Annotated in this window: 55 protein-coding genes and 1 pseudogene (2 of these 56 cut by a window edge); 13 read left to right on the top strand and 43 right to left on the bottom strand. The window is 36.1% G+C overall.

What is annotated here, in order from left to right:
• A protein-coding gene (xerA, locus tag LDK52_RS06990) for a site-specific tyrosine recombinase/integron integrase (protein WP_277585233.1) crosses the window boundary here: on the top strand, positions 1-705 show its 3' portion. 135 nt of this gene lie to the left of the window's left edge; the window shows 705 of its 840 coding nt (coding positions 136-840); its start codon lies off the left edge, out of view; its stop codon occupies positions 703-705.
• Between the two features lie 70 nt (positions 706-775).
• Here xerA and LDK52_RS06985 read toward each other — a convergent pair whose 3' ends face one another.
• The 7 genes from LDK52_RS06985 to LDK52_RS06955 form a co-directional block, all read right to left on the bottom strand.
• Complete coding sequence (locus LDK52_RS06985) at positions 776-1,300, bottom strand: DUF2695 domain-containing protein (RefSeq protein ID WP_277585232.1); 525 nt, start codon at positions 1,298-1,300, stop codon at positions 776-778.
• A 741-nt stretch (positions 1,301-2,041) separates the two neighbouring features.
• Positions 2,042-2,536 (bottom strand): NUDIX hydrolase, encoded by a 495-nt coding sequence (locus LDK52_RS06980; RefSeq protein ID WP_277585231.1) that lies wholly within the window; start codon positions 2,534-2,536, stop codon positions 2,042-2,044.
• 138 nt (positions 2,537-2,674) lie between these two features.
• Positions 2,675-3,682, bottom strand: a complete 1,008-nt coding sequence (locus LDK52_RS06975; RefSeq protein ID WP_407081797.1) for a M23 family metallopeptidase — start codon at positions 3,680-3,682, stop codon at positions 2,675-2,677.
• Between the two features lie 81 nt (positions 3,683-3,763).
• Positions 3,764-4,534, bottom strand: coding sequence for a polysaccharide deacetylase family protein (locus tag LDK52_RS06970; protein WP_407081796.1), 771 nt, complete (start codon positions 4,532-4,534; stop codon positions 3,764-3,766).
• A 578-nt stretch (positions 4,535-5,112) separates the two neighbouring features.
• Positions 5,113-5,349, bottom strand: coding sequence for a hypothetical protein (locus LDK52_RS06965; protein ID WP_277585230.1), 237 nt, complete (start codon positions 5,347-5,349; stop codon positions 5,113-5,115).
• 108 nt (positions 5,350-5,457) lie between these two features.
• Entirely contained in the window at positions 5,458-5,751 is a 294-nt protein-coding gene (locus LDK52_RS06960; protein ID WP_277585229.1) for a hypothetical protein, read from the bottom strand.
• Positions 5,752-5,771: 20 nt separating this feature from the next.
• On the bottom strand, positions 5,772-6,026 hold the full coding sequence (locus LDK52_RS06955; RefSeq protein ID WP_277585228.1) for a hypothetical protein: 255 nt from the start codon (positions 6,024-6,026) through the stop codon (positions 5,772-5,774).
• 475 nt (positions 6,027-6,501) lie between these two features.
• Here LDK52_RS06955 and LDK52_RS06950 point away from each other — a divergent pair, with 475 nt between their 5' ends.
• Positions 6,502-7,398 carry a cation diffusion facilitator family transporter gene (locus tag LDK52_RS06950; protein ID WP_277585227.1) on the top strand — a complete coding sequence of 299 codons (897 nt, stop codon included), beginning with the start codon at positions 6,502-6,504 and terminating at the stop codon, positions 7,396-7,398.
• Between the two features lie 215 nt (positions 7,399-7,613).
• Here the strand turns inward: LDK52_RS06950 and LDK52_RS06945 are convergent, their stop codons facing one another.
• The 3 genes from LDK52_RS06945 to LDK52_RS06935 form a co-directional block, all read right to left on the bottom strand.
• Complete coding sequence (locus tag LDK52_RS06945) at positions 7,614-10,784, bottom strand: ATP-binding cassette domain-containing protein (RefSeq protein WP_277585226.1); 3,171 nt, start codon at positions 10,782-10,784, stop codon at positions 7,614-7,616.
• Positions 10,785-11,196: 412 nt separating this feature from the next.
• The gene (locus LDK52_RS06940) at positions 11,197-11,418 is read right to left on the bottom strand and encodes a helix-turn-helix domain-containing protein (protein ID WP_277585225.1); all 222 of its coding nucleotides are present in this window, start codon (positions 11,416-11,418) and stop codon (positions 11,197-11,199) included.
• A gap of 16 nt (positions 11,419-11,434) precedes the next feature.
• Positions 11,435-11,926 carry a DUF2975 domain-containing protein gene (locus LDK52_RS06935; protein WP_277585224.1) on the bottom strand — a complete coding sequence of 164 codons (492 nt, stop codon included), beginning with the start codon at positions 11,924-11,926 and terminating at the stop codon, positions 11,435-11,437.
• Positions 11,927-12,192: 266 nt separating this feature from the next.
• Here LDK52_RS06935 and LDK52_RS06930 point away from each other — a divergent pair, with 266 nt between their 5' ends.
• From LDK52_RS06930 to LDK52_RS06920, 3 genes are read left to right on the top strand one after another with little or no spacing between them, the layout of a single operon-like run.
• Entirely contained in the window at positions 12,193-13,719 is a 1,527-nt protein-coding gene (locus tag LDK52_RS06930) for a spore germination protein (RefSeq protein WP_277585223.1), read from the top strand.
• A 16-nt stretch (positions 13,720-13,735) separates the two neighbouring features.
• The gene (locus LDK52_RS06925) at positions 13,736-14,857 is read left to right on the top strand and encodes a GerAB/ArcD/ProY family transporter (protein ID WP_277585222.1); all 1,122 of its coding nucleotides are present in this window, start codon (positions 13,736-13,738) and stop codon (positions 14,855-14,857) included.
• Positions 14,844-15,968 carry a Ger(x)C family spore germination protein gene (locus tag LDK52_RS06920; RefSeq protein ID WP_277585221.1) on the top strand — a complete coding sequence of 375 codons (1,125 nt, stop codon included), beginning with the start codon at positions 14,844-14,846 and terminating at the stop codon, positions 15,966-15,968. The genes LDK52_RS06925 and LDK52_RS06920 overlap by 14 nt, the downstream gene beginning before the upstream one ends.
• Before the next feature lie 85 nt (positions 15,969-16,053).
• Here LDK52_RS06920 and LDK52_RS06915 read toward each other — a convergent pair whose 3' ends face one another.
• The 3 genes from LDK52_RS06915 to LDK52_RS06905 all read right to left on the bottom strand — a co-directional run bounded on the left by LDK52_RS06915 (position 16,054) and on the right by LDK52_RS06905 (position 18,291).
• Positions 16,054-16,557, bottom strand: coding sequence for a GNAT family N-acetyltransferase (locus LDK52_RS06915; RefSeq protein ID WP_277585220.1), 504 nt, complete (start codon positions 16,555-16,557; stop codon positions 16,054-16,056).
• Positions 16,558-16,636: 79 nt separating this feature from the next.
• Positions 16,637-17,740 (bottom strand): copper resistance D family protein, encoded by a 1,104-nt coding sequence (locus LDK52_RS06910; protein WP_277585219.1) that lies wholly within the window; start codon positions 17,738-17,740, stop codon positions 16,637-16,639.
• A complete protein-coding gene (locus tag LDK52_RS06905; protein ID WP_277585218.1) occupies positions 17,740-18,291 on the bottom strand; it encodes a copper resistance CopC family protein in 552 nt (183 codons plus the stop codon). The genes LDK52_RS06910 and LDK52_RS06905 overlap by 1 nt, the downstream gene beginning before the upstream one ends.
• A 143-nt stretch (positions 18,292-18,434) precedes the next feature.
• Between LDK52_RS06905 and LDK52_RS06900 the strand changes: the two genes are divergently transcribed.
• Positions 18,435-18,824, top strand: a complete 390-nt coding sequence (locus LDK52_RS06900) for a hypothetical protein (RefSeq protein WP_277585217.1) — start codon at positions 18,435-18,437, stop codon at positions 18,822-18,824.
• A 631-nt stretch (positions 18,825-19,455) separates the two neighbouring features.
• On the opposite strand, the gene parC is transcribed toward LDK52_RS06900, so the two are convergent.
• Complete coding sequence (gene parC / locus LDK52_RS06895; RefSeq protein WP_277585216.1) at positions 19,456-21,885, bottom strand: DNA topoisomerase IV subunit A; 2,430 nt, start codon at positions 21,883-21,885, stop codon at positions 19,456-19,458.
• On the bottom strand, positions 21,882-23,852 hold the full coding sequence (gene parE / locus LDK52_RS06890) for a DNA topoisomerase IV subunit B (RefSeq protein ID WP_277585215.1): 1,971 nt from the start codon (positions 23,850-23,852) through the stop codon (positions 21,882-21,884). The genes parC and parE overlap by 4 nt, the downstream gene beginning before the upstream one ends.
• 662 nt (positions 23,853-24,514) lie before the next feature.
• On the opposite strand from parE, the gene plsY reads away from it, so the two are divergent.
• Positions 24,515-25,120, top strand: a complete 606-nt coding sequence (plsY, locus tag LDK52_RS06885; RefSeq protein ID WP_277585214.1) for a glycerol-3-phosphate 1-O-acyltransferase PlsY — start codon at positions 24,515-24,517, stop codon at positions 25,118-25,120.
• A gap of 24 nt (positions 25,121-25,144) precedes the next feature.
• Complete coding sequence (locus LDK52_RS06880) at positions 25,145-25,438, top strand: HesB/YadR/YfhF family protein (protein ID WP_277585213.1); 294 nt, start codon at positions 25,145-25,147, stop codon at positions 25,436-25,438.
• 32 nt (positions 25,439-25,470) lie between these two features.
• Here LDK52_RS06880 and LDK52_RS06875 read toward each other — a convergent pair whose 3' ends face one another.
• From LDK52_RS06875 to LDK52_RS06800, 16 genes are all read right to left on the bottom strand, one after another.
• Positions 25,471-25,914, bottom strand: a complete 444-nt coding sequence (locus LDK52_RS06875; protein WP_277585212.1) for a hypothetical protein — start codon at positions 25,912-25,914, stop codon at positions 25,471-25,473.
• Between the two features lie 118 nt (positions 25,915-26,032).
• A complete protein-coding gene (locus LDK52_RS06870; RefSeq protein WP_277585211.1) occupies positions 26,033-26,344 on the bottom strand; it encodes a hypothetical protein in 312 nt (103 codons plus the stop codon).
• Positions 26,344-26,769: an acyl-CoA thioesterase gene (locus LDK52_RS06865; protein WP_277585210.1), complete on the bottom strand. Its 426-nt coding sequence runs from the start codon at positions 26,767-26,769 to the stop codon at positions 26,344-26,346. The genes LDK52_RS06870 and LDK52_RS06865 overlap by 1 nt, the downstream gene beginning before the upstream one ends.
• A 64-nt stretch (positions 26,770-26,833) precedes the next feature.
• A complete protein-coding gene (locus tag LDK52_RS06860) occupies positions 26,834-27,442 on the bottom strand; it encodes a hypothetical protein (protein WP_277585209.1) in 609 nt (202 codons plus the stop codon).
• A gap of 77 nt (positions 27,443-27,519) precedes the next feature.
• The gene (locus LDK52_RS06855) at positions 27,520-29,028 is read right to left on the bottom strand and encodes a class I adenylate-forming enzyme family protein (protein ID WP_277585208.1); all 1,509 of its coding nucleotides are present in this window, start codon (positions 29,026-29,028) and stop codon (positions 27,520-27,522) included.
• 18 nt (positions 29,029-29,046) lie between these two features.
• The gene (fabG, locus tag LDK52_RS06850; RefSeq protein ID WP_277585207.1) at positions 29,047-29,787 is read right to left on the bottom strand and encodes a 3-oxoacyl-ACP reductase FabG; all 741 of its coding nucleotides are present in this window, start codon (positions 29,785-29,787) and stop codon (positions 29,047-29,049) included.
• Between the two features lie 4 nt (positions 29,788-29,791).
• The gene (gene phaZ / locus LDK52_RS06845) at positions 29,792-30,682 is read right to left on the bottom strand and encodes an intracellular short-chain-length polyhydroxyalkanoate depolymerase (protein WP_277585206.1); all 891 of its coding nucleotides are present in this window, start codon (positions 30,680-30,682) and stop codon (positions 29,792-29,794) included.
• Positions 30,683-30,694: 12 nt separating this feature from the next.
• Positions 30,695-31,702 carry a 3-oxoacyl-ACP synthase gene (locus tag LDK52_RS06840; protein WP_277585205.1) on the bottom strand — a complete coding sequence of 336 codons (1,008 nt, stop codon included), beginning with the start codon at positions 31,700-31,702 and terminating at the stop codon, positions 30,695-30,697.
• Positions 31,699-32,703, bottom strand: a complete 1,005-nt coding sequence (locus LDK52_RS06835; protein ID WP_277585204.1) for a branched-chain amino acid ABC transporter permease — start codon at positions 32,701-32,703, stop codon at positions 31,699-31,701. The genes LDK52_RS06840 and LDK52_RS06835 overlap by 4 nt, the downstream gene beginning before the upstream one ends.
• Before the next feature lie 6 nt (positions 32,704-32,709).
• Complete coding sequence (locus LDK52_RS06830) at positions 32,710-33,570, bottom strand: branched-chain amino acid ABC transporter permease (protein ID WP_277585203.1); 861 nt, start codon at positions 33,568-33,570, stop codon at positions 32,710-32,712.
• Between the two features lie 12 nt (positions 33,571-33,582).
• Positions 33,583-34,290, bottom strand: a complete 708-nt coding sequence (locus LDK52_RS06825; protein WP_277585202.1) for an ABC transporter ATP-binding protein — start codon at positions 34,288-34,290, stop codon at positions 33,583-33,585.
• Positions 34,274-35,041: an ABC transporter ATP-binding protein gene (locus tag LDK52_RS06820; RefSeq protein WP_277585201.1), complete on the bottom strand. Its 768-nt coding sequence runs from the start codon at positions 35,039-35,041 to the stop codon at positions 34,274-34,276. Before LDK52_RS06820 ends, LDK52_RS06825 begins: the two co-directional genes overlap by 17 nt.
• Before the next feature lie 222 nt (positions 35,042-35,263).
• Positions 35,264-36,526, bottom strand: a complete 1,263-nt coding sequence (locus LDK52_RS06815; protein ID WP_277585200.1) for a substrate-binding domain-containing protein — start codon at positions 36,524-36,526, stop codon at positions 35,264-35,266.
• A gap of 265 nt (positions 36,527-36,791) precedes the next feature.
• Positions 36,792-40,001, bottom strand: coding sequence for an AfsR/SARP family transcriptional regulator (locus tag LDK52_RS06810; protein WP_277585199.1), 3,210 nt, complete (start codon positions 39,999-40,001; stop codon positions 36,792-36,794).
• 151 nt (positions 40,002-40,152) lie between these two features.
• On the bottom strand, positions 40,153-42,861 hold the full coding sequence (gene acnA / locus LDK52_RS06805; protein ID WP_277585198.1) for an aconitate hydratase AcnA: 2,709 nt from the start codon (positions 42,859-42,861) through the stop codon (positions 40,153-40,155).
• 118 nt (positions 42,862-42,979) lie between these two features.
• Complete coding sequence (locus tag LDK52_RS06800) at positions 42,980-43,480, bottom strand: DinB family protein (RefSeq protein ID WP_277585197.1); 501 nt, start codon at positions 43,478-43,480, stop codon at positions 42,980-42,982.
• A 130-nt stretch (positions 43,481-43,610) separates the two neighbouring features.
• On the opposite strand from LDK52_RS06800, the gene yfkAB reads away from it, so the two are divergent.
• The 3 genes and pseudogenes from yfkAB (at position 43,611) to LDK52_RS06785 (ending at position 45,967) form a co-directional block, all read left to right on the top strand.
• Entirely contained in the window at positions 43,611-44,720 is a 1,110-nt protein-coding gene (gene yfkAB / locus LDK52_RS06795) for a radical SAM/CxCxxxxC motif protein YfkAB (RefSeq protein ID WP_277585196.1), read from the top strand.
• Between the two features lie 354 nt (positions 44,721-45,074).
• Positions 45,075-45,585 (top strand): annotated as a pseudogene (locus LDK52_RS06790) (cysteine hydrolase family protein).
• 130 nt (positions 45,586-45,715) lie between these two features.
• Positions 45,716-45,967 carry a GlsB/YeaQ/YmgE family stress response membrane protein gene (locus tag LDK52_RS06785; RefSeq protein ID WP_277585195.1) on the top strand — a complete coding sequence of 84 codons (252 nt, stop codon included), beginning with the start codon at positions 45,716-45,718 and terminating at the stop codon, positions 45,965-45,967.
• A 43-nt stretch (positions 45,968-46,010) separates the two neighbouring features.
• Here LDK52_RS06785 and LDK52_RS06780 read toward each other — a convergent pair whose 3' ends face one another.
• Both LDK52_RS06780 and LDK52_RS06775 read right to left on the bottom strand, forming a co-directional pair.
• A complete protein-coding gene (locus tag LDK52_RS06780; RefSeq protein ID WP_277585194.1) occupies positions 46,011-46,679 on the bottom strand; it encodes a lytic transglycosylase domain-containing protein in 669 nt (222 codons plus the stop codon).
• A gap of 17 nt (positions 46,680-46,696) precedes the next feature.
• Positions 46,697-48,184, bottom strand: coding sequence for a putative bifunctional diguanylate cyclase/phosphodiesterase (locus LDK52_RS06775; RefSeq protein WP_277585193.1), 1,488 nt, complete (start codon positions 48,182-48,184; stop codon positions 46,697-46,699).
• A gap of 134 nt (positions 48,185-48,318) precedes the next feature.
• On the opposite strand from LDK52_RS06775, the gene mscL reads away from it, so the two are divergent.
• A complete protein-coding gene (gene mscL, locus LDK52_RS06770) occupies positions 48,319-48,696 on the top strand; it encodes a large conductance mechanosensitive channel protein MscL (RefSeq protein WP_277585192.1) in 378 nt (125 codons plus the stop codon).
• A gap of 308 nt (positions 48,697-49,004) precedes the next feature.
• On the opposite strand, the gene LDK52_RS06765 is transcribed toward mscL, so the two are convergent.
• The 4 genes from LDK52_RS06765 to LDK52_RS06750 form a co-directional block, all read right to left on the bottom strand.
• A complete protein-coding gene (locus LDK52_RS06765; protein ID WP_277585191.1) occupies positions 49,005-49,595 on the bottom strand; it encodes an SCO family protein in 591 nt (196 codons plus the stop codon).
• Positions 49,596-49,699: 104 nt separating this feature from the next.
• Entirely contained in the window at positions 49,700-49,822 is a 123-nt protein-coding gene (locus LDK52_RS06760) for a YvrJ family protein (RefSeq protein ID WP_277585190.1), read from the bottom strand.
• Positions 49,823-49,887: 65 nt separating this feature from the next.
• Entirely contained in the window at positions 49,888-50,100 is a 213-nt protein-coding gene (locus LDK52_RS06755; RefSeq protein ID WP_277585189.1) for a DUF2922 domain-containing protein, read from the bottom strand.
• A 108-nt stretch (positions 50,101-50,208) separates the two neighbouring features.
• Positions 50,209-50,424, bottom strand: coding sequence for a DUF1659 domain-containing protein (locus LDK52_RS06750; RefSeq protein ID WP_277585188.1), 216 nt, complete (start codon positions 50,422-50,424; stop codon positions 50,209-50,211).
• Between the two features lie 115 nt (positions 50,425-50,539).
• On the opposite strand from LDK52_RS06750, the gene LDK52_RS06745 reads away from it, so the two are divergent.
• Positions 50,540-50,989, top strand: a complete 450-nt coding sequence (locus LDK52_RS06745; protein ID WP_277585187.1) for a DUF2621 family protein — start codon at positions 50,540-50,542, stop codon at positions 50,987-50,989.
• Positions 50,990-51,343: 354 nt separating this feature from the next.
• Here LDK52_RS06745 and LDK52_RS06740 read toward each other — a convergent pair whose 3' ends face one another.
• From LDK52_RS06740 to LDK52_RS06715, 6 genes are all read right to left on the bottom strand, one after another.
• Entirely contained in the window at positions 51,344-51,823 is a 480-nt protein-coding gene (locus tag LDK52_RS06740) for a CcdC family protein (protein WP_277585186.1), read from the bottom strand.
• A 51-nt stretch (positions 51,824-51,874) separates the two neighbouring features.
• The gene (locus LDK52_RS06735; RefSeq protein ID WP_277585185.1) at positions 51,875-52,240 is read right to left on the bottom strand and encodes a response regulator; all 366 of its coding nucleotides are present in this window, start codon (positions 52,238-52,240) and stop codon (positions 51,875-51,877) included.
• Positions 52,241-52,258: 18 nt separating this feature from the next.
• Positions 52,259-52,969, bottom strand: coding sequence for a cytochrome c biogenesis CcdA family protein (locus tag LDK52_RS06730; protein WP_277585184.1), 711 nt, complete (start codon positions 52,967-52,969; stop codon positions 52,259-52,261).
• 692 nt (positions 52,970-53,661) lie between these two features.
• A complete protein-coding gene (locus tag LDK52_RS06725; protein ID WP_277585183.1) occupies positions 53,662-54,033 on the bottom strand; it encodes a hypothetical protein in 372 nt (123 codons plus the stop codon).
• A 155-nt stretch (positions 54,034-54,188) separates the two neighbouring features.
• Positions 54,189-55,973, bottom strand: a complete 1,785-nt coding sequence (locus LDK52_RS06720) for an ABC transporter ATP-binding protein (protein ID WP_277585182.1) — start codon at positions 55,971-55,973, stop codon at positions 54,189-54,191.
• A protein-coding gene (locus LDK52_RS06715) for an ABC transporter ATP-binding protein (RefSeq protein ID WP_277585181.1) crosses the window boundary here: on the bottom strand, positions 55,973-57,671 show its 3' portion. Its footprint extends 56 nt past the window's final position; 1,699 of the gene's 1,755 nt are visible here — the last part of the coding sequence; its start codon lies off the right edge, out of view; the stop codon is at positions 55,973-55,975. Before LDK52_RS06715 ends, LDK52_RS06720 begins: the two co-directional genes overlap by 1 nt.

The following is a 57,671-nucleotide window of genomic DNA, read 5'->3' as shown; positions in this document are numbered from 1 at the left end:
CTGGATACAAATCAACTGAAGGAATATCTCTCTATAGCCGGCAAGCATTTAAAACCGGCCAGTCTTGCACACCGGATTCGCTTTATGAAATCATTTTTTCGTTGGTCCCATGAAGAAGGCTACCTGAGTAAAAACCCATCTTCCAAAATTAAAGAACCCAAAGTGGGTAAACGGATACCCAAGTATTTAACCGAACGGGAGATAGAACACCTTCGTGAATCCTGTCATTCTCCCATGGAAAAAGCGATTTTTGAATTCATGTTTTCTACCGGTTGTCGTATTGGAGAAATAGTTGCGTTAGAAAAGAACCATATTAATTGGTCCAATCAATCTGCTATTGTCAGAGGAAAAGGAGATAAGGAAAGGGAGGTTTATTTTAATACACGTTGCGATATATGGCTTAAACGCTACATGGAAAGCCGTAATGACCATAATTCAGCCATCTTTGTAACAGCAAGACAACCACATAAAATGAGTGTTGCCCAAATGCGATACATCATCAAACGGATCTCTAATCGAGCTGAAATTAATAAAGAGATTCACCCACATCAACTTAGACACAGCTACGCAACTCATTTGATGAATAATGGAGCTCCTATTGAAGTTATACAAAGTCTTATGGGACACGAAAAAAGTGAAACAACTAGGATCTATGCTCAATTAAGCGGAAGGCTAAGGAAAGAGTATTATCAGAAATACTTTTAAATACAAAGGAGCAACGTCTTAATGACGTTGCTCTATTTGACTAACGCACCCGTTAGTTCAACAAGCTCTATTAATCAACAACATTAGAGAGTACCTCACAATCACAGAATCCGCCTTGATTCTTCAATGCTTTTACGATTTTAGATAGTTTACTCTTAGGTATGTTATCTTCCAGCCAGCTCTTTGTAAGTTTAAGAGAGTGGTCACAATCATCGGCATTTAACTTTTCATCCAAAAATATACCGAGGGACTCCAACTGTTCTGGGGATAAGTTTAGCTCATTCCACATTCCACCATAGTCTTTTAATAGGAAAAGTCTTTTAAGGTCCTTTTGGTTCTTTTTATCCAACTCCATAGCCCTTTCTAAACAATAAATAGCATTGTTATAATTGAGTAAGCATTCTTCGGCTTGCGACAACAAACGCCAAGCAAGAGGAATTGTTTCGTTTTCTACTACATAATCCTTTAACCCTCGCCTTGCTTCTAAAAGAAAAGGAACCGCTTTTTTTGCCGGGGCTCTCCTATCCCACGAACCTTGCATTGATAATTTTTGACCTTCGATTAGAGTTTCTTTTAATGCTTCAAGCTTTTCCATAAATACCTCAACTTTAATTCCATTTTACTCTATTTTCGTTTTCCATCGTTCATTTTCCTTGTTGAACAAACCTGCTGCGTTAGTTTAAGTGAAGGTCTTCACAATCTTTATATTGATAGTAACATAAATTTCCAATATAAAATCAAGATTTTTACAATTTTATACTTTATTCAGGTTGAATTCGACCGAAACTAACCTATTCTCCGTTGTTTTTGCGTTAATCCTTCTTGGATCAAGGGACTTCTTTGATTAAATATGTTTTTTTGATAAATGGAGAACTTACAGACTTATTAGTAATTTTAAAAGTTCTCTATCCAAAATTAATCGTGGATATTAATCGTTAAATCTTTTCTCAAACATTGTATTAAAAAACCTTTTCTCTGGTGATATCTGTTATCAAAACAGCACGCATCAGGCACATTTTCAAGGCTTTCCAATGTGTTTTTTAAGTGATGAATGATGTTACGGTGATAGATTGTTATTTTTAGAATCATCAAAAACAACTAAATATAGGGGTGTAACGTTAGGCAATATATAATGCCTTAATTTGTATTTATGCGGATTATTGAATCAATCAAGATATTCAGAAAAGCGCTCTAATAGAAAAAAAATACGGTAATAAGGCATTAAGAAAGGGTGTTAAAGATTTAAATCTAGCTCTTGATGGTTAGTACCGGGGCTTTTTGTCCGGTTTTCCTCAATATAGTTATGTATATACTCAAGCTGGTTAGATTAAATCACTCACAGATTCTCTTTCATTTTCTGAATAACAGTTTGATAAAATGAAACGTGATTAGGTACAAATCTTTCCCTCCCAACATACTCATTGAGGAAAACTTTACTGCCATCATTACTTAGTTTTACTCCTTTAATCCGTACGGAGTCTCGTTCACCTAACCATAGCTCTTCAAAATCGGCAAATTTTACTTTTACTATTCCTGCAACTTCTTCTTTTTGAAAAATAAAGTCATCAAAGGATTTGTTATATTTATAGAGAAATACATTTGCTAATTCCTTATCTATAAAGTCTTCTAGCATCACACAATAATTAATTACTCCTAATGGTGTTAAATCAATAAAAGAAACCTCAATCCCTACTTCTTCTTTGATTTCTCTTATCCCATCTTGGATAGATTCATCAAACAATATATGACTTGCTGCAGTGATGTCAAAAAGATTTGGATAGTCCTTTTTTGTATCACTACGTAATTGCAGGTAAATATAAACTGAATCCATATCATTTTCAATAAACCAACAGTGAAAAGTTTTATGCCAATATCCGTTTCTATTTACTTCTTCACGACTAGCAACGCCTATGTGGTTTCTAATACATCACTTTTATTGGGGAACGGGTTTTATTTCAATACTTATATTTTACTTTTTCTTTCTTTTCGCTTGTTTCGCTTCTTTTTCCCATTGTACAAGAAATGGGAAAGGATCGAATGCTAGTTCTGTTTTACCATTAAATTTATAGATTCCATAGTGAAGATGTGGTGAAAATTTACCTGAAGTACCCTCTTTTCCATATCCCGTACTCCCTACATATCCTATAACTTGTCCAGGTTCTACGATATCCCCAACTTTCAAATAATCCTGAAACCTAGTAAGATGCGCATAGTAATGATAAGAATTATGATTATCACGGATTCCAACTCGCCAACCACCGAATTGGTTCCACCCCATAACTTCTACTACACCATAAGATGCAGAAAGGACAGGCGTATTATTGTCGGCAAATATGTCAGTTCCTTCATGAATTCTTCGTCCACCCCAACCTCGATTCGCGCCCCAAGTTTTACCATAGGAATACGTATATCCAAGTTCAACCGGGAATGTATGAGCATCTAAATCAATCGTACCGAATCTTTCGAATAGTTTTGCGGTAGTTACAATTTGGTTTATGGTTGTTTCATTTTTGTAATAATCCCATAAAGCTAACTTGAAATCATCTTCACTTAGTCCATATTTGCTCAAGTAAGAGGCCATGGAAAACAATACATCTGTGTCATCTTTTATATTTGCCACCCCATCACCGTTCCCATCTAGGCCGAACCCCCCAAAATGATTAATGGCATTTGGGGATGTATCATTCAATTGAGGGTTTAGTGCTCCCGACCAATATTCGTCTGAAAATTGGATTGACACAACCCCTTCTCTCTTTGGAATATCGTTACGAACATTTTGGATATTTCGCTCATATTGATCGATAGCAGCTATATAGTACCAGGGAACAATGTAATTGTCATATCTAAGATAATAGCTCATTCGCTGTTGCAATATCTCTTCCCTAGTTGGATCAACATCTCCCGCAAAATTTTTCATAGTAGGTAAAATAGTCAAAATTATAAACAATGTCATTAAAGGAATTAAGTTTCGCGACAAATAATCTATCCACCTTTCTCGTTACACAAACCTTAAAGTCAGATTTCTAAATAACTTCAATAGTTGTTATATCAGTCTTCTTCATTCACTGTTCGTTTCGTGACTATTCTTTTCATCCGTCAGCGTTTTTATCTTTATTAAATCGTTAATCGTTACAAACTTATAGCCCTGACTTTGAAGTTCTGGTAAGATTTTTTCCAATGCTTTCACGGTCTGTGTTCTATTTCCACCACCATCATGGAACAGAATAACATCCCCTTCTTTTATTCCTTTTAAAACAGTATTCACGATCCTATTCACACCCGGATTTCTCCAGTCTTCTGTATCTTGGTGCCATGACCACATGACAACTTGAAAACCATCTTTTACAACTTCTTCAATCATGGCATCGGTATATTGTCCTTCTACCGGTCGAAATAGGTTTGGCGTGTAACCTGTAATGCTGTAAATGGTGTCATTTGTTTGTTTAATTTCTTTCATGATCTTCGAAACATTTGTACTGTTAGGGTGTGTATAAGTATGATTCGCCAATTCGTGTCCCTCTTCAAACATTCGTAAAATTATTTCCGGATTTTTTTCGGCTTGTTCACCAACAATAAAAAAAGTCCCTTTTGCATCATATTGTTCGAGTAAATCCAAAATTTGAGTGGTATGCTTTTTATGTGGACCATCGTCAAATGTCAAGGCAACTACCTTTTCCTTTGTTTTAATATCCCAAATAATTTGACCAGCTTCTTCATAATATTTTCGCCCACGGTCTGCCGATACGCTTCTATTCTTGCTGTCATTAACATAAAAAATGGCTATACCTATAAGAAACAAGGCTAGTAAAGAAAGCACCACCTTTTTCACAAAAACACTCCCTTAACTATATTTCGATTTAATTTATTATTTGTTAACTTCACGAAATAAATGTATCGTTTTTGCGAAATTAAATTAGTTGATTTTATCCATAGATGTTCATTTTTATGAATAAAATAAATTTTAAAATAATATTGGACCTCTTCTTTATCCTAACCTTTTTAAAAGTTCCCTTTTCTCCTTTTTTTTTATATCCAACCTCTTTGTCAGACATGTTATATTGTGACCTTTTGCTAATTTTTCATACCTCTTCGATAAATCTTCTGGTTGCAACTCTTCTTACAATCGCAAAAAAAATTCATGAATCGACGTGAGATGAATGCCTTCATATTAAGTCATCTACATTAAAGCATTAAATGTAAAACAATCTAGAAGTAAATTCATTTAAAAATCTATAGTAAGAATCCGATATTTTAATTATTATCGCATCGCCTTTGTGCAAGCTAATGTCTGCGATCACGAACAACACAACATCCTAATGATTCTATAGTTACAATTTTAATTAAGTTTATATAGACCGGGATGAGTTTCAAACTAATTACTTATATTAGAATAAAGATTAACTTACTCTAAATGGAGAACATTAAGCGGTTGAACAAAGAAATAAAATATTCATCTAAACTCGGGTTACGTATAATATTACAATCAGAAAATATATCTACAACAATTATGACAATAGCTCTTTGAATAATAGATAATGATTCGTTTAGAAGCGTGTTCGCTTCATTTACCATTGCATACAAAGAGCTATGCTTATTTTCAAAGATTTCAAGTGATGGGATGATTCCCCGCTCATTCTTGTCCATAATGTCGGAAATAGATCATAGGGGTCTCTCCTATTTCGGAAGGCAACCTCCCCTCTAACTTTTCAACATTTTCGAGAACATACAGAAAAATATTATTGGCCTCTTCTTTCAATAAAACAAGGCGTTTAACGTTTCCGAAACTCTCCAAGGAATGTATCCAGACAAGAGAAGTTCTTCTACAGATTTTAAAGAAGCAGTGATTTTTTGCTTGGAACTATAGAAGTCTTCAGTTCCTATGGCTTCGATGAAAGCGGCTAGTTCAGCATATAGTTTCTTTACTGCCACTTTTTCTGGTCCATGTGGATTGTTAAACCAACCAATCATACCAATCCCCCAAGAAAATGCTCCGCCTAGTAATACAAGTCCTGCGCGTAGCGGAGTTAGTGAAGGATCTATAAGCATTCCAGTTCCCATTAAAAAAGCTAATACAAAAAAATAGCAGCCGGACCTGTAATTCGTAAGGCCCCAAACAGGAATGTAGAAATTGATCCAATTAGTGCAACTAAAAACGATGATACAAAAGGATAAGGAGCAAAAAAAGTAACCAGCGTCACTGCAATTGATAATCCAATTAATGAAAAAAATAACTTTTTAGCTCGAAATGCATATGGAATGTTAAATACATATAAATACGTTAAGCCACCGAGACCTGCAATAAGTCCGTACTCTAAACTCATCAATAGATATCCTATTAGAACTGGTAAACCTGCACAAATTGCTTTCATCCATGGAAGAGGGTTCTTGCTTAGTGCAAAAGCTTGTTTGTGGTTAATATAAGTGTGGAAAAGATAGATTCGGAAGATATATGTTTCAAGTGGATTCCCTCTTCTTAATTAATAATTCTCTAATAATAACGCTGAAAATAGTGGATAACAAAATTTAGTCTAGAAGGATAGACTGTACGAGCTATATTGTAAATGTCGTCGGTTCTCTTGCTCTATATCTACTATGGTTTCTGATTGGACTAAAAAAATTATTGAGCCAACGAATTGAAAGTGTTATACTGTTTAAACGCTTATTTATAGGAGTGAGAGATATGATCCAAATTTCAGGTGCACAAAAACTATATTTTTTAACACAAAACCCTTTGACTGAAACTGGTCAAAGGGTTTTGTTGCTTTAAGGAAAGAATTTTAGTGGAGGAATACATTAATGAATCAATACACAAATTCAAATGATCCAATGGTTGCAGGATGGATTAGTTTATTAAGCAACATAGTATTAACAGTTCTAAAAATTGTAGTGGGTACGATCTTCCACAGTCCAGTTCTTCTGGCAGATGGTTACCATAATGCTGGTGATGTTATAGCAAGTGGCGCGACATTAACATCTATGCGTATTTCCAAACGTCCTGCAGACGAAGACCACCCATATGGACACGGCAAAGCGGAGGTACTAAGTTCTGCCGTTGTAGGGATTATTTTAATTTTAGCAGCCTGTTATATTGCCTATGAATCAATCAAAGCATTCTTTCATGAACCTGAAAAAGCAGTTTTAATAGCCTTTGTAACGGCGATTATTTCACTAATATGGAAATTTATTTTATACGTATATACGATGAGAATTGGGAAAAAAACAAATAGTAAAGGTCTAATTGCTACTGCAAATGATCACCTTGCAGATGTGTATGCTTCGTTAGCAGCAGTAGTCGGCATTGGACTTGCATTGTTTGGGGAAGCTTATCATATAAACATCCTTTTATACGGAGATCCGATTGCTGGAATAATTGTGACAATCTTAGTGTTCAGACTTGCATATGGCATGCTGATTGAAGCTGGTTCCACACTTATGGAGAAAAGTGTAAGCCAAGAGATATTAGACGATTTTCAAACGCTAATATTAACTATTCCAGAAGTGAAACGTCTAGACCGTCTACGTGCAAGGGAACACGGTCATTACTTATTGGTAGATCTTCGTGTGAGTGTACCTGGCGATTTAACCATTCAAGAAGGTCATGATATTATCCGTAAAATTAAAAATACAATAATGGAATACCACGAAGATGTTGAGGAAGTGCTAATACATTTAAACCCTTGGTATGAAAATTGATAAAGAAGTAGAAAATAAAAAGATTATCCTAATGATCTACTGAATATTATTTGAAGTACAAATCTTGAGGTCACTGAAAACCCTACGTTTTTAAACCCTGAAAATGAATCTAAATCTAAAAAGGCGACATTTCGTTCTATTTCGAACGAAATGTCGCCTTTGGTGATGTGACCGATACTACGACTTGGAGAGGAGGGTCGATCAATTAGTCCCTTCTAATTATTTTGCTCCAGGCATTGATAAACCGCCATCATATCCTGTTTATTTAATTCGCGAATACGGTTGAAGATTGGGATATCGGCAACTGCCTCAATATATAAGCTTTCATCAACAACTTCATTCACACTACCTGTTAGCCATTTTTCTACTGTTATGCCTTCGACATCATCCTGAAGCCCTTTATCATTGATACCAGTTGCATGACAGCTCACGCAGGGTATCGTTAGTTTGTATACGCCGTCATGTAGATTATCTTCAGATATGAATTTCTTTCCTTTACAGAATGTACATGGCTGACTTTTCTTGATCTTGTTAATTTGTGTAACAAGCTTTTTGTAACCAAACGCTTCATAAACATACGTAAGTTTTTTATATTTTCCATTCGTAAAATATTTTTCAATGATGTTTTCTCGCGTTTCATTGATATTGTCAAAATCACAAATAGTCACCAGATTATTATTACTAATGGATTCAATATTGTCCTTAATATTGTTCCAGAATGGTAATACATTTTGCATTACCATTTCGTACCCAGCAAAACTTGCAAGTTCTAATTCAAACATTTTCAGAGCTACTTGTGTTGTTCTAGGTAATAGAGAGACATCTTCTATCAAAGTCATATCGCCGCCTACAATAGATCTCAATTTTACCAGTTCAGGTAACTCCCCCACTTTTTTCAAAACTTGGTCAAGTGGTTGCATTATAATCTCGCGGATATCAGTTTCGCCAAATTTGAGTTGTTTATGATGGTTTAACACGGAACCTTTACAAATCGGACATGTAATTGGTGCTTTAGATTCTTTCATTTGCTCTTTAATAATCGATTTTGAAATGAACATATACATCCCAATAATATTATTAAATCCTTGCCAAGTTCTTTGTGTCTTACCTGCTTTGTCATAAAATGACTTGTCCCAATACCCGTATAAAAACGTATGCTTTTCTTGATCTGTCAGGCCATTATAGCTTTTACTTATATCATGACCAAGTTCGTTTTTTATCTCTTCAAACAAGAATTCTAATTTTGGATATTGATAATATTTTAATACCTCCATCACATCTGGGTGCAGTTGTCCCTCCCAGAATGGAACGGTCTTATCCTGAATAACGACATCAAAATCAAATTGTTCTATCACCCCACGACCCGAACAACTCGGACAATGATTGCCGTGATAATAGAAATCGAAGTTCTTCGTATCTTTGTTGGTTGGATGTGCAGCTACAATATGGTTGATGAGACCGCCAATTTCATAGAGGAAACTATATTGGCTGTAAAGGTGACGTTCTAGATCAATAGCGATAACAGGGGCAATTTTGTCAGATTCGTATTCCCCATATATCAAACGTGCCATAGATGATAGGCTTTTTAAAATCCCACCCTTATAGACGTTTTCTGCATTTTTAAAGTAGGCAATCTGATTATTTTTTAAGTAATTTATGCCAGTTTGTTGATTGATCATGGAAGGTATATGTATTGGAACAAGACTACCTTTATTGTTCTTCTGACGATAGTAATCATCATGGCTCACAACATCTAGATGCTCCACAGGTGTAAGTTGTCTTTTACCAAAATCTACGATGAAATCGGAGTTTTCTAGCATATAAGAATTATGTTCAATCATAATGATGGAGACAGATTCATCCTGTAAAATGACCCTGACACTGTCAATGAATTGATTTAATATATTTTGTGATAAACCTTTTGAAGGCTCGTCAAAAATAAACAGCGTATGTGGATTTCTAGAGTTGGCAAACAGCTCAGAAACTATATGGACACATTGAAATTCTCCATTTGATAAGGACTGTGTCGTTCTTTCCAACGTCAAATAACCCAGACCAAGTTTGATCAATAAGCTTAAGCGTTTATGAACAATATCTTCATTTGGTATTTCATCAATAATATCTTCAATCGAGCGTAGAAAAATATCATCAATATCTTCACTATATTTTGTGAGTTTCCTTTTTATATCAAGAAAAGTCGCAACTGTCGACCGACTAGTAATTGATTGGTTTCGATTTTGCCCCACCATTACCAGCTTATCTTTTGGATATCGCTTCACAAAATCTTTGGCTATACACTCATTGACAAGTGTAGATTTACCACATCCAGACTCTCCTGTAAAAGTGACAATTCTATTTTGGGGAATTTGAATTTCATCCATTTGAATATTACGACTGTGAAGATCATGAAAATGATAGTATTCTGTGGGTATTTCCCTGCTTCGTTCACAGTTAATTGACCTTGGCCGTGGAGTATCTTCGACAATTTCCCCACCATATTTACCACTTCCAGGTCCAAAGAATAATTGCTCATCTGTGGTATCTAGCACTGTGTCGGAATGATCAATGAGCCAAATTTGATTTTTATAGCCTAGTTTTTTAATCTGTTCTAAAATTTTCATTAATGTTTGATGATCAAGACCCACGGAGATTTCATCTATAATAATTACCGTATTTTCACTTGCTGCCATGAATTCTGCCAGGTAAAGTCGTGTTAATTCACCGCCTGATAATGTGCCCATAATACGATTTATTGATAAGTAACCTATATTCATGTTGATAATATTCTGTAGAATTTGTTGTTTCCCTTCACTAATATGCAAAACTACAGCTAATGCAAGAATAGATTCAATACTTAAGTTGTTGATATCGTAAATATTATGGGGTTGATCCAATAAGTCTAGCTGATACTGCAGAACCTCTGGATTATAACGCTTCCCTTCACACTTTTTACATTCGATATTCTTGGTAGTACCGCGTCCTTTACATGCAGGACACCAGCCTAATTCATTGTTAAATGAAAAAACCTCTGGCGAAAGATTAAATTTTTCAGCAAGAGTATCCCGAATCTCCTTAAACACGCCAGTATGTGTTCCAACGGTGGATCGTGGATTGGAAGAAATCGATGATTTTCCGAGAAAAAGTACCAAAGGCATTTCTTCCATCTTGATGGCACTGAAATTGGTTTCCATAATATTGGGGAATAAATATTGATATTCAGCCTTAGGCAATAAGGAAACAAGTCGTTTCTTGGATTCTTCTCCAATTGTTTGACAAAAAGTTGTTTTTCCAGATCCTGAAAGACCCGCAATACCTAAAGATTTATCTACAGGCAATTCTGTTTCCAAGCGTGTAATATTATTGGCTATTAATTGCTTTACCTTCATCGTACTTTCCACTCCAATTTTATCACTTGTATTTTAGTCTTCCCATCGGTTTTACTGATTGTCTTCCTCATCGTAAATACAAAACTCTGTATGTAATGTAATAAGTTATAAGACCAATTATCGGTAATGGAGCAATTGTGAATATAGGATTAACAAGCCAACTAGTCCAAAAAATACCCGATATTACTCCTAAAGTACAGACAGAAAAAAATCTTTTTCGGGAAACTTTTGGATTTCTTGCTACTATAATTAATTAAAAGTGTTATTGAAAAAATGATCAACGATATAATGGTTAAAAAAGTTGTACCAAGTCCTTTAAAAACCAATAGATTAAAAAATGTATTGTTCAAAACATAGCACCAACTTTCTTTAGTTGTACATTTTTTCATAAGCTTTAACGACTCCATAAAGCTTAGTTTTGATTGTCCATTTCCCTTTGATATTCAAGCAGATCCCCAGGTTGGCAATCCAATGCCTTACAAATCGCCTCTAATGTGGAAAATCGCACCGCTTTTGCCTTCCCATTTTTTAAGATAGAAAGGTTTGCCATCGTGATCCCTACCCTTTCTGTAAGTTCCGTAACACTCATTTTTCGCTTAGCAAGCATTACATCAATATTGATTATAATTGGCATATTATTCACCTCAGCTTCAGACTATTAAATCGTTTTCCTCTTTTATATCAATGGCTTCTTTTAAAAGCCTTTGTAGTACAGCAGCAAAGACAGCAATGACCATTGACGCAAAGATTGGAATCATTCCGACTATTACTAGCCCAGGTGCGTCATCTACCTGAGCCAGGATAAAGACGAATGGTAGTGCTACCACATACAAACCACTAATTATAATGGCACATATTTTGATTTTGGTTATAGCTATTACAGATAATTCCGAGAAAGCTTGGCTCTTGTCAATATAGCTTACAAGGTTAAAAGATTGATACAAAGCGATGTAAAATGGGACAGCCGAAACATACATAACCATTAAAAGGCCGTAAACCACAAAAGCCAAGTCTGAACCTCTTTCTGCCGCTTCATTTGCTTCATTCGCTATCTGAGGCAACAAAAACAGACACATAGCAAGAACAGGAATTCCCATTAGAATAACAGCTAACTTTAAAAAAAGTGTTGATCCTCGTTTCATTAAAAGCACCTCCTATATATAGTATTTACTTTAACAGGAGATTTATCGTTTTTCAATATATTTTTATCAAATAATAATACTTATTTATTGTAAATTTTATCAATAAAACACTTTGGATTTATATAGAACCGCAAGCCTTTAATATCCTCCTTTAATCCTTCATTGAAAATAAGAACTATAAAAAATTAATGAAAAAAGTATGGATTCACCTTCTAAAGACCATTCTATGAAGTAAGTTTAGAAATGGAAGGAGCCTATTATTCCACATGAAATTTAAACTACCTTTCAATAAGAAGAATGAAACACCAGTTGAAATTGGTGCTCCTAGGAAAGATATAGGCATGCTGAATCCTTTGAAAAATGACTTTGTTCAATCAATAAAAGACGCCACACATAATCCAGCTGATTTAATCATCAAAGATATTCCACCCAATCATCTTACTCTTATTTATATAAATAATTTAGTGGATGACGTCACTTTAAACGATCATATCATATCCAATTTGCAGGACAAACCGAATGATACGCCTGAAGTAATAAAGGCAACTCTTTCTATACCTGAGATAAACACATCGACTCGGTTAGAAATGGCGATAAAATCACTCGTTAATGGATCCGTTCTTATTCATTTAGAAGGATATTCTCAAGTAATAATGGCTAATATTCCTAAACGGGAATCTCGAAATCTGTCCACACCAGAAAATGAATCACAAGTACTTGGGGCTCAAGTTGGTTTTAATGAAAGTCTTTCTACGAATATATCCTTAATACGTCGGTATATTGTAAGTCCAGATCTTTGTAATGAAAAATTTACAGTAGGTAGAAGGACAAATATTACTGTAGCACTTTTATACATCAATGGAATTGCAGATGATCAGATGATTAATACATTACGGCAAAGGATTACGGACCTTAATATTGATGCACTACTTGATAGTGCAGTTTTAGCAGAAATGATTGACGATAACTCTATGTCAGTCTTTCCACAAATGCTTCTTACGGAAAGACCTGACAGGTTTTGTGATGGTCTATTAAATGGAAAACTGGGGATTGTAGTGGACGGTAGTTCCATGGCTATCGTTTGCCCCCAGACATTTATAGAATTCTTTCAAAGTCGTGAAGATCAAAATCTAAGATGGCAGCTTGCTACATTTGCCCGGTTATTAAGGTTTACCGCCATTCTTCTATCTGTTTTTTTGACACCGATATATGTCGGCGCACTGACCTTTCATTACGAAGTAATTCCGCAGGCTTTCTTGGTTCCACTTAGTGAATCAAGAGCTTTAGTTCCCTTTCCACCCGTAATTGAAGCATTACTGCTTGAATTTATTATTGAATTACTTAGAGAGGCTGGGGCAAGATTACCAACAAAAATTGGACAAACTATTGGTATCGTTGGTGGTATCGTTATTGGAACAGCAGCTGTACAAGCGGGAATTACAAGTAATATTTTACTAATATTCGTTGCATTAAGTGCCCTGGCATCCTTCACAACTCCGAGTTATATAATGGGGAATGTTATCAGACTCATTCGTTTTCCGATTATTATACTTGCTGGATATTGGGGTTTCTATGGTATTATGCTAGCTTTTTGTTTTATCCTCATACATCTTTTACGTCAATCTAGTTTAGGTGCACCTTATATGTCCCCTTTCTATCCTCCCAGGCTGAAAAGCATGGCAGATACTATTATTAGATTGCCTTTGTCATTAACGTCTAAGAGACCGGAAGTTACAAGACCATCTGATCAAGAAAAATTCAATCCTGAACCTGTAAAACCTGATAAAAGTTGAATAGTAGGTGAACAGAATGATAAATCCTATAAAAATTAGCCCTAAAGAAATGATTAATGCTTATCTACTATTTTTTGTAATTCACAGTATGCAAATTGGGGTTGGGATACATGGGTTTCAACGTATTGTGTATCAAGATGCTAGACATGATGCATGGATTTCCGTTCTACTTGCAGGACTTGCCACACATATTGTCGCATTTTGTATGATTAAAACTTTAGAAGTTTACGGCTCCAACGATCTCTATGGAATTCAACAGGATGTTTATGGAAAATGGATCGGAAATTTTTTAAATGCCATTTATATATTATACTGTTTCGTAGCTTTTTTTGCCGTTTTAAGAAATTATATTGAAGTTATTCAAGCTTGGATTTTTCCTGGAATAAGTACATGGTTTCTTTCGATTACCTTACTATTAATCGTTATATATGCGTTTACGGGTGGTCTTCGTGTGATGGTTGGTGTTTCTTTTTTTAGTGTAGTATTCGCTCTTTGGATTTTACCTATTATAATATTTCCGATAAAATACGGAACGGTAGAAAGTCTATTTCCTATGTTAGAGGCAAATATTAGCTCTTTACTTAAAGGTGCTCATTCCATGACTTTTACGATTATCGGATTCGAGATACTGAACGTGATTTATCCTTATATAAAAGATAAGAAAAATGCCAGCAAATATACGCATTTAGCTTTGTTGGCCACAACGTTTGTTTACGTTTCCCTCATGTTGGTTTCGATTTCATACTACAGCGAAGGAAACCTACTTAAAACCATCTGGGCGACACTGACATTATTCAGTTTTATCAGTTTTCCGTTTATAGAGCGGTTTGAATTTGTTGCAGTTGTTTTTTGGATGTTAATCATTTTGCCAAATCTTTGTCTATATTTATGGGCTGCATATCGCGGGACTACTCGGTTAGTAAAAGTAAGTGGAACAAAATTCGTTTGGATTTTCTCTCTCTTCATTTTTATTGGCACATTACTTGTTCAAACTCGAATCCAAATAAATACGATTAACAATCAATTAGGGAAAATGGCTTTTTATATAGTGTTTGTTTACCCTATTTTCTTATATATGATGACTATACTGAAGAAGAAACTCACATCACAGAAGGAGCAAAAAGATGAAGAACTTTAGATTTTTTCTTATTCTACTTTTTCTTCCAAGCATGCTAGTAGGATGTGTAGAGACAAATATTTTAGATAAACTTGGACTAGTTACTTTAGTTGGCTATGATGTAGGAACTGAAGAAAAGATGGCCACTACCTCAGCTATTCGGGAAGTAAATCCAGAATTTCAAAGTAATGTGGAGGTCATTACAACGGAAAATGAAACTAGTAAAGGTAATCGAATGAAAACCAATCGCAAATTATCTAAAAAAGTAGTGGTTGGGCAAATGAGAGTTATCTTGTTCGGAGAAGAGTTAGCTAAGGATGATATTCAACACTATATTGATGCGCACCTGGAAAATGAAAGTGTCAGTAATAGTGTTTATTTGGCGGTAGTGGAGGGTGAAATGACAGAATTACTAGAGTATGAATATAAAAATATTGACGATATAGGGCAGCATATTTATAGGTTATTAGAACAAAATATTAAACAGGAAAACATGATTTCAGCGACCCTCCATGAAACTGGGCACGATCTTTACACGGCAGGTGAAGATATATTTATGCCAATCATTAAAAAAGAGGAAGAGGTAGTAGAACTATCAGGGATTGCTCTATTTAAAAATAGTAAAATGGTAAGTAAAATCCCACCAGAAGATACCTTTTATGTAAAACTTATAGCAGAAAGATTTAAAACAGGAACATTCGAAACAATCTTACAAAAAGAGGATATCCCAGATAATTTAATGAAAAATACGCCTAACGAAATTCCAATTGCTTTCGATACTATCCACTCAAAAAGAGAGTTAAAATTAGTTAATCCAAATACGCCTGAATTTGACCTAAAAGTCAAAATAAAATCAAGAATAACAGAAATCTATCCAGATGTTAATCTAGGAGATCCCAAAACTGTTGCAATACTTCAAAAAGCGATTAGTAAGAATCTATCTAGGGAAATATCGAGAGTAATTGCTTACAGCCAAAGTGTCGATTCAGACATTTTTGCCTTCGGCGAGAAATTTAGAAGTTCTGTGAGAGGATCTAATCTAACAAAGGAAAAATGGCATGAATTATATAAAGACATGAAAGTCAATGTAGAAGTTGACTTTGTTATACTAAGAAGTGGAGTTTTTGAGTAACAAGAACCATAACCGTATAAACCGTTTAGATGCACCACATCTAAACGGTTTATATAGACTAGTACACGTGTGCAAATCCAAACCTCTACTCAACCCCGACTCTATTACTTCTACGCTCAAGCAATACTACATCACGCCAAGCTCCATGCAATTTCCCCATTTTTTTTCTTGTTCCTACTACTTCAAAGTCAAATTTTTTATGTAAGTTAATACTTGCAACATTTTCCGGGAAGATTAATGCTTGAATTGTCCAGATTTTGTTTTGCTCACTGGAGTCAATTACTTGTTGTAGTAATCGACTACCAACACCTTTCCCTGCTGCACTAGAAGTTAAATAAATGCTAACCTCCACTACTCCTGAATATGCTAGCATACTAGAAGTTGGAGTTAATGCTACCCATCCCACTACTCCCCCATCATGTTTAGCAACAAATCTGCAAATAGCTAAGTGATCTTTATTCCATTCATCCCAGTCGGGAGCCTCTGTTCTAAATGTAGCATTAGCTGTTCTAATACCTTCGATGAATATCTCTCTGACTCGATTCCAGTCAGTAGGTATCATTTCGTTTATTGTTATGTCTTGGTTCATGTGCATTCCCCTTTTTACATTAAATAAAAGCATTTCCAAGATGGATTATACACCGTTGGAAATGCTTTTAAAAGGATTCTTATACAATTTGTATACTAAATAATAGGCCTAAATAGGCTGCTATCACAACGAATAGACTCATTATAAAGGAAAATATGGCTGGCATTCTTTTAATGAATGAAAATACGCTCATTACTATAAAAATAGCAGATATTCCCATAAGAAGTATTCCGTCTATTTGAAATACCAGTTGAACTGCCATGCCCGAAAAATCAAAACCATCATGAAACAACAAAAATAAGGAAGAAAAACCTTCACTACTAATAGTCTCAAACAGGCTATGTGGTGGTGATTGTTGGCTCATAGCACCAGTAGCCGCAAAAATAAGAAGAATGATAAAAAATTCTACTTTTGTCCAAGGACGAGGATCGAAATCTTCGTTTATCAGCAGTCGTTTTTTCATCAGAATTCCATTTATAAATGCATAGGCAATTAGTGGAATAATAAGGAGATGCTTGATCAGTAGGCTTTGACCATATGAAACCATCCAAGTATCAGGATATGCATCCAATGGGGTTGAAAAACTCATCAAAGAAAATCCTGTTATTATAATGATTCCAAAACAGTACAATGCAGTTATATGATACCATTTTAAAAACGAAAGCCAGTTATTCGTGTTTTTGGAAAACCACGTTATGACAAACAATATGCCCACCCAAATGATCACAGACGCAAAGTGGAAGAAGTGAGTGATTAACCCTTTCAAGCTTTGAATCGAATTTGCATGACTTGACCAGCCTACACCTATAATTAGTACAAAAACTAGTAAAATCCCCACTATAAAATAATAAGGTGATTGCTTTTTATCAAAGAATAAAATATACAAACCTAAAAACACCGTTACAATAAACATAAAAAACCATGATTTACCTACCTCAAAGGTCAATAAAATAGATTGTAAGGAATCAAAGAATCCATAGTCTTCATACAAATACATAAGCAAACTAATGAGTGGAACAAAAGAAAATAATGCTATACCAATTACCGCAAGTAATTTCACTTTTCTAGGAACAACAATAGTAGGAATCAAATCACTTGGAAATAAAGATAGAATATAGCTTCCCATCAACAAAGCGAAGCACAAATATAGAAGTGCCTCGCTAATAGTTGTCAAAAGAAACATTATTTTTTATTTCTCCGAGTCATCCACCATGCTGCTAGTGCTAAGATCATAACCAGAACTATAATAATCCCTACTGTAGAATTAGAGTTCTTTTCTTCCTGTTCTTCATCCACTGCTGTTTCCACTTGTTCTGAATCCGATTGAATAGACTCTTCCTCATTTATTGATTCAGTAGTTGGTTCAACCGCTTCAGTCTCTTCAGGAGTATCTAATACGAAATCAATGACACCCTCCATCGGATGACCATCAGTTCCGATTATTTTCCAATTGATTTTATATGACCCATTTTCTAAGCTATCTTTTACATTCCCAGTGAGTACATTCTCACTTACAGTAATACCTTCTACTTCAACTGATTCCTCCGATGAATTTGTTATTGTAAATGAGCTTGTTTCCTCAATCTTAGTTAAATATGTAAGTGTAATTTCATTTATCTGCTCAGTTACCGTACTACCTTGTGCTGGAGTTGAACTTTCCAATCCAGTGTGTGCGAGTACATTATTGCTAAACAATAATATAAAAGCAATTGTCATCCATCCTATTTTTTTCATCATAAACCTCCTGAAAATTTGTATATACTAATTACCACCACTATACTTATACCATAAAGCTATGAAGAAAGTGTGAAGTTTGTATTTTCTAAAAGGGATAGATACATACTTCATGTCTAAAATTTGAATAGGAGTGATTTACATTGTCAAAATCGACTGCAAGAAGAAAACGTGAACATCAATTACGTAATCAAGGTAAAGATGTATCAATGGCAAGAAATGGCACTAATTTTAGTACTTATGTCCGAATGACTAAAACGAAAAATGAGAAACTGCAAAAACAATACTCAAAATATAAAAAGCATTTCACAAAAGGTATTACACCTGATGGAAATGCTTTTTATTATGTTTTACAATTAACATATACCTCTGTACGAGAGCGATTAAAACTCATACGAGAGAGAATGCCTGCTATACGAGAGACCAATGGTTATACGAGAGGTAACTACATCCGTACGAGAGAGAATGCCTGCTATACGAGAGAGATTCAAGTTCATACGAGAGAGCCTCGTCCTCATCAGTTAAAAAGATAAGAAAGTATAAAAAACAGCATGAACACCAGTTTTACAGGGCTTTTAAGAATGATTAATACTACTGATTTCCGTTTCAGGTGGGGTACAAAGGTTAAGAGCGCCACATCTTAAAAGGAAGGCAATCTAAGTTCGCCGCGTCCTGCGGCAACGATTGCATAACCCACATCCTCTCGCTTAGATAAGGAGAGTGTCGGAGTTAGTGTGAGAAAAAACCGCCTGTTGAATGTAGGAATGAAATTGTGTAAGGAAGAATGAAGATAGTAGATTTCCTTTTTTACTAGTGAAAATAAAGAAAAATAGTAAGTGTCTACCCAATAAAGATGCGGAATAGCGAATGAAATTGCATCTTCGTGAGCTTCTTCTCTATCTAGGAATTTATCTTTTCTCTAGTTAACAAAAAATGCACTATCCAGTTTCTAGAAGTTGGAGATGGGCGACGGACAGTCAATCGCCATAAGATTACCGAGAAAAAAAGATGCTGGTCGTGACTTCAGTCACGACCAGCATCTTTAAAAAATCAAATGGTAATTATATAGCAATAAATCTGTACAAAGCCCTTCGAAAACAGTAGAAACAGGTTTAGATCCTAAAGGACCGGGCGTTTTTTTTCCGGTTTTTCTTATTTATTTATTTATAAATTCTCTTCCTTTGGTTGCTTCCAAACACGAACTAAAGGACCGTCTTTTTCAGTATCGATTACAAATGAACCATTTGAATATCTATCCGATGGACGGAATGAATTTACTTCTATAGTTTCCAGGCCTTTATTTGTTTCAATAATAAGTTGATCATTTCTTTCCACTAATAAAACATCAAACACGCGATGCGGATTCGATTTAAGCTCTCTTAAAGTAAGCACACCTCGTTTAGCTCTACCTCCAGCTTCGATTTCATTTAATGCCATCTTTTTAGCAGCACCTCTATGGGTGATTAACATAATGTCCTCTTTGCTTTCTTGTGAAATCGGATGCACACTTACAACATAATCTTCCTCTTTTAGATTTATTGCTTTAACTCCACCAGTCTTCACTCCAGTGATTGGCACTTCGTCTAAAGAAAAGCGTACGGAATAGCTAGCCTGTGTCGTGATTAAAACATCATCAGATGGTGCTACGAGTTCTGCCATTATTAGTTCATCCGTCTTCTTCAGGTTAATCGTTTTAATCGGTTTTGCGTATCTTTGGACAACATAATCAGAGAGTAATGACCGTTTAATCTGTCCATCTTTGGTTGCTACTAAAACGCTTAAATCTTTGTCAAACGAGTCGATTCCCATGACTTGGATAATTCTTTCTTGAGAATCAAGTGGCACAATACTCGACATATGCTGACCAAGGTCTTTCCAGCGTATATCTGGTAATTCATGTACTGGTTGATAAATATAATTACCTTTTGAAGTAAATATAAGTAAGTGATCCTGCATATTGATTGGTGCTTTATATAGTAAATAATCCGATTCCTTAATAGCGAAATCCTGACCATTAGAGGCGTTATAGGAGCGTGTACTAGTCCGTTTAATATAGCCGTCCCTCGTAACTGTTACATATACATCCTCGCTTGGAATTAGGACATCTAACGTCACTTTAATCTCTTCAATCTCATCTTCAATTACTGATTTACGTGGCTCTGCAAATTGTTTTCGTACGACTAAAAGTTCTTTTTTAATAACATTCAAAAGAACGGATTCTTTTGCAAGAATGCTCTCTAACTGTTTCACTAATTTATTAAGCGTTTCTTCTTCATTTTGAAGATCTGTAATATCCGTATTCGTTAATCGATATAATTGTAAGGAAACAATTGCTTCCGCTTGAGCTTCTGAGAAATCAAATAATGCGATTAAGTTATTCTTTGCGTCCCGCTTATCTTTGGAAGCTCTAATTGCTTTAATGACTTCGTCTAGAATAGAAAGAGCCTTCATAAGACCCGCTACAATATGTAGTCTATCTTGCGCTCTTTGCAAATCAAAAACAGTTCGTCGAGTTACTACTTCCTTTTGGTGTCCAATGTATGAATCTAACAACAGAGGTAAAGTCATCATCGTCGGTCTACGATTATATATAGCAATCATATTGAAATTATAAGTCACCTGTAAGTCAGTGTTTTTCAATAAATATTGAAGAATACCGTGTGCCTCAACTTCTTTTTTCATTTCAATGACAATGCGTAAACCAGTACGGTCGGATTCGTCTCGTACTTCAGCAATACCATCTAGACGTTTATCATGTCTTTGTTCATCAATTTTCTTGACTAGGTTTGCTTTGTTCACTTCAAAAGGAATTTCGGTAATAACAATTTGTTGTTTACCGCCTTTGATCGTTTCAATTTCCGTTTTGGAACGAACGACTATTTTTCCTTTTCCAGTTTCATATGCTTTTTTAATACCTTCTACACCTTGAATAATCCCACCTGTTGGGAAATCTGGACCTTTAATAACCGTCATTAACTCATCCACAGTTGCAGCAGGATTTTCCATTCTCATTAATACGGCATCCAGTGCTTCATGTAGTGCATGAGGTGGAATATCCGTTGCATAACCAGCTGAAATACCTGTTGATCCATTTACGATTAAATTTGGGAATCGAGCTGGCAATACTACTGGCTCTGAATCTGAATCGTCGAAGTTAGGAATATAATCTACAGTGTTCTTATTGATATCTCGTAGTAGTTCATGGGAAATAGCAGAAAGCCTAGCTTCCGTATAACGCATCGCCGCCGGCGGATCTCCGTCTACAGATCCGTTGTTACCGTGCATTTCTACGGTCATATGGCGCAGCTTCCAATCTTGACTCATACGAACCATTGCCTCATAAACGGAACTATCACCATGTGGATGATAGTTACCAATTACGTTACCTACAGTTTTAGCTGATTTTCTGAACGGTTTATCATTTGTATTTCCTTCTGTGAACATGGCAAATAATATACGGCGTTGAACGGGTTTAAGGCCATCTCTAGCATCAGGTAGCGCGCGGTCTTGAATGATGTATTTACTATAACGTCCAAACCGATCACCGATCACCTCTTCTAATGGCAAATTTTGAAAACGTTCGGTTTGTGTCATGCTAATTCATCCTCCGCGTGTATTCTATCGTTTTCTAAAATATTCGAATCATCTTCTAAGCTGAAGTTGACATTTGCTTCTATCCATTTACGGCGAGGTTCTACTTTGTCTCCCATAAGCGTTGTTATATGTCTTTCTGCTCGAGCACCATCTTCAATTGTCACTCGAATAAGCGTTCTAGTTTCAGGATTCATCGTAGTGTCCCATAATTGGACAGCATTCATCTCCCCGAGACCTTTATAGCGTTGAAGTATGTACCCTTTTCCAATTCTCTCAGAAGCAGCTTGTAATTCTTTTTCCGTCCATGCATATTCAAACACTTCTTTTTTTCCTACACCTTTATAAATTTTATAAAGTGGCGGTAAAGCAATATACATATTTCCATTCTCAATCAATGGTTTCATATATCTGTAGAAAAACGTTAATAACAGTACTTGAATATGTGCACCATCAGTATCAGCATCTGTCATGATAACTACTTTGTTGTACGCAATATCATCGAGGTTAAAATCTGCTCCAACTCCACCGCCTATTGCGTGAATAATTGTCGCAATCTCTACGTTTTTCATAATATCAGCCATACTAGCTTTTTCGGTATTAATTACTTTACCTCTTAAAGGAAGAATCGCTTGAAATGTACGGTCACGGCCTTGCTTTGCTGAACCTCCAGCTGAGTCCCCTTCGACTAAATAAAGTTCGTTCTTCGCAGCGTTTCTCGATTGAGCAGGAGTCAACTTACCAGATAATAATTCAGAGGGTTTACGTTTTTTTCCGTTACGAGCATCTTCACGAGCTTTTCTTGCGGCTTCACGGGCTTGCTGTGCACGAAGTGCTTTTCTTATTAGGGAAGAAGCTAACTCGGAATTTTCTTCTAACGTGTATTGTAGTTTTTCGGAAATAACCGAATCTACAGCGCTTCTTGCTTCGCTTGTACCAAGTTTACCTTTCGTCTGTCCTTCGAATTGCAGTATATTCTCTGGAATACGAATAGAAATAATAGCAGAAATACCTTCTCTAATATCTGAACCCTCTAGATTTTTTGCTTTTTCTTTTAATAAATTAGTTTTACGAGCATATTCGTTAAAAACTCTCGTTAAAGCCGCTTTAGCTCCTGTTTCATGGGTTCCGCCATCACGTGTACGAACATTATTAACAAATGATAGAATGGTTTCCGAATATCCATCATTGAACTGAAAGGCAAATTCAACTTCAATCTCATCTTGTATGCCTTCCATATAGAAAACAGGATGTAGAACGTCCTTTTCCTCATTCAAATAGGAAACGAAAGCCTCTATCCCTGTTTCAAAATAGAATTCGTCATGTGCTTCAGTCCGCTCATCTATTAATTCTATTTTCAATCCTTTAAGAAGAAAAGCAGACTCTCTCAATCTTTCACATAGGGTTTCGTAATTGTATTTTACTACAGAAAAGATAGACTCATCGGGTAAAAAACGAACGGATGTCCCTGTTTCTTTCGTTGTTCCAACTTGTTTTAACGTTTGAGCAACTTTACCACCATTTTCAAATCTTTGATGGAACTTTTTACCTTCACGATGAATTTCAACATCTACATAGCTAGATAGTGCATTCACAACGGACGCACCTACTCCATGAAGACCACCACTTGTTTTGTAGCCACCTTGTCCAAACTTACCACCCGCGTGTAAAACGGTGAAAATAACCTCAGCAGTTGGAATTCCAGTTTTATGTATACCAGTAGGCATACCACGACCGAAATCTCTCACGGTAATACTTTGATCTTCATGAATTTTTACGACAATATGATTTCCAAAGCCAGCAAGACTTTCATCTACGGCGTTATCTACTATTTCGTAAACTAAATGATGCAATCCTCTTGCATCTGTTGAACCAATATACATACCCGGTCTCTTGCGAACTGCTTCTAAACCTTCTAAGACCTGAATATCATCATCGCTATAGCTATTTACTGTTTCAACTTTACTCAAATACTTTCCCTCCAAAACAAAACGTCTGTTCTTTATTCTTTCTTAAGCGTACAAATGGATACTCATTATGTCAATTTTTTCAGTAGTTAACATCAGAATTTAATTGTAAGGAAAGATTTATTAGAATGCAAACTCCCTTTTGAAGCATTCTATATTTCGATACAATATTCCTTCTTGATTAGTAAAAGATGTTAAAGAATAAAAAACTGGAGTAAGCTCATTGGCTACTCCTTCTACAATTTTTTTAGTTCGACTATCCTTGATTATAACCCAATCATACTAATTTATTTGCTTTTATGTAAGTTTCATTCTTGTACCCCGCATTAACGGGCAGTAGGCTCCCACTTCAAGGCTTGCCCAAAGCGACAAACCATAAGTGGAAGATAACTGCCCGTAAAAGCCCGATGGTTCGGGTCAACAGGATGTTGGTCACTCAGGCATTGCCGCACGATGCGGCGTAATTTGCCTGAGTTCATCTTTTCAACAGTGGGGATGAAGAGAAGCCCCACTCATTGAAGTTTCACTTTATCTCTTTAATTGTATCATGACTTCAGGAAAGATTTGAAAAACCTTTCTATCCAGGGCATTGTATACTTACAAATGGACATGGTACACTTACAATTGTTAAAGATTTTATTAGATTTATAATAAAGGAGTATACTATGAACATAATTATTTTACTCTTACTCGCATATCTCATTGGTTCCATTCCATCTGGATTATGGGTTGGAAAACTATTTTATAATAAAGATATACGCGAACATGGTAGTGGTAATTTAGGTGGTACAAACACATTTAGAATACTTGGTAAAAAAGCAGGCTTAGTTGTAACCATAATGGATATTCTAAAAGGGACCGCTGCAACACTTTTAGGTTCTTTGGCAATATTTGAAGCAACAAACATTCATCCACTTATTTTAGGTACTATAGCAGTGATCGGACATATGTTCCCAATCTTTGCTGGATTTAAGGGTGGGAAAGCTGTAGCAACATCAGGTGGTCTTTTGTTAGGCTATAATTGGCCTATTTTTGTCATTTTAGTAATTGGATTTTTTATTATTTTAAAAATGACAAAGATGGTATCTCTTACTTCTATGATTTTAGCAATTGTTGCTCTCATTTATAGTGTCGTTTACTACTTTACGGTAGATAAGGATTGGCCTCTAATCATTATAATTCTGCTGCTAGGGATATTTATATTTTATCGTCATCGAGCAAATATGAAACGTATTAAAGCAGGTACCGAACCAAAAGTAACTTGGATCTAATCTGATGAAAGTAAGGTGGTATTTATGAAAATACTTATTTCTTCCGATGCAATGCATTGGTTTCATGAGGAAATGGAAGCAGTAAAAGGCGATAATATACGTTTTTTTGCACGTTACGGAGGGTCTAGTCCTATTCAAGAGGGTTTTTCCCTCGGTGTTACAAAGGACACCCCATTCGAGCCTGCCGTTACTTATAAAGTAGAGGATATCCTATTTTTCATAGAAGAAACAGACGAATGGTATTTTGATGGACATGATCTGTATGTAGAATTAGATTCCACTAGAGATGAATTATCTTATGCATACCAAAAAGCGTAACCCTAAGTGGGTGCGCTTTTTGTTTGGTTAAATTAATATTTCTCCCTTCTTTCCAGTAACAAGTAGTCCTTTGATTTGTTAATGGAGATATTATTGTTAACGGCAAACGTTTCTAACTGGAGCATAACGTCCTTAGGGATAAATTGAACAATGCGTAAATTTAAACCTTTATGGACCTTGAGTGATGCTCCTTTTGTTGCCCACCCATAGCGTTTAAAAACAATTTTATCTATATCGTCTGGAAACAACTTCTTATGAAAAACTTTATAATGATAACTCCTAATCACATAGTCCAATTTATCTTGGTTGATGATGAATTCAGACTTTGTAGAAAAGCTAATAATGCTAAAAATTATAAGCAAAATAGACAAGATTGAATTTATCCAAGATTCACCAATACTTATGAAAAATAAGCTAACTCCAAAAATTAATACCATGAACATAGGGCTTTTTTGGGTGACTAACTTGTATACCATTTATTATGACTCCTTCCACATGAAAAAATCAGACTTTCCCTTTAATTATAACTGAAATGGAAAATAAAAACAGCTAGTGATTTTTGCATAATCACTAGCTGTTTTATGGAGCAAAATTTTAAACTCCATAACTTCTATTAAATCTTTCTAACTGCTCCAGTAATCCCTCTTTTACCATAATGTCCAACTCATACTTGCCGAATAGATCAAAATGAGGATAGGCTTTCTTGTAGTCAATCCACTCTGCTCGCAAGTTATGTTGCTTACCCCATTCGATTAACTTGTTCACATCATTGCAGCCAACTTTAGTCACCGTGTTACAGCCAGGAAAACGTTCATCTATCCAATAATGAGTTAAAAAAGCAATTTCCCCATTTTGGACATCCTGTTTCCATGCATTTAATTCGTGACGTGTAATACCAAAAGCCATTATTCAATCACCTTAGCTATTTCCACATATTTTGCATCCCATGCCTCGTGAACTCGTTTTAGAGATACAGGACGGAAGTTATCTTTCTTCACTATTACATGCTCAGATGTAGCAATACAGGCAACCATACCATCTTCATGGACAATTTCGTACCCATATGTTGTCCGTAACTTACTGTGTTTTTCAATCCAAGTTTTAATCGTAACTGTTTCCCCGTATTTTACAGGAGTTTTATAATTTACATTTACATTTGTTACTGGCGAAAGGTATCCATCTTGCTCTAGTCCAGCATAGGAGAATCCTAAGTCTTTGATCAATTGGGTTCTCCCTATTTCTAACCAAATAACATAATTCGCATGATATACTACACCCATTTGATCGGTTTCTGCATATCGTACTTCAATTTCTTTTTCACTTAAAAACATTTATGGTCACCTCAGAGATTATTATACTAAATAGAATATAAAAATACTGTTTAGTAATACTTTTCTAGTTAGTACAATTTTTTATATCTTCTAATATTTTCGGCAAATCATTAATCGGTATAAGTTCATCGTTTGCTAGAAGCTTATTAAATTGGATTTCCGTAATTTCTGTACCGAGCACATATTCTCCTATAACGATCTCAAGCAAATCAAAAGCTACTCTGAAATAATCGTCATTGTCTTCGTTAAACTCTTTAATATATAGCATTAAACAAAATACTGTATGTTCCTGATCATATGTATAGTCGAAAAATACCTGATCTCGAGTTAGCTCAATATCATTGACTGTAGTACCTTGATCATCATTGCGTTGCTCAAAGGCGATAATCTTAAAATTCTCCATTTTGGGAGCAGCCTCTACTAGACGTATTACATCAGGAAAGTTTTTTCCTATCGACGAAGCACTAATAGTAAATTCCCTTTTGCCTTCGATCAATGCAACTGGCGTGGAAAAAATTAGTTGATTATTTACCTTATTTATTAATATATATAAATCTCGAAACATTTTTTCTATGTCCTTATCTTTTAAATTATACAGCTTTTTCTCATGATCTATAAAGTATTGCCAAAACACCTCAATAGGATCTTTCTTTTTAAATAAATTCCCAAACATGGAAACTCCCCCTTTTGTTCCTTCAAGTATAAACTAAATTTTCATCCTGGTTTACAAATTAAAAAGGGTCGGTAAAATTACTCCGTACCCCTCTTTGCTATAACTTTATTTGAGCCTTCTTTTTCAAGCTCATATAACTTCTTTTTATCAATTTTCCCTACATCTGTCCGTGGTAAAGCATCTACAAAGAGTATCTTCTTAGGAACCTTATAACTGCCTAAATACTTTTTGCAGTGCGATATTAGCTCTTCTGAAGAAAGAGTATGTGCATTACAACAAATAAATGCAGTGACACATTCTCCCCATTTATTATCTGGTATGCCAATAACGGCGGCCTCTCGAACACTCGAATGCAAAATGAGACACTGCTCCACTTCCTGTGGATAGACATTCTCCCCACCTGTAATAATCATTTCCTTTTTCCTACCGACAATATAGTAGTAGCCATCTTTATCAAATCTTGCTAAGTCTCCGGATTTCAGCCAACCGTTTTGTAGGGTAAGCTCTGTCGCAACTTTATTGTTCCAATAATGTGTAAATAGATGTTTTCCTGAAATATAAAGCTCTCCTATCTCATCTACTCTACATTCTTTCCCTGCTTGGTTGATGATTTTTACTTCATTGAATTGCATACTCTTTCCAACTGAACCTTTTTTGCTATAAGCAATTAAAGGATCAATATAAAAGTTATTCGGTCCTGCTTCCGTTAATCCATATCCTTCTTTAAACAGGATCCCTTTCTCCTGGAACTTATCATAAATTGAATGGGGACACGGCGCCCCTCCAGCTAGAAAAACCTTTACAGTTGGAAAAGTAGCCGCTTTTATATACTCCGTATTGAACATTGCTTGATACATCGTTGGAACGAAAAGTGAAATGGTTGTGTTGTATGTATTTAACGCTTCCAAAGCTGCTTCGGCTTGAAAACGACTACCTATAACGACTGTTCCTCCTGCCATTAATATAGGAATACAAAGGGCATTAATACCCCCTGTGTGAAACATAGGCATATAATTTAACGTACAATCTGTTTCACTAAGTCCCCAGCTAATAATAGTATTCATCGCATTCCAATTTACTGCAGTAAATGATAAGACGACCCCCTTAGGTTTACCAGTAGTTCCACCTGTGTAAATAATCATCCAAGGATCTATCGAACTCCATTTATAATAATTAGAGTGATTGGTTGTAAGTTCTAATATTTTGTTTACTAATACTAACTCAATACCTGAAAACGCATCCCCAATTTGTTGATGCTCTTCGTCGCAAATAATTAGCACTGGCTTACAATCCTCCAAAATATATTGCAACTCTAGATTGCTTAAACGATAATTCAGCGGTACATAAATGAGCCCAGTCATCCCACAAGCAAATAGAATGGCAAATAATTCAATCCTGTTTTGAGACAGAACTACGATGCGATCTCCTTTTTCATAATTTTGTTGCTGAAGGTAATGAGTCCACTGAGAAATCTGGCTGGTTAACTGCTCGTAGTTCCAGTGTAATCCCGTGGTACTATCGATAAGAGCAGTTTTAGTGGGCGTCAGCGCTGCACGCTTATATATCCATGCTTGTTCCGTATACATATGGTACAGCCTCCTCCATCACATCATAATACCGCCATCCACTTGTAGTACATGACCATGCACATAACTTGATTCTTCTGATGCTAAAAATAAATAGGCGTTTGCTATATCCCTTGGATCACCTAAACGTTGCAGTGAAACGACGGACTTCATTTGGCTAATTATCGCTTCAGGCATTTTCGCTACCATTGCAGTGCTCGTAAAACCGGGTGCTACTGCATTGACATTTATGCCTTTTCTCCCTAACTCTTTTGCCCATGTTTTGGTCATCCCTATTATGGCAGCTTTGGAAGCGGCATAATTTGTCTGACCGACATTTCCATATACACCACTTACAGAGGAAGTGTTAATAATTTTACCGTGACCTTGCTTTATCAAATATGGTACAACTGCCTGAGTACAATTAAAAACGCCGGTTATATTTACATTAAGCACGTTTGAAAAGTCATCTTCGGTCATTTTTGTCAGCATGGCATCCCTTGTAATTCCCGCATTATTAACAAGAATATTTATCTGGCCAAAATTACTTATTGTTTGTTCTATAAGGGCATCCACGCTCGCTCTATTCGCAACATCAACTTGAATGAATTTAACTTCATAGCCAAGTTTGTTTAGTTCTACTTCTTGTACTGCTCCAGCCTCAGCATCATAATCTGCTAATACAACCTTTGCACCTTCTTCTGCAAAGCGATGTGCAGCAGCTAATCCTATTCCATTCGCTGCTCCTGTTATAATGGCTACTTTATCCTTTAATCTCATCGTCTCATTCCCCTTTAAAAAATGCTTCTATTTTGTTAGTGAGCTGTTCTAAGTCGTCAATTAGTGGGGAGTGTCCACTATTGATTAGAGGAATATACGTGGCATTATCTCCTAAGTCCGCTACAATTTCTTGCGTCATCTCTTCTGAAACGACGTAGTCCCGATCTCCTCTTAAAATAAGAACAGGAATTGTAATTTCCTTTGCTTCGTCTGTGCCCTCATTTAGCCCATTATGATTTCCACTAATATTAAACGTATTTAATGCATGATAGACATCTGCTAAATTTCGCTGCGTTAACATGTCATCAACATAGTCATCATAGGCAGATTCAACGGGTTGCTTATGGGAATAGATTGCTGCATTCCAGACTGCCTTTAATCCTTCTTTGTTACGAGAATCATATAAACCTTGAATGACAAGCGTTTTCGATGGATTTTCTTCTATTTCTTCGACAGTTTTTAGTCTGCTGGCCATGTCCAGTGTTCCATCTTCTTTGGACCCGTAGAATGGGTAGCCTCGTGTTGATGCTGATGCAAGCAATACTAGCTTCTTACAGCGACCAGGATGGTCCACTACATATTTCATACTAATGGCGCCACCAGTAGACCAACCGATTAAATAGAAATTCTGCAAGTCTAAAGCGTTGACTACTTCACTTACATCATCTGCAAAATCTTTAATCCCTTGAACTCGGTTATGGTAGGTCGATTCCCCGAACCCCCTTAGATCAATAGCGTATATCGTAAATCTTTTATCTAAACTTTCTAGCAAAATATCCCAATGCTTGGATGACGTCATATTTCCATGAACAAGTACGATTGTTTCATCTCCACCAGGACGAACACGATAAGCAATACTTTCCCCATTAGACAGTTGAATCTGCGGTAAACTCATATCTCTTTCCTCCTACTTTCCCCATTTAATGACGACTGCTCCCCACGCATAGCCAATACCTGCACTTACAAGGACGACTATATCGCCGTTTTTTAGTTTATCAGCTTCTTGAGCCAGTTCTAGAGAAATAATTTGATCCATCTGACCTATATGTCCATAATCACTCAAATAAATAGACTGTTCACTCGTTAAACCCAACTCATTTAACACAAAGTCATGTGCAGATTTCTTCATATGAAGAATGGCTAAATAATTGATATCCTTCTCGGTATATCCACTTTTCGTTAATGCATTTCGAACAACTAATAGAAAGTTTTGCATGGATTTTTGTTCTAGTCTTGCTTTCATGCCTACAGGATCCATTACGTCCAAACGATAAAGTCCCTGCTTTAAATGGAAGGGAGTCAAAGGTTCCTTTGTTCCTCCAACCGGCACAAGTACATCTTCGGAGAAGGAACCATCTGTAATTAGATCAGATTCCAAAATAGTATTTTTATGGTAGTTTTTCTTTAAAATCATTGCTGCTCCACCAGCACCTAAGTTGAACATGAACCTTGTTCGTTCATTTGTATAATCGATCAAATCACTGTTTCGATATCCACCGGCCAGAAGTACTGTATTTATAGATGGATCTGTTGCCATCATACTTTTTGCGACCTTCATGGCCATTATGGTCGTTCCACAACGTAAAGCAACATCAAACCCCCATGCATGATAAGCACCGAGCTCTTCTTGAATTTTAATAGCAGCTGTCCACAGAGGATATTCCTTATGTTCTTCCCCAATATAAATGATCAAGTCAATTACTTTAGGATCTATATTACCTTTTTTCAATGCTTTTTCAGCAGCTTTAATAGCCATGGCGACGGTATGATCTTCCGGGCCGGGTATTGATTTTTTTGTTATGCCCATTTTGTTTTTAACTACGGACAGCGGAAGACCAGATTTCTTAGCAATATCCTCTGCTGTCATCACATGATTGGGAATATATACACCAGTACTGGCAATTCCAATAGTCATTTTGCTATCCCCTTTCTTTTTGAGGAAATAGCAATTTTAATGGGATTCTTTCTCTTCCAAAACAAATGCTTAACGGTACCCACAATTCCTTTTGGGAAGAAAATTACTGCTAATATATACACTATTCCAAAGAAAATAATCCATCGTTCAAATATAGGATGCTCCTTTGCTAAACCAGATAAGTAATGCTGGGCTAACTCAATCACGCCAGCACCAATAATTGGCCCTATTAACGTACCCACTCCCCCGATAATCGTCATGAGAAGAGCATCTAACGTTATATCCATTGTTAGGACACTGGTGTTTACAAATCGCAGTGAAACGGCGTAAAGGGATCCTGCTAAGCTGGCAATTACACCTGCGACAACAGACGCAATTACTTTATAGTGCAATGTTTGAAAACCTAATGATTTGGTGCGCTGTTCATTTTCTCTAACGGCTATTAATACTCTACCTAATGGTGAATCTACGAATCTACGTAGGAGGAGGTACACTAATACTAAACAACCTAGCACAAGCAGATAATACATCATACGATCTTTAAAAATCTCAGGTGCTTTAAAAGTAAATCCATCGTTGCCAAATGTTAATGTTCTCCACTTCTCTGCTAGTACTAGAAACAACCCCGAGACTGCCATTGTCAGCATGGCGAAGAAATGACTTTTTAATCTCAGCGTAAGCAATCCGACTAAAAAGCTAATGATTCCGGCGATACACATTCCAACAGCTATCGATAAAACAAAAATTCCAATGGTTGGTTCAAAACGATCGAGCATAATTGCAGTAGCATATGCACCCATCCCGAAAAACATCGCATGACCGAAAGATACTATGCCTGTATAGCCTAGTAAGATGTCATAACTCATTGCTAAGATGGAAAAGATAAATATTTGAGTCAGTAAAATTGTCCAGGTGCGAGAATCGGAAACAAAAGGAAAAATAGCTAAGGCGACGACAATGGCAAATAATATGATTTTACTAACTTGAAATGTGGACTTCATTTTGCATCATCCTTTCGCTGTGAATAAACCTTGCGGACGGAATATTAATACGATTGCCATAAGCATCATATTGACCGCAAGCGATAATGCTGGAACATAGTAAGCCATGAAACTTCCAGCAAGCCCTACTAATATCGCAGCAAGAAGAGAGCCTGGAAAACTGCCCATTCCCCCAATAACCACAACGATGAAAGCGAGAATAGCAAACTCCATTCCCATTTCCGCATAAATTACCCCGGAATATGGGGCCATGAGCACCCCACTTAAAGCAGCTAGCCCTGCCCCGGCCATAAATACATATAAAAATACTTGCTTAATATTAATACCAAGGGCCTGCACCATTTCTTTGTTCATAACTCCTGCACGAACGACTAAGCCGATCTTTGTACGCTTTAAGATGAACTGGAAAACTCCAAACACGATAAATCCAATGATAATAATAAATAATCGGTACTTGATAATGATTACATCGCCAATTTCCCAGCTACCTGATAAAAGGGGCGGTGTTTTCGCAGCAAGTTGATTTGGACCAAAAACGACCTTTAGCATTTCTGATAACACGATCATAAAGCCAAGTGTGATAAGTATTTGTTGTACATGATTTCCATAAACCGGCGTAATAATTAGCTTTTCAGTTATAAAACCAAGGATAACCCCAGTTAATATGGCTCCTAATATAGCTAGAGTAAAACTATTTGTTACTCCATAGAACCAAACCCCTGAAAACGCGCCCCAAGCAAATAGTCCTCCATGGGCAAAATTCAATACATCCATTAAGCCGAATATAAGTGTAAGTCCAGCAGCTAAAAGAAATATCAACATTCCTGTTGCTAAACCATTGATCAATAAATTTATTAGTAACTCCATTTGATAACCTCCTTAGCCGATTCCTAAATACTTACGTTTGAGCTCTTCATTTTCAATCAGTTCTTTCATTAGCCCAGACTGCACTGTTTCTCCATCGTCGATTAGTGTGTATGTATCACCAATTTTACTTGCCATCATAAAATTTTGTTCCACTAGGATGATGGTTGTTTGCTTTTTCATTTCATTTATGGCTTCCATTACTTTTTCAATTACTACAGGTGCTAGGCCTTTAGAAGGTTCATCGATTAATAGCAATTTGCTTTCATTCACAAATGCTCTTGCCATCGATAGCATTTGCTTTTGACCTCCGGATAAATGCCCACCATCTTTTTTCCAATACTTTTTTAAATCTGGGAATAACTCTAGTACATATTCCTGTCTCGCTAATGACACCTCATCTTCTTTTCTTATTGCTACTTTAATATTTTCTTCCACTGTCAATGCACCGAAAATTCCTTGATCCTCAGGTACATATCCAATACCATCCTTGGCAATTTGGTAGGTCGGGTTCTTTACAATGGATTTATCGTCAAATGTGATTTGACCTGATGTGGCAGGGGTCAAACCCATAATCGTTTTTAATGATGTTGTTTTCCCCGCACCATTTCGACCGAGCAACACACTTACCTCACCAGCTTTTGCCTCGAAGGAAACGCCTTGTAAAATGTGATATTGACCTATATGCGTATGCACATTCTCTACTTTAAGCAAGATGCTCATCGTATAATCCTCCTAAATAAGCATGTTGAACGGTTTCATTGTCCATAATTTCTTTTGGTGTACCATCCGCAAGTAATCTACCATTGAACAACACCATAATGGAATCAGACAAGTCCATAATCATATCCATTTTGTGTTCGATCAATAATATCGTTCTTTCACCCGTTTGTTTAATCTGTTTAATAACATCTAAAATAGCAGGCACTTCCTCTAACGACATCCCTGCTGTAGGTTCATCTAGCAATAAAACCTCTGTGTCTAAAGCTAGCAGCATCGCAATCTCTAACTTGCGCTTTTCACCATGCGAGAGTTGTGTGGCAAATGCATTTGCCTTGCTAGTCAGTAGAACGATTTCTAGTAACCTTTCTGCTTGTATATGTAAATCTTTGTAGGAAGCAAAATGGCGAAAAAATTGGTATCTAATTTTCTCTTTAGATTGAACTGCTAAGCGAACGTTTTCTATGACTGTTAGATTAGGAAATACATTGGTTATTTGAAAGGACCTTCCAATTCCTTTCCGAGTACGTGCAACGGAGGATTTTCCAGAAAGTGATTCCCCTCGAAAAAATACATCTCCACTCGTCGCTTTCAGTTCCCCACTTATTAGATTAAAAAAGGTTGTCTTGCCTGCCCCATTTGGTCCAATAATGGATTTAAAATGTTTTTCTGGCACCTCAAAATTGACATTATCTACTGCGGTTTGCCCTCCAAATTTTATCGTTAAGTTTTCTGTACGTAATATTGGTTCCATCCTTTAAGCCCCTTTCCAAAATCACTCTCCATGGGATAGAGGAATTCTCTATCCCATGGAGAGTGATCGACCCAAGATGAATGGGTCGTCACTTTTTTGTCTAGACTCCTAGTGCCTAGCCCGCCGGAGTCGTTTAAGGTTGCCGGATAAAGGAAAAGTACGCCTTTATCCGCATTCTTCCAACGATATTCGGGACTTAAATATGCACTTTCGCTTTTCTTATTACTTATTATTTTGAATTGGTGGCTCTGTTTCTTCAGGTGAAAGCTCTCTTATTAGAACTGGCACTGGATAATCTACCCCATCTTGCTTTTCTAATTTGATCGAATACAGAGATTGCAATGCTTGGTGATCCTCTGGTCGGAAAGTCATTGTTCCTTTTGGTGTTTCAAATGACATTCCTTCCATGATTTTAATTAGATCGTTGCCGTCTGCATTTCCTCCTGATTTCTCTAAAGCTTTTATAATGGCAATAGCAGCTGACATACCACCAGGAGTGAATAAATCAGGAACTGCTCCGTCAAAACGTTTTTTATGTTCTTCGACTAACCAATCATTGATATCATTATCGGGAAGTGTGTGATAGTAAACAGAGAATCCTTCCATTCCTACAAGTGGCTCCATAATAGAAAGTGCCGGAATATCAGGTGCTCCAGTAGAAATTTTGATGCCATTTTCCTGTAATTTCAAATCTGCTATTTGGCCCCAAGGAGAGTTAGCCCCTGCCCATACAACAAACAAGTAATCGGGCTTTGCTTGAATAATTTTTTGTAAATTAGACGTAAAATCAGTACCTGCAGGATCTGCAAATTCTTCTAATACTATTTCTGCTCCTAATCCCTCTGCTGCTGCTTTAAATGCAGCAATTCCATCCCACCCAAACGAGTAATCTGGTGCGAATGTTGCAATCTTAACTCCAGGCTTAGCAATAGCTGCAGCACCTGCAACAGCATCCTGTGAAGAGTTACGTCCAGTTCTGAAAAGAAAAGGGTTAAATTCGGAACCAGTAATGCTGTCTGCAACTGCAGGTTCAACAATCATAATTTTTTCGTATTCTTCTGCTAATGGAAGTACCGCTAACGTATCACCAGAGCTAGAAGAACCAACTAAAAAGTCAACCTCATCTTCTTCTAATAGTTTCGTAGCTTTTTGTACAGCGACTTCTGGCTTTGTTTCTGTATCTTCAAAAACTACTTCGATTTTCTTACCTGCTACTTCCATTGTTCCGTTAGTAGCATATTCCAGACCAAGTTCAAATCCATTTTTTGTTTGCTTCCCATAAGATTCCAAAGCCCCGGTTAATGAAGCAAGTACTCCAATTTTGATCGTACCAGCCTCTTCTGTTACTTCTGCAGAAGCAGGAGTTTTTTCTGCTTCTTCCACTACATCTTCCTCTTCCTTAGCCGTGTTTTTTTCATCACTGCAAGCCGCAGCAACCATCAATAGAAATAAAAGAGTTAAAAGTAATTTACACTTTCTAGCCATGTTCTTCCCCCTCAATAATTTTGTAAGCGTTACCATACTTCTTTGTCATCTTACAAAATAGAAGTTACAAAAGAGTTACAAATAAGGTATTGCTCCATAGAGCAATACCTTATTTGTAACGAGCAGTACGCAGGAGCAAAAAAGGTAGGATTTCAATTTAGTAGGAATTTTGAGCACTTTAGTTGGAATAATGGACTGTTTAGTTGAAATAGTATATTTTCCCCATCTTTATTCAGTAAAAAAAGCAGAAAAATGCTCTCTGCTTTCATTCATAACCCGTAATCATTTCATACATCTGAATGGTTGTGGGCATTGGTTCAATATTTAGTTCATTTTCTAGTACTTGTACGCAGCGATCATACCATTTTACCGATTGACTTCTATTTTGAAGCTGATAATAGGCAAACATTAGTAATCGGTAGGCTTCTTCCCATGTAGAATCGTATGTTAATAGTTTTTCTGCCCAATAAATCGTTTTCTCGAATTCTTTTAATCTTGTATAGGTCTGGGAAAGTCTTTCTAAAACTTGTATAAATAGTTGCTGAGTTTTATCTCGCTCAGAGGAAATCCACTCAATCATAATTCTATTTTCAAATAATTCTCCTTTATATAAATGGACTGCTTTTAACAAAAGGTCTTTTGAGAGGTGAGGTGAGACCTCCTCGATTCCATACTGCGCAAAACGATTAAAATCTCGCACATCGCTTTCTACATATGCATTTGGATTTAACCGATACATCGACTGCTTGCGCAATATAAAGTAGGATTCTTCCCGAGCCTGTCTATTTGGTTCAAGTACTTTCAATAAGGAATTCAATGTTACTTTGAAATCTCGGTCTAGCTTTTTTGTATCACTTTCGCCCCAAAGCGTTTGGATCAATTCTTCTTTTGGTACATATCGGTTGTTTTGTAAGTACAAGTACACAAACAATTCCTTGGACTTATCTCGTTGCCATTTGCGACCACTTACTTCATCAATTCCCATATATAATGTGAAAGGACCTAATAGACGAAGATACAGTGCATAACCAGGATAATTTATAGTAATTTGTATATTTAACCTGTCTATGATTTGTTGAACGAATTTATTGTCGGGATACATTGTATATGCATTTTGCAAAATAGGATAGTTTGTTTGAAGATCAATCGGTCCAAATACAGTTCGATTTTGTAAAAAGAAATAATAATTATGCATAGCACATAATTCCATAAAACGCTTAGCGTGCTGACCGAATGAATCTTCCTCATTTAAAGTATTGTGAATACACATTAACCAGTAATGCGAGATCATTTCACCGTAAGTATCTTCGCAATTGGTGAATAGGTCATTTGCTTGTTTCAAATGCTCTACAGCTTCTATATCCTCTCCATTTTCCAAGTAGACGATTCCCAGACCTATTAATATATAGGCAGACAGCCAGTAGTCATTTACTTTTTTTGTTTCACGTAACCCCTTTTCTCCATAGTCAATTGCTTCACGGAAAAAACCTTGCCGTGATTTTATAATAGATAGTCCCATATAGGGCTCTGCTTTTGCTCGAGAAACATTCAATTCATCCATTTTTTGAATTGCTTTCCTATAACATACTTCTGGAGTTTCAAGATCAAAGGAATCAGTTAATACTTCTGAATGTCCAAGCCGTATGAAACCAACTGCTTCCACGAAACCAGACCTTTCTTTAATACCAGTTTCGATTCCTTTAATGGCTGATAGTTTCGCTTGTGAAACCTGTCCCGTAAGCGAATAAATAAACGATAATAACACATCTGTTTCGCGATGAGAGCCTGGTAAGCTAGCTTCATTCCGTGTTCGACTTTCTAGTAATTGTTGAGCTTCAATCAGCTTTCCGGTCCTGAGTAATATCCTGGCATCTAAATTTCCTTCGGTTAAGATTGCAGGTTCTAATTTTTCTTTTTCTATCCAAACTTTTGCATCGTTCGCCTTTCCTACATTAACTAAGTTCTCTGCCATCAAACACTTCAAAAATAATTTTTCGAAAGGATGAATGTCACTTCCCTTTTCAGCCCATTCAATAGCTTCTTTTAAATAGGGTTGTGCTAACACTGGTTGGATTGTATCAAGGTATATATGTGCAAGGCCAGCATTTGCTCTACTAATATACAAAATATTATCTTTTTCGAAAGCTTTCTCTAAAGCTGCTTCATAGGAAAGCCTTGCCTTTTCATAAAAGGCTCTGTACCGATGACACTCGCCCTCGTAATAATACAGTTCATAAAAGTGATCTCGAATAGTTTTTGATAAATGGTCAGCTAGTAAATCCAGCAACCAATCGAACTGCCCACCCTGAATCATTTTAGGTGCAAAGATCATTAATAGCTCAGCTAAAAAGCGTTCATCATTTGCTTTTACCGCATGATGGACTGCCTGAACAATGTTTCCCTTTTCCTGAAAGTAACTAGCAGCTCTCCGATGCGTTTCATAAAAAGCGTTTATATCCTTTTGTTTCGATTTCATTTCTAAAAACTGTTGGAATAGGGAATGGAATCTAAACGTATTAGAATCACCTAATAGTTGGATAAAAGCATGACTACTAGCTAGGCGTTCTAAATTTTTTGCTTCCTTATCGTTAAAAAATTCTCGAATATCCGTTGCTGTAAATAACGGGAAAACACTAAAATTCATAAGAGATTGCTGATCTTCTGATGATAAAAGCAAAAATACTTCTTCTAATAGATAGGAAAATAAATCGTTTAAAGCTGGGTTTACTAAATCACTAATTTGCCTATTTGTCTCAGCCACTTGCATAGCAATCAATTGTATGGCGATTGCCCAGCCTTCTGTAAGTCTCATTATTTCGGAAGCATCTTGGATGGAAATATGTTTATCAAAATAGTCTTCAAAAAAGACGAGTATTTCTTCCTCCGTGAACATTAAATTACTCTCAGTTATTTCGACCAACTGCCCACTTAGTTTTAATTTTAATAAAATGGACCATCTTGGTCTTAATCTTGTAGAAAGAACGATATGGATATGCACTGGTAGAAATTCTATTATTTTTTCCATTATATAATTGATATGAAATACATGATCAACAAGATGGAAATCATCGAGCACAATGGATAAAGGCTCATCTATATTTGCTAATTCATTGCTAAATAGAGAATACAGTTGTTGAAGCTCTGACTCTTTTGGATAAGTCGAAATTAGATCTTTATCTTTAAAACTTCTACCGAATGTTGGAACAATATTTTGTATACTGCTAATGAGATGACGAAGAAAAGGAAGAATACCGTCATCTTCCTCCGTAATCGAATACCAAGAATAAAGACCTCTAGAATCGGCAAAATACTGAGCAAGGGCAGAGCTTTTACCATAACCTGCTCCGCTATGTAATAAGGTCAGCTTATTATGTGTATTCGTTTTTAGTTTCTTCATCAATGAAGATCTTCTCATATAAGTAGAAGACGGTACGGGCGCACTTAATTTGGACAAAATTATGGTAGGCTGATCCATCTTATACCTCCTATCAATTGACAATTGGATGTTAATCATTATCCTAACACATTAATATTTTGAATTAAATAACAATTCTATCATTTTCATCGTTTATGTATAAAAAAAGAGACTATTTCCTAAGAAGGAATAGTCTCTTTTAAGGTAATTCTTATGCTTCTAACATTTTGTTACGTAATACCATTTGTAGGATACCACCATGACGGTAGTAGTCTACTTCTACTTCTGAATCGAAACGAGCAAGTACGTTGAATACTTTTTCAGATCCGTCTTCAGCTTTTGCTGTAACTTGTAAAATATCACGAGGTTTTACACCTTCTGCAATATTAATGCTGATTTCTTCTTTACCAGTTAAGCCTAATGACTCAACGTTTTCTCCTGGTAAGAAGTTAAGTGGTAATACCCCCATCATAACTAGGTTAGAACGGTGAATACGCTCAAAGCTTTCTGTAATAACAGCTTTAATACCTAATAGGTTTGTTCCTTTAGCAGCCCAGTCACGAGAAGATCCCATACCGTAATCTTTTCCACCAAGAACTACTAAACCAGTATTCGTTTCTTGATACTTCATAGCTGCATCATAGATAGGCATAATTTCGCCAGTTGGCCAGTAAGTAGTATATCCACCTTCTGTACCTGGAGCTACTTGGTTACGGATACGGATGTTAGCGAATGTACCGCGCATCATTACTTCATGGTTTCCACGACGTGAACCGTATGAGTTAAAGTCACGGATTTCCACGCCATTTTCACGCAAGTATTTACCTGCAGGAGTATCTTTACCAATTGCACCAGCTGGTGAAATATGGTCTGTTGTAATCGAATCGCCGAATTTAGCTACAATGCGCATTTTATCAAGTGATTGGATTGCACCAGGCTCTTTTGATAATCCTTGGAAGAATGGTGGGTTTTGAATGTATGTTGACTGGTCATTAAATGAATATAATGATTCCGTTGATGTCTCAATTGCATTCCAAGCTTCATTTTCGTCAAATACACGTGCATATTCTTTTTGGAATAATTCACGAGTAACAACAGTTGATAGAACTTCGTTAACTTCTTCCGTTGAAGGCCAAATATCAGCAAAATAAACTTCATTGCCGTCTTTGTCTTTACCGAATGAATCTTTTTGTAAATCAATATCTACTGTTCCAGCAAGCGCATAAGCTACTACCAATGGTGGTGAAGCTAAATAATTTGCTTTCACTAATGGATGTACACGACCTTCAAAGTTACGGTTACCAGAAAGAACAGATGTTACGAATAGATCTTCGTCCACAATCGCTTTTTCAATTTCAGGTAATAAAGGACCAGAGTTACCGATACAAGTTGTGCAACCGTAACCTACTGTATTGAAACCAATTTTATCAAGGTAAACGTTCAGACCGGCATCCTCTAAATAACCAGTTACTACTTTAGATCCTGGAGCTAGAGAAGTTTTAACGTAAGCAGGAACTGTTAGACCTTTTTCTACCGCTTTTTTAGCAACTAAACCAGCAGCTATCATAACATACGGGTTAGATGTATTTGTACAAGAAGTGATTGCAGCAATTGCTACAGCACCTGTTGGAATTTCTACATCGCCTTCTGCAAATTTAGCAGTTGCTGTTTTGTCAAATTCTTTTTCAGGCAATCCGAAACCTTGAGTACCTTGTGGAGCCACTACTGATTCACGGTAACGAACTTTCATATCTGTAAGTGGGATTAAATCTTGTGGACGTTTCGGTCCAGAAAGGTTTGCTACGATATCACTAAGATCAATTTCTACAACATCAGTATAAACAGGCTCTAGAGTTGGATCAAAGAACATATCATTTGCTTTTAAGTATGCTTCTACGATAGCAATATGCTCTTCGTCACGTCCAGTTAGACGTAAATAGTTAATGGATTCTTCATCGATTGCAAAATAACCACATGTAGCACCATATTCAGGAGCCATGTTTGCAATTGTTGCACGGTCAGCTAAAGGTAATTTAGATACACCTGGTCCGAAGAACTCAACAAATTTACCAACAACACCATGACTGCGTAATACTTGAGTAACTTTAAGTGCTAAGTCAGTTGCAGTTGTTCCGTTTGGAAGATCTCCAACTAATTTAACTCCGATTACTTCAGGAATTGGGAAATACGAAGGTTGGCCAAGCATTCCTGCTTCTGCCTCGATACCACCTACACCCCATCCAAGTACTCCAAGTCCGTTTATCATTGTTGTATGTGAGTCAGTACCTACTACTGAATCTGGGAAAGTTTCTAATGTACCATCAGCACTTTCGTTCACATGTACGATTGGCGCTAAGTATTCTAGGTTAACTTGGTGAACGATACCTGTAGCTGGAGGAACAGCACGGAAATTATCGTAAGAAGTTTGAGCCCATTTAAGGAAATTGTAACGCTCTGCATTACGCTCAAATTCAAGGTCCATATTCGCTTGTAATGCTGATGCAGTGCCATATTTGTCAACTTGTACCGAGTGGTCAATTACAAGGTCAACAGGAATTGCAGGATTGATTTTGTCCGGGTTTCCACCCATCTCGTTCATCGCTGAACGAAGAGACGCTAAATCTACAACTACTGGTACACCAGTGAAATCCTGAAGTACAACGCGGGATGGTTTAAATGGTACTTCTGCTTCTGTATTAGCATCTTTACCCCATTTAGCTAATTGGTTTACATGATCTTCTTTAATAACATATCCATCATATTGACGCAAAACAGATTCTAGTAATACTTTAATTGAATAAGGAAGGCGAGAAACTTTTGCGATGCCAGCTTCTTCTAGTGCTGCTAAACGATAATAGTTATACTCTTTACCATTTAGAGAAAACGAAGCACGGCTATTGTGTAAATTGCTTTTTGCCATTTGTATTCCTCCTATGTTCTATTGAAAAGTGTCTATCTAATGACTTATCTCCACCACTAATCATACTTGAATATACTTGATAAGTAAATTAGATTAAAATTATTATAAGTCATAATTATTACTTATGACCTTTTATCTTTTCGATAGTCTTTTCTAATTGTTTCGCATGTCTCTTTTCATGCAACCCTGTAAATGCAAACCATTGTATTAGAGGAACCTGTCCAAAAATAGGGTGCTTTAATGATTTTTCTTTTAATATGGACAAATCGTTGGATTTATAAATAGTTAGGAGTTCAATTCTCACTTGATGCAACTGTGCTTTCATTTCTTCCGTTCTTTTATATTCACTAGACGGAACGGTATATGTCGGAGCCTTTACTTTAACTATTCGTAATGTAGACAACTGAATTGGTTTTTTCTTTGCGCTCGGACTTGTTGGGTTAGCAAGCTCCTTTTTTATTCCTTTAATAATGGTAAGTTCCATCTTCACTAAATGATCTATGATTTCTTTCGGAGACCAAGAAGCGTCATCTGGTTTCTCATTAAATTGTTCGATCGTTAGGGAATCGATTTGTTCAAATAAGTGCTTTCTTATTTCGTTATTTTTTTCTATAAACATATTATTCCTCCACTCCTTACGTTGTACTTACTTTATACCCATTATAAATGACAAACAAGCAAGAATCGCCTCTTATTTTCTTTTCACTTCAAATATGCGACAATATGTTATTGGAAAGGAAGTTTAAATAATGATAGAAATGAAAACGATGAATCCAATAAATGATCCGTGGGAAGCATACCGTGACATGGAGCAGTTTGGAAAACTAACCTTAAGCAATATCGAATTTACAACAACCAATTTATGTAATATGCGCTGTGCCCATTGTGCAGTAGGATATACATTACAAACAAAAGATCCTGATGCAATTCCAATTGAACTAATCCTCCAACGTTTAGATGAGATTCCCCACTTAAAAACGATTAGTATTACTGGTGGAGAACCTATGCTATCCAAAAAATCCATTACTAATTACGTTCTCCCCCTATTAAAGTATGCCCATAATAGAGGAATTCGTACGCAGATGAATTCAAATTTAACATTAGAGCCTGAACGATACTTACTAATTGCTCCTTATTTAGATGTATTACATATTTCTCATAACTGGGGAACGGTAGATGAATTTGTCGAAACTGGATTCGCCATGATGGAACGAAAACCTACATATGAACAGCGAGCTAGCTTATTCCAACGCATGATAGACAATAGCCGTATGCTATCTGAGGCTGGTGTAATGGTATCAGCAGAAACAATGTTGAACAAAAAAACACTACCTTATTTAGAGCATATCCATCGGCAAATTGTAGATGAGATGAAATGTGCTCGGCATGAAATTCACCCTATGTACCCTTCCGACTTTGCAAGTGCATTAACAACGCTAACATTAGAAGAAACGCATGAAGCAATTGAACAATTACTAGATTTTCGGGATGAAAATGTATGGATGTTATTCGGAACATTACCTTTTTATCCATGTAATCAAAATGTAAAAAGCAATCAATTATTAAGTCTACTACGCCAAACAAAAAATGTTTCCACAAGGAATGATCCAGATGGTCGATCTCGGCTGAATGTAAACATATTTACTGGCGAGGTTATTGTCACTGATTTTGGAGATGCTCCTGCTCTAGGAAACATTCAAACAGATACACTTCCAGCAATTTTCGAGAAGTGGCTTGCTTCTCCTCTTGCGAAATCACTTAATTGTCATTGTCCTGCTGTGGAATGCTTAGGTCCAAATATTTTAGTGAAAAATATGTATTATAAAGAAGAACAGTTTGTTAGTGGTTCTGTAAAATAAAAAAATGCTTGAATGTTATAAAGCATTCAAGTCATTTTAATTGATATAAATATAATGATAGATCCAGACTAAAGGGCAGCTGCAAACTGCCCTTACAAAAGTATTAATGGATATAGAAAAAGTCGATTGTTAAATTTAAGATAATTACTGTATGGAGAACTGCTATAAATACTCCCTGCTTATTTAACTTTTTGTTCATGCGAACATCCGTATTCTCCACTCCCTTTTTTCAAAATTATAATACAAAAAACTTCAAAAAGCAAAATATTTAGAAAATTAAAATTAATATATTTTGCTAGATTTCCTCTCGTTTTACATCCTACTAAAAGTAATTAAAAAGGAGGAGATCCATTTATGAAAAAGGAATTATTAGTTATTGACTATACAGTTGATTTTGTTGCAGATGAAGGTGCATTAACCTGTGGCAAGCTGGGTCAAGAAATCGAAGAATCAATTGTTTCGTTAACATAAAATTTCTGAGAAGAAAATGAGCTCGTTATACTCCCTGTCGATTTACATAAGAAAAACGACTTGCTTCACCCTGAAATGAAATTATTTCCCCCACATAATATAAAGGATATTAATAAAAAATACTAAAGGAAGAGAATTATATGGACAACTAAAAAGTCTCTACGAAAAAAATAAGGAGAAATTTTTTTGTCTAGCCAAAACACGTTATAGTGCGTTTGCTGGAACGAACTTGCAACAGCTACTAAGCGCTAGAAATATTGAGGAAATCCATTTAGTTGGAGTATGTACAGAAATTTGTATTCTCCACACTGCGGTAGATGCATTCAACTTAGGTTATGAAATTGATGTACATGAAGATGGAGTTGCAAGCTTTAATCCTGCCGGTCATGAATGAGCTTTAGACCATTTTTCCAGTTCATTGAATGCAAAAGTTAAAAAAATAATTGATATTAGGTTTATTTATTCTTTTAGGTGGATATATAAAGAGTGTGAAGCAATAATACATTCATAAGGAGATGGAAAAAATGGGATTCATTTTATATTTAATAATTGGTGGTATAATCGGCTGGCTTGCAGGTCTTATTTTAGGTAAAGACATACCAGGAGGAATTATCGGTAATATTATCGCAGGTATCATCGGTGCATGGATTGGTGGATTAATATTCCCTAACATGGGTCCTGTTATCTGGGATATGGCAATTATACCAGCACTAATTGGTGCAATTATCTTAGTATTTATACTAAGCTTTATCTTAAAAGCTATGCGCAAAGCATAATATTCAAAAAAGAGGAAGTACTCATCATGAGTACTTCCTTTTTTTATTCATTTGGTGAATATGCTGCTTGTAATTCTTTTGCCTGACTTTCGTATAAATGATAAAAGTGAAGAACGTCTTCTACATATTTCTCACTATGATTATAATTGAAAATGGCTTTTTCTATTTCTCCGTCCGCAGCACCACTTGCCGCTAGATAGTTGGCAGCACTATAGACAGCATCCTCTAAATCGTATGGATCGGCTTTTCCATCATTATTAGCATCTACCCCGTACCCTCCGTATTTCTCGATAATCGCCGGATTGATCTTATCCTTCTCAGGAATATCTCCTTTACCCAATCCGCCACAGCTTGGGTGCGACCAACCAACAAATGTACATGGCATAAATTGCATATGCCCTTCAGCTCCAGCTGGAGAAAGTAAAGGGTCCATTGTCGAAAATCTGGTCTCAATTCGGTGATGAGCAGCTAATAATGTCCATGGAACACCATAACTTTCTTCTGCTTTTTTATACAATTCAATATACTCGTTAGGCACATCCAATTTTACTGTACTCTTTTGAAGAGTCTCTGCCCACTCTTGTACAACGGGTATTTTTATAAGCTCTTTCCATCCAATAATTGCTAATATATAGATAGTTACTGTAAATGGAAGAAGTAATACAATCATCCAAACTTTTGTTTTATAGGATATTCCCTTTTGTTTCTTCATCTATTCATTCACCTATTCTACTTATATTGCTCTAAAAGAATATCTAATGTTAAGGGTTTACTGAAATAATAGCCTTGTAAAAAGTGACAGTCCATTTCCTTCAAGCTAGCTACTTGGAAGAGACTTTCTACTCCTTCTGCCAAAATTTTCATATTTAAGTTATGTGCCAGGGAAATGATTGATTGGACAATTGCTTTCGTTCGAACTTTATCAATAGACTGTGTAAAGCTTTGATCTATTTTAATAATATTAACTGGTAGTAACTCCAAATATTTAAACGAAGAATAGCCCGTTCCAAAATCGTCAATTGCAATTTGAAAGCCAAATTCTCGTAATTCATGCAAAGATTCAATAACAAAATCCGCATACTCCATTATAATCGATTCCGTAATTTCTAATACAATTTTAGAAGGATTAATCTTCGTATCATGCATGATTTGTTTTGTTCTAGCTATATAATCCTTTTGATAAAATTGTCTTGCGGATACATTCACACTAAAACATAAATCTTTTTTTAGTGTATCTTCAATAAGAGGAATGCTCTTACATGTTTCGCGAAGTACATAGTCACCTATTTGAATAATCAATCCACTTTTTTCCGCAACCGGAATGAATTCTTTTGGAGAAATTATTTGACCATCGTGATCCCAACGAATAAGCGTTTCTACCCCAATAATCTGATGGTTATTTGTGGCAATCAGTGGTTGAAAGTTAAGAAATAATTCTTGATTTTCTAACGAGTGCTTTAAACGTTCTTCTAAATATAATACTCTATTTGCTTTTTCAGATAGTTCTTTTCGATATCTAACGTGGGCTGATCCACCATTTTTCTTCGCCTCTTCGGCTGCAATTTCTGCAAATCGTACTAGTTCAGGGCTTTTTATCGTATCCTCTGGGTAGTGGACTGAACCAATACTAATATGATTCACTATTTCCTTGTCTGAAATATGAATCGGAGCAGAGGTTTCTGTAAGTAAGCTACTTACAAACAAATCTACTTCCTGATCGGATTTATTCTTTAAAATGACAATAAATTCATCTGCTATCCATCTTGAAATAGTATCAGAAAATTTAATATGGGAATTACCTCGTAATGTGTCGGAAACCTTTTTTAGTACTATGTCCCCTATGTCATGTCCGTATAAGTCGTTGATCATTTTAAATCGGTCAAAGTCGATAAATAACAAGTGAAATCTTTCTTTATTATGTATAATCTTGGCTAAAATATGTTGCAAAGAGCTTCTATTTTGAAGTCCCGTCAAATCATCTACATATTCCTTTGCAATTAGGTCTGCTTGAACACTCCAGGATTGCTTCATCAAATACAAAAGTAATAGTGCACTTAAACATATAAAAATAACCCCTTTCAGCATTGATATAAACATACTTTTAGGGAAAAATCTAAATAACATTACATCAGATAGGAGGATCCACAGAAAACTGATTATTACATAAATTAGAACAATACGAATGGATATTTTGCGATATGTTTTTTTCACCGGCATAAGCACACCTCCTAGCTTGTATTCTATAAAAACAATAGCACAAAAACACTATAAACAATAGTATAAATTGGAAATTGTAGGCATATACAAACTCTGAATATATTTGTAGAATTATAGTATGGAGGTGGAAATATATGTGGAAAGATTTCAAAGAGTTTGCATTTAAAGGAAATGTACTAGATTTAGCAGTTGCTGTTGTTATTGGAGCAGCTTTTGGAAAAATCGTATCATCCTTAGTAGAACATATAATTACGCCAACTATTGGTTTACTACTTCCTAGTGGTAAGTTTTCTTCGTTGCATTATAAAGAAATTTTATACGGAAACTTTATTCAATCGGTTTTTGATTTTCTAGTTGTTGCTTTTGCAATTTTCATGTTTATTCGATTATTATCTAAATTTAAACGTAAAGAAGATGTTGTGGCAATTATAGAAGAAGCTCCTCCCGTTGACTCGAAAGAGGTATTATTGGAAGAGATTAGAGATTTGTTGAAAAAACAAAATAATGCATAAAGTGAAACTTCAATCAGTGGGGGTCTTCTTCATCCCCACTGATTGAAAAACTGAACTCAGGCAAATAACGCCGTGTCGTGCGGCAAGGCCTGAGCGACCAACATCCTGCTGGACAGAATCATTCGGGCTTTTACGGACAGTTATCTCCTACTTATGCTTTGTTGCTTGGCCAAGCCTTGAAGTGGGAGTATTACGACGTACAGGACGTACTAGTGCCGATGTTGCCACAGGACGTGGCGACTTTAATCGGCCTGTCCGTTAATGCGGGATAAATAAAAATCAGCCTCTCCAATTGGAAAGGCTGATTTTTATTTTCCATCTTCAATTAGTGTTTCCACATCTATTACAATTTCTTCTTTAGGTACATCCGTATTGCCACTATAGTTTTTTACAACTACACCATTTTGGTCTACAAGATAAAAAGATGTACCATGAATCACTTGGTTTGTATTCGGATCATCACGAACTAAAGTCTTAAAGGAATCAGCTGCAAAGCCGCTTATATGTTCCTGTGTATAGCCAGTTAACAGTTCCCATTTACTTTCATCTACTACATCGTAATTTCCGATATATTCTTGGAGTTTCTCTGGAGTATCGACTTCTGGGTCAACACTAAATTCAACAATTTTGTAATCTTCAATTCCTTTTTCACTTAACATCGCTTGAATGTCACTCATATTGAATGTCATTGGAGGACATACAGTTTCACAATTTGTGAAAATAAATGTCGCTAACCAGACAGTGCCTTTTAAATCCTCCAAAGAAACCTTTTCTCCACGCTGGTTATCATATTCAAAATCGGATATTTCCCATTTTGTCTGTGCTTCAAAATTACCACTGCTACCACAACCAACAAGAACTACTAAGGAAATAAGTAAAACTACGAATAATTTCTTCATTCATGAGACCTCGCTTTTCTCTTCATACACTCATCTTAACGAAACAATTTTAGACCTTCAACTACATTGTCTTATTTATTTCAACAGATTTGTGAATAAATGTACTAATTTAGCGATAACAGGACGTTTTTAATTTCTTCTAGTTTTGTTTCCACTCGGTGCATCAAATAAAATGATACAAAGATCGGAAAGCCAACATCTTGAATTATACTTAGCCACTGCTCCATACTATTTCACATCCATCCCTTTGAATTCTTAAAAAAAGACTCTCCTTTTCGGGAGAGTCTTACAGTTAAATAATTTCGGTAACTGTTCGATCTACTACTTTGGCACTTTTAATAACTGCCAAAGGGGAACCGTCCGATTGAAAAGCATTACTTGCAATAATTGCTTGCATGCCTGTTTGAATCTCTGTTTCAGTTAAAGTGCTTTTCGGTTCATCCACAGAAATTGTGACATTCTTTCCATGTGCTGTTACGAATTGTAATTGTAGAGTTTTAGCCATTTTCTCCAGTCTCCTTTCTAATTTTTCAGTAATAAACTCCTACATCTGTGGTTAACTTTCTACAAGTGATTCACCGTCCAGACTCCAGCGCTTGCGCTTTTGTACCTATTAGATTACTTGCATAGTTTCAAGCTTCTCTGCTCCGATGTATGATCTCTCGGAGAACGAACTAATTGTTGCTGCAAAACTTGCTAGTTGGTCTGCTGTAACATTAGCTCGAACATTTCGGTAAGATTTTGACTTAGTGATCATCTTGCCATCTTCCGTTACCTCTCCTTCGAAAATAAGTCTTAAAACTGCATGCTTATACTCTAGGTTTGCCATGTGTATCCCCTCCTTTCAATTACTAAATAGAACTTTTTTTAAAGAAAGTATACATGGAGGATGAAATATTTTGCGGAACAACTTATACTGAATATTAGAGAATGAGGTGAATAGTTTGCTAGAAGGTTGGTTTTTATGGTTTATCCTTTTTTGGGTTGTCCTTTTAGTGGTACTTATGGGGATTGGCGGCTTCTTTATGTTCCGCAAGTTTGGTAAGTCACTACCAAAGGAAGACGGTAAATCTGATTTAGATTGGGAAGAATATTATGTAGATCAAACAATCCATCTTTGGAATGATGAGCAAAAGCATCTGCTCAACGAATTAGTGACTCCCGTTCCTGATTTGTTCAGACCTGTTGCTAAACAAAAAATAGCAGGAAAAATTGGACAGTTAGCATTAGAGGAAAAAGCAACATCTATTACTCGTGAGTTATTAATACGGGGATATATCATTGCAACTCCAAAACGAGATCATAAATTTTTACGCAAAAAACTTGCTGAATTAAACATTGATGTAACGCCTTTTAACAAGTATTTTGAGCTGTCTGTGGGCAAGACAAGCTAATCAAATCAATAAGAAGGTTAAGGTAAAACCTGTTTCTATCGTTTCCGGAGGGCTTTGGTCAGAAGTTATGCATGATTACCGAGTGAATTTTTAGGGATGCTGATTGTGACCGTCGTCACAACCAGCATCCCTTTTTTCCGTAATCTTCTGGCGTTAGTCTTTCCGTCGCCTTCCTACAACTCTTAGAAACAGGTAAGTCGATGCGCTCTTAGCCTTTGTACCCCAACTGAAACGGGAATGAGTAATATTACTCATTCTTTAAAGTTCCATAAACCCAGTTTCCTCGTACATTTTTATATACTTTCTATCAAACAAAAAGTGAGCAACCCTATTATATAGGATGCTCACTTTTTCTCATTTGTATTGTAATTTTTTATACTGAACGAACATAGCAATTCTCCACGGTACAATCATACCGAATGCTAATATCCAAAACATACCACTAAGGGCACCAATTTCAATGGTAGAACTTAGCAATATTTTACCTATAATACGGACAATCAACAAACCGAACAAGATGAATATAAATGCCTTCGATTGCTTTAAATATATTTCTCCGTCTCTTCGTTCAAATTTAGAGGTCCAAATAAGGACAATGGAGAATAGCATTCCTACAGCGATTGCTTCCATAAATTCCAAAAAAGTAACACGGAAATATGGAAATATGAACATCAATGCACCAGTGGACATGAACATGGGAGGCAATAATATCTTTTTCACACTTGCTGGTCGTTTAGCAGATTTTGCTCGAACCGTTGTAACGAGAATTCCCATACCAATTGCAACTACTGTGGAAGCAATTAGTAACATATTTGGAGTTATTTTATCTAACATTAGTAATTCCCTTCTATTGCAATAAAAGATTGTTAAACAGGGATAAAGTTCCTATATATCAGAAGTAACATTCTGTAAAACACTCACAATTTGATCTGGATCGAAAGGTTTTGTAATAAAATCTTTTGCTCCAAATTCCAGAGCATCCACTATTAACTTTTGTTGACCTAGGGCCGAAACCATCACTATTTTAGCATTTGGATACTCTGCTATAATCTCTTTTACAGCTTCTATCCCATTCATTCTTGGCATTGTAATATCCATCGTTACGACATCTGGTAAAAGCAACTTGTATTGCTCTACCGCTTCTAACCCATTAGATGCTTCTCCGACAACTTCAAACTGATGATTTTCTAGCATTCTCTTAATCGTTGTGCGCATAAATACGGCATCATCTACTACTAAGACTGTTGTCATATACATTACCCCCTTACGTTAAAATCCAATGAAACCTCCAAAAAACGGGCTTAGTATACGGATAATATACGTTAAACCATCGAAAAACAAAATCAATCCAAGTGCAATCATAATATAACCGCCAACTTTGACAATTAAATTACTATTTTTACGTATCCAGTTAAGGCGTGTGACAAAGAATGACAAGATGAAAAATGGAATAGCAAACCCTAATACATACGCAAGCATATACCATATACCAGCATCTGGATTAGATCCAGCCATAACAATTACTGCTGCTAAAATTGGCCCTGTGCATGGCGTCCAACCTGCAGCGAATGCCATTCCGATAATAATAGTGCCTAAATAACCAGCAGGACGATTTTTAAATTGCAGTTTTTTTTCTTTCATTAAAAACTCGGGTTTAAAAACACCTACAATGATTAAACCAAATATGACAATGAATATCGCTCCAATTTGACGAAGTAGATCATCATACTGGATGAAAAATGTACCTACCAAAGTGGTTGCAAATCCTATCGCAACAAAAATGATAGAAAAACCTAGTAAGAAGAATAATGTGTGGAGCATTCCTCTTTTTTGCATTAATTTCTTGTCTGTTTTTATTTCTTCTAATGACATTCCCGTAATGTATGATAAGAATGCAGGATACAATGGTAGAGTACAAGGTGAAATGAAGCTTAAAAACCCTGCACCAAATGCCAGTAGGAAGTTTACATCTGTACTCACGGCAGTCAACCTTTCCAAATTACTGTACCTATCGTATCAAATTTCATACTGTTTGACTTCATAATTGCTTGTGACAGCTTTCTGACTCTTTTAAATTATTTTCTCTCCACTACTTTTTAGTTTAGCAAATCTTCCACCATTGTTAAAGGTAGGAATATGTAATACCTATAAGAAAAACCGAAAAAAACGTTCGGTCCTTCAAGCTCTAAACCTGTTTCTATTGTTTCGAAGGGCTTTGGACAGACTGATTGCTATATAATTACCGTTTGATTTTTTAAAGATGCTGGTCGTGACTGAAGTCACGACCATCATCTTTTTTTCTCGGTAATCTTATGGCGATTGACTGTCCTTCGCTCTTCTACAATTTCTAGAAACAGGTTAGTGCATTTTTTGTTAACTAGAGAAAAGAAACTATCCTAATAATAGAAGATAGATGATGACAGTCTAAGTACGCGACATCGTGGTGCTCCTGCGCAAAGCTCGTCGCAAAATAAATAACATTTCGAGACGTGGCGCCCTTAGCCTCCGTTCCTTATAAGCATTACAAAGGAAAGCGTCCACATGTAACGGGAATCAGTAGTATTAATCATTCTTAAATGTCTTGTAAAACTGATGTTCATGCTGTATTTTTATATACATTTTTCAAAAAAATTCACCCACTTTAAGAGATAAGTAGGTGAATTTTGGTTGCATTATTTTTCACTTGATGTTTCCAAAAGTGACAGTTCATTTACCATTTCATTAAGTGCTGCAACTAATTCTTCATACGTTGTTTCTGCTTGTTGGGCATCGACTTCTGCATTATAATCTGTTCTTGTCCCTACAAAAACTGCTCCAAATAAAGCTACTTTTCTTTGAAATACTTGAACTTCTGTTAAATTTTCAATCGTAGAATTCATATATGTATGTACATGGAAAGAATGCTGGTTGGCACAGTATCTTTCAAATAGATCAGAGCGCACTTTCCCTGTTTTCATAGAAATATTCTCTAATTCTTTTGCGCATTTTATGATGTTTTGTCCTTGATCTGCAACCATTTTTGCAGCTTCATTTATTGAATACATTCTAATGACGACCTTTCTTTTTCACCTATTATTGTATCACATCAATAAAAGAATCACTTTCTTAGTGATTTGTTATAGCGAAATTTATTTGTTACTTCCTACATGCAACAACCCAGCCAAGCGTCTTACCTCTGGCTGGGTTGTTGCGTATAATATTATGCGATATCATCTACCACATTGTTCTGTAATAAATACATTTTATGATATAACCCTTTTTGGTTTAGTAGCTCTTGATGAGTTCCCCGTTCTACTATTTCCCCATGATGCAGCACCAAGATTAGTTCTGCATCCTGAATCGTACTTAAACGATGGGCAATGGCAATAGTTGTTCGGCCTTGTCTCATTTTTTCTAAACTACTTTGAATAGCAACTTCCGTCTCTGTATCAATATTCGCTGTAGCTTCATCGAGCACTAATATTTTGGGATTAGTAGCAATTGTCCGAGCAAATGCAACTAGTTGTCTCTGCCCGCTAGAGTAGGTAGAACCTCTTTCTGTTACCTTTTGTTTATATTCGTTTGGTAGTTTTTCGATAAAATTATTTGCCTGTACAAACTCTGCTGCTTCCCTTACTTCATTGTCTGTCATATCGTTTGCATGAAGCCGAATATTACTCTCGATATCCCCATAGAACAAGAATGGATCCTGAAGGACAAGCCCAACATTTTCACGCATCTCTTCTGATTTAAAATCTTTCACGGAATGTCCATCTATCTTAATATCACCTTGTTCAAATTCATAAAACCGCATAAGTAAGTTAATGATGGAACTTTTCCCACTACCCGTATGGCCAACTAACGCTACTGTTTGACCAGGTTCTGCAGTAAACGAAATATCCTTTAGCACCTCTGTTTTACCATCATAGGAAAAAGTGATATGTTGAAATTCAATTTTCCCTTGTTCAATTTTGGCTGATTCATCATTTCGCTGATTTGGGGCTAAATCTTTCTCATCTAGCAATTTGAAAACCCTTGAAGCTGCAACAATCGCTTGTTGAAAAATCGAGAGTCGTTGCATCAGATGATTGATTGGCTCAAAGAAACGGTCGATATACGTGACAAACGCATAAATTACGCCGACTTCTACCATATTATTCATAGAAGTAATCCCGAAATAACTAAGGACCATTATGATAGCTAAGGCATAAACCATATCAATGGCAGGTCGAAGCAATAAACTATCTAGTTTGATGTTCCGTTTTCCAGCATTCCAATGTGAATCATTGATTTCATTGAATTCGTCTTGCAAACGATCTTCCTGTCTAAATGCTTGGATCATTGTCATTCCTTGTAAAGACTCAGCTAACTTTGCATTTAATTGGCTTAGTCGCTCTCGAAGATCCTGATAAACTACCGAACTATATTTTCGATACGTCAGAATAATGATTGCTAATATTGGTAGTAAAATCGTTGTAACAAGTGCCAATTTTACATTCAAAATAAACATGGCTATATATACACCAATTACTAAAAAACCACTTTGAACAAATCCCACTAAGACACTAACGAACATATCTTTTATCGCTTCTGTATCATTGGTTACTCGAGATACAATACTACCCGCTGGAGTTTTGTCAAAGTAACGCATTCCTAGCTTGTGTACTTTTGAAAATACATCAATTCGCATCTGTTGAATAATTTTTAATGCTAGCTTTTGGAAAGTTAGTAATTGAAAATAGCTGACAACGACATTTCCAACTTGTATAAAAATATAACCTATGGCAAGACCAACTAGTGGACCTGTTGGAAAATATCTCGGTGTTAGAAAATCATCCATATACGTTTTGATCAAATAAGGTCCAAGAATATCTCCGGTTACTGTTATTATTAGTAAAAGTAAAGCGATGGCAATTACTTTTTTATGTGGTTTCAAGTAACTGAGTAAACGTTTGAAAACTACCCACTGGTCTTTTCCTGTTAGCTGCGGTTGTTTTTCATCCATTATGATTCACCCCCCTGTTCCACTAATGATTCTAGCTGCTGTAGCTGATACATTTCATAATAGATTCCTTGTTGTTCCATTAATTGCTCATGGGACCCTTTTTCTACAATAGTTCCTTCATTCATCACAATAATCTGATGTGCGTGTTGAATCGCACTTAATCGATGAGAGGTAATAATAGTTGTTTCATCGGTCCGTTTTGCTTTCAGTGCTTCTAATATGGCTTCTTCTGTTTTCGCATCTACAGCAGATAAAGAATCATCTAAAATAAGTAACTCAGGCTCCATCATTAGTGCGCGCGCAATCGAAATACGCTGTTTCTGACCACCCGATAAGGATACACCGCGTTCTCCAACAACCGTATTATAGCCATCCGTGAACAGAAGGATATCCTCGTGAATATAAGCTAATTTTGCTGCATCCTGCACAGCATCCATCGTGGCATTTGCATTGGCAAATGCAATATTCCCTGCGACTGTTGTAGAGAATAGAAAATGATCTTGAGGTACATAGCCTATTGCTTCCCGTAAGCTACGTTTTTTGTATTGATCAATTGCATGTTCTCCGTATATTATTTCCCCTGTATATCCTTCAAATTCTCGCATTAACAGCTTCAATATGGCTGTTTTTCCTGCCCCTGTTTTCCCGACAATACCGAGCGTCTCTCCTCGTTTAAGCGTAAAATCTACATGGTGCAATGCAGCGCGATCATCTCCTGGAAATTTGAATTCCTCTATTTGAAAACGAATATCTCCTTCTGGCTTTACATCCAGTGCATCGGAACGATCATCAATTTCTATCTTTTCATCCATTAGATTATTAATACGATCATAAGATGCGCGACCACGCTCCACAATATTGAATAACCATCCAAACGCAAGCATTGGCCAAACGAGTAATCCAAGATAAGATGTAAAAGCAAATAAATCCCCAATCGACATTTCATCAGCAAGTATGTAACGAGTACCAAATACGATAGATAAGAAGAAACACATCCCAACAACCAATGAAATTGTTGGATCAAATAATGCATCCACTTTTGCGACTCGAATGTTTTTATCTACAACTTCTTGTGATAATTGAACAAAATTCTCTGTATCTTCTTTCTCCTGTCCAAACGTTTTAATAACTTTCACGCCGGAAATACTTTCCTGTGATTTGTCATTTAAATTGGAAAAAGACTCTTGAGCATGTCGAAACCGCTGATGTAACAGTTTTCCATAATAACTTGTTAAAATAGCCATTAATGGTAGTGGTAACAAAGCGATTACTGTTAGCTTCCAGTTAATCGTAAGTGCCATTGCTGCAATTACAAATCCCCCTGTTGCTAACGAATCAACAAGCGTCAGTACACCTGCCCCAGCTGTCTGTTGAACAGCTGATAAGTCATTTGTTGCATGCGCCATTAAATCTCCAACACGCTTTTTTTGATAAAAGGATGGAGACATTTTTGTGAAATGGCGAAACAAATTTTCTCTTAGTTGTCTTGCTAAAAATATCGCTGAACCGAAAATCATAATTCGCCAATAATAGCGTAAGATATACATTCCAATTGACGCTAGTGCTAAGACAACTAACCATTTCACCAAAAACTCCGTAGTTAGCGTATTTTGACTAATCTCATCTACCACATACCCAATAATTTTCGGTGGTAGCAGCTGTAGAAATGCAACAAACAGTAACATCAAAATCCCTATC

It is taken from the genome of Psychrobacillus antarcticus (assembly GCF_029533155.1).
GTDB lineage: Bacteria > Bacillota > Bacilli > Bacillales_A > Planococcaceae > Psychrobacillus > Psychrobacillus antarcticus.
Note: the sequence above shows the minus strand (reverse complement) of the source record. Positions and strands in the feature narration are given on the sequence as shown.

What these genes read in the sequence shown, in the direction of transcription:
- phaZ (WP_277585206.1), bottom strand. Translation starts at nt 30,682, where the DNA reads ATGAGTTTACCGCAGATTCAACTGTCTAATGGGGAAAGTATTGCTTAT.
- LDK52_RS06880 (WP_277585213.1), top strand. Translation starts at nt 25,145, where the DNA reads ATGAAAATACTTATTTCTTCCGATGCAATGCATTGGTTTCATGAGGAA.
- LDK52_RS06775 (WP_277585193.1), bottom strand. Translation starts at nt 48,184, where the DNA reads ATGCCGGTGAAAAAAACATATCGCAAAATATCCATTCGTATTGTTCTA.
- plsY (WP_277585214.1), top strand. Translation starts at nt 24,515, where the DNA reads ATGAACATAATTATTTTACTCTTACTCGCATATCTCATTGGTTCCATT.
- yfkAB (WP_277585196.1), top strand. Translation starts at nt 43,611, where the DNA reads ATGATAGAAATGAAAACGATGAATCCAATAAATGATCCGTGGGAAGCA.
- LDK52_RS06915 (WP_277585220.1), bottom strand. Translation starts at nt 16,557, where the DNA reads ATGAACCAAGACATAACAATAAACGAAATGATACCTACTGACTGGAAT.
- LDK52_RS06960 (WP_277585229.1), bottom strand. Translation starts at nt 5,751, where the DNA reads ATGCTTATAGATCCTTCACTAACTCCGCTACGCGCAGGACTTGTATTA.
- mscL (WP_277585192.1), top strand. Translation starts at nt 48,319, where the DNA reads ATGTGGAAAGATTTCAAAGAGTTTGCATTTAAAGGAAATGTACTAGAT.
- LDK52_RS06815 (WP_277585200.1), bottom strand. Translation starts at nt 36,526, where the DNA reads ATGGCTAGAAAGTGTAAATTACTTTTAACTCTTTTATTTCTATTGATG.
- LDK52_RS06840 (WP_277585205.1), bottom strand. Translation starts at nt 31,702, where the DNA reads ATGACTATTGGAATTGCCAGTACTGGTGTATATATTCCCAATCATGTG.
- LDK52_RS06860 (WP_277585209.1), bottom strand. Translation starts at nt 27,442, where the DNA reads ATGTTTGGGAATTTATTTAAAAAGAAAGATCCTATTGAGGTGTTTTGG.
- LDK52_RS06750 (WP_277585188.1), bottom strand. Translation starts at nt 50,424, where the DNA reads ATGGCAAACCTAGAGTATAAGCATGCAGTTTTAAGACTTATTTTCGAA.
- LDK52_RS06930 (WP_277585223.1), top strand. Translation starts at nt 12,193, where the DNA reads ATGAAATTTAAACTACCTTTCAATAAGAAGAATGAAACACCAGTTGAA.
- LDK52_RS06935 (WP_277585224.1), bottom strand. Translation starts at nt 11,926, where the DNA reads ATGAAACGAGGATCAACACTTTTTTTAAAGTTAGCTGTTATTCTAATG.
- LDK52_RS06765 (WP_277585191.1), bottom strand. Translation starts at nt 49,595, where the DNA reads ATGAAGAAATTATTCGTAGTTTTACTTATTTCCTTAGTAGTTCTTGTT.
- LDK52_RS06910 (WP_277585219.1), bottom strand. Translation starts at nt 17,740, where the DNA reads ATGTTTCTTTTGACAACTATTAGCGAGGCACTTCTATATTTGTGCTTC.
- LDK52_RS06835 (WP_277585204.1), bottom strand. Translation starts at nt 32,703, where the DNA reads ATGAAGTCCACATTTCAAGTTAGTAAAATCATATTATTTGCCATTGTC.
- fabG (WP_277585207.1), bottom strand. Translation starts at nt 29,787, where the DNA reads ATGAGATTAAAGGATAAAGTAGCCATTATAACAGGAGCAGCGAATGGA.
- LDK52_RS06810 (WP_277585199.1), bottom strand. Translation starts at nt 40,001, where the DNA reads ATGGATCAGCCTACCATAATTTTGTCCAAATTAAGTGCGCCCGTACCG.
- parC (WP_277585216.1), bottom strand. Translation starts at nt 21,885, where the DNA reads ATGACACAAACCGAACGTTTTCAAAATTTGCCATTAGAAGAGGTGATC.
- LDK52_RS06735 (WP_277585185.1), bottom strand. Translation starts at nt 52,240, where the DNA reads ATGACAACAGTCTTAGTAGTAGATGATGCCGTATTTATGCGCACAACG.
- LDK52_RS06870 (WP_277585211.1), bottom strand. Translation starts at nt 26,344, where the DNA reads ATGGCTTTTGGTATTACACGTCACGAATTAAATGCATGGAAACAGGAT.
- LDK52_RS06800 (WP_277585197.1), bottom strand. Translation starts at nt 43,480, where the DNA reads ATGTTTATAGAAAAAAATAACGAAATAAGAAAGCACTTATTTGAACAA.
- LDK52_RS06945 (WP_277585226.1), bottom strand. Translation starts at nt 10,784, where the DNA reads ATGAAGGTAAAGCAATTAATAGCCAATAATATTACACGCTTGGAAACA.
- LDK52_RS06905 (WP_277585218.1), bottom strand. Translation starts at nt 18,291, where the DNA reads ATGAAAAAAATAGGATGGATGACAATTGCTTTTATATTATTGTTTAGC.
- LDK52_RS06820 (WP_277585201.1), bottom strand. Translation starts at nt 35,041, where the DNA reads ATGGAACCAATATTACGTACAGAAAACTTAACGATAAAATTTGGAGGG.
- LDK52_RS06985 (WP_277585232.1), bottom strand. Translation starts at nt 1,300, where the DNA reads ATGGAAAAGCTTGAAGCATTAAAAGAAACTCTAATCGAAGGTCAAAAA.
- LDK52_RS06955 (WP_277585228.1), bottom strand. Translation starts at nt 6,026, where the DNA reads ATGAGTTTAGAGTACGGACTTATTGCAGGTCTCGGTGGCTTAACGTAT.
- LDK52_RS06865 (WP_277585210.1), bottom strand. Translation starts at nt 26,769, where the DNA reads ATGTTTTTAAGTGAAAAAGAAATTGAAGTACGATATGCAGAAACCGAT.
- acnA (WP_277585198.1), bottom strand. Translation starts at nt 42,861, where the DNA reads ATGGCAAAAAGCAATTTACACAATAGCCGTGCTTCGTTTTCTCTAAAT.
- LDK52_RS06965 (WP_277585230.1), bottom strand. Translation starts at nt 5,349, where the DNA reads ATGGACAAGAATGAGCGGGGAATCATCCCATCACTTGAAATCTTTGAA.
- LDK52_RS06925 (WP_277585222.1), top strand. Translation starts at nt 13,736, where the DNA reads ATGATAAATCCTATAAAAATTAGCCCTAAAGAAATGATTAATGCTTAT.
- LDK52_RS06740 (WP_277585186.1), bottom strand. Translation starts at nt 51,823, where the DNA reads ATGTTAGATAAAATAACTCCAAATATGTTACTAATTGCTTCCACAGTA.
- LDK52_RS06830 (WP_277585203.1), bottom strand. Translation starts at nt 33,570, where the DNA reads ATGGAGTTACTAATAAATTTATTGATCAATGGTTTAGCAACAGGAATG.
- LDK52_RS06940 (WP_277585225.1), bottom strand. Translation starts at nt 11,418, where the DNA reads ATGCCAATTATAATCAATATTGATGTAATGCTTGCTAAGCGAAAAATG.
- LDK52_RS06980 (WP_277585231.1), bottom strand. Translation starts at nt 2,536, where the DNA reads ATGGATTCAGTTTATATTTACCTGCAATTACGTAGTGATACAAAAAAG.
- LDK52_RS06720 (WP_277585182.1), bottom strand. Translation starts at nt 55,973, where the DNA reads ATGGATGAAAAACAACCGCAGCTAACAGGAAAAGACCAGTGGGTAGTT.
- LDK52_RS06950 (WP_277585227.1), top strand. Translation starts at nt 6,502, where the DNA reads ATGAATCAATACACAAATTCAAATGATCCAATGGTTGCAGGATGGATT.
- LDK52_RS06725 (WP_277585183.1), bottom strand. Translation starts at nt 54,033, where the DNA reads ATGTATTCAATAAATGAAGCTGCAAAAATGGTTGCAGATCAAGGACAA.
- LDK52_RS06875 (WP_277585212.1), bottom strand. Translation starts at nt 25,914, where the DNA reads ATGGTATACAAGTTAGTCACCCAAAAAAGCCCTATGTTCATGGTATTA.
- LDK52_RS06760 (WP_277585190.1), bottom strand. Translation starts at nt 49,822, where the DNA reads ATGGAGCAGTGGCTAAGTATAATTCAAGATGTTGGCTTTCCGATCTTT.
- LDK52_RS06825 (WP_277585202.1), bottom strand. Translation starts at nt 34,290, where the DNA reads ATGAGCATCTTGCTTAAAGTAGAGAATGTGCATACGCATATAGGTCAA.
- LDK52_RS06920 (WP_277585221.1), top strand. Translation starts at nt 14,844, where the DNA reads ATGAAGAACTTTAGATTTTTTCTTATTCTACTTTTTCTTCCAAGCATG.
- LDK52_RS06755 (WP_277585189.1), bottom strand. Translation starts at nt 50,100, where the DNA reads ATGGCTAAAACTCTACAATTACAATTCGTAACAGCACATGGAAAGAAT.
- LDK52_RS06785 (WP_277585195.1), top strand. Translation starts at nt 45,716, where the DNA reads ATGGGATTCATTTTATATTTAATAATTGGTGGTATAATCGGCTGGCTT.
- LDK52_RS06780 (WP_277585194.1), bottom strand. Translation starts at nt 46,679, where the DNA reads ATGAAGAAACAAAAGGGAATATCCTATAAAACAAAAGTTTGGATGATT.
- LDK52_RS06855 (WP_277585208.1), bottom strand. Translation starts at nt 29,028, where the DNA reads ATGTATACGGAACAAGCATGGATATATAAGCGTGCAGCGCTGACGCCC.